General features: G+C 64.2%; 50 protein-coding genes and 1 tRNA gene. 8 read left to right on the forward strand and 43 right to left on the reverse strand.

The genetic code is table 11. The features are described 5' to 3' along the window. Nucleotides 1-105: 105 nt before the first annotated feature. Nucleotides 106-1,782 (forward strand): phosphoglucomutase (alpha-D-glucose-1,6-bisphosphate-dependent), encoded by a 1,677-nt coding sequence (pgm, locus tag F7D09_RS02920; protein ID WP_152233938.1) that lies wholly within the window; start codon nucleotides 106-108, stop codon nucleotides 1,780-1,782. 736 nt (nucleotides 1,783-2,518) lie between these two features. Here the strand turns inward: pgm and F7D09_RS02925 are convergent. After that, on the reverse strand, nucleotides 2,519-8,818 hold the full coding sequence (locus F7D09_RS02925; RefSeq protein ID WP_152233939.1) for a beta-N-acetylglucosaminidase domain-containing protein: 6,300 nt from the start codon (nucleotides 8,816-8,818) through the stop codon (nucleotides 2,519-2,521). Between the two features lie 503 nt (nucleotides 8,819-9,321). Here F7D09_RS02925 and F7D09_RS02930 point away from each other — a divergent pair. Beyond that, nucleotides 9,322-10,560, forward strand: coding sequence for a ribonuclease H family protein (locus F7D09_RS02930; protein ID WP_152233940.1), 1,239 nt, complete (start codon nucleotides 9,322-9,324; stop codon nucleotides 10,558-10,560). Between the two features lie 147 nt (nucleotides 10,561-10,707). Further along, nucleotides 10,708-11,406, forward strand: a complete 699-nt coding sequence (rpiA, locus tag F7D09_RS02935; protein WP_152233941.1) for a ribose-5-phosphate isomerase RpiA — start codon at nucleotides 10,708-10,710, stop codon at nucleotides 11,404-11,406. A gap of 493 nt (nucleotides 11,407-11,899) precedes the next feature. Here the strand turns inward: rpiA and F7D09_RS02940 are convergent, their stop codons facing one another. After that, nucleotides 11,900-11,989 (reverse strand): 30S ribosomal protein bS22, encoded by a 90-nt coding sequence (locus F7D09_RS02940; protein ID WP_004268639.1) that lies wholly within the window; start codon nucleotides 11,987-11,989, stop codon nucleotides 11,900-11,902. 103 nt (nucleotides 11,990-12,092) lie between these two features. Continuing rightward, complete coding sequence (locus F7D09_RS02945; RefSeq protein ID WP_193312305.1) at nucleotides 12,093-12,650, reverse strand: hypothetical protein; 558 nt, start codon at nucleotides 12,648-12,650, stop codon at nucleotides 12,093-12,095. Nucleotides 12,651-12,843: 193 nt separating this feature from the next. Between F7D09_RS02945 and radA the strand changes: the two genes are divergently transcribed. Continuing rightward, nucleotides 12,844-14,247, forward strand: coding sequence for a DNA repair protein RadA (gene radA / locus F7D09_RS02950; protein WP_152233943.1), 1,404 nt, complete (start codon nucleotides 12,844-12,846; stop codon nucleotides 14,245-14,247). 3 nt (nucleotides 14,248-14,250) lie between these two features. On the opposite strand, the gene F7D09_RS02955 is transcribed toward radA, so the two are convergent. The 3 genes from F7D09_RS02955 to rbfA all read right to left on the reverse strand — a co-directional run bounded on the left by F7D09_RS02955 (nucleotide 14,251) and on the right by rbfA (nucleotide 17,530). Then, the gene (locus tag F7D09_RS02955) at nucleotides 14,251-15,498 is read right to left on the reverse strand and encodes a riboflavin kinase (RefSeq protein ID WP_152233944.1); all 1,248 of its coding nucleotides are present in this window, start codon (nucleotides 15,496-15,498) and stop codon (nucleotides 14,251-14,253) included. A gap of 95 nt (nucleotides 15,499-15,593) precedes the next feature. Then, nucleotides 15,594-16,844, reverse strand: coding sequence for a tRNA pseudouridine synthase B (locus tag F7D09_RS02960; RefSeq protein WP_152233945.1), 1,251 nt, complete (start codon nucleotides 16,842-16,844; stop codon nucleotides 15,594-15,596). Between the two features lie 44 nt (nucleotides 16,845-16,888). Continuing rightward, on the reverse strand, nucleotides 16,889-17,530 hold the full coding sequence (gene rbfA, locus F7D09_RS02965; RefSeq protein ID WP_152233946.1) for a 30S ribosome-binding factor RbfA: 642 nt from the start codon (nucleotides 17,528-17,530) through the stop codon (nucleotides 16,889-16,891). A 387-nt stretch (nucleotides 17,531-17,917) separates the two neighbouring features. On the opposite strand from rbfA, the gene F7D09_RS02970 reads away from it, so the two are divergent. After that, nucleotides 17,918-18,499 (forward strand): hypothetical protein, encoded by a 582-nt coding sequence (locus F7D09_RS02970; RefSeq protein ID WP_152233947.1) that lies wholly within the window; start codon nucleotides 17,918-17,920, stop codon nucleotides 18,497-18,499. A 98-nt stretch (nucleotides 18,500-18,597) separates the two neighbouring features. Here F7D09_RS02970 and infB read toward each other — a convergent pair whose 3' ends face one another. Further along, complete coding sequence (gene infB, locus F7D09_RS02975) at nucleotides 18,598-21,558, reverse strand: translation initiation factor IF-2 (RefSeq protein WP_152233948.1); 2,961 nt, start codon at nucleotides 21,556-21,558, stop codon at nucleotides 18,598-18,600. Between the two features lie 211 nt (nucleotides 21,559-21,769). Continuing rightward, nucleotides 21,770-22,798 carry a transcription termination factor NusA gene (nusA, locus tag F7D09_RS02980; protein ID WP_152234014.1) on the reverse strand — a complete coding sequence of 343 codons (1,029 nt, stop codon included), beginning with the start codon at nucleotides 22,796-22,798 and terminating at the stop codon, nucleotides 21,770-21,772. 74 nt (nucleotides 22,799-22,872) lie between these two features. Between nusA and F7D09_RS02985 the strand changes: the two genes are divergently transcribed. Further along, complete coding sequence (locus F7D09_RS02985) at nucleotides 22,873-23,946, forward strand: hypothetical protein (RefSeq protein WP_152233949.1); 1,074 nt, start codon at nucleotides 22,873-22,875, stop codon at nucleotides 23,944-23,946. Nucleotides 23,947-24,910: 964 nt separating this feature from the next. On the opposite strand, the gene F7D09_RS02990 is transcribed toward F7D09_RS02985, so the two are convergent. From F7D09_RS02990 to F7D09_RS03005, 4 genes are all read right to left on the reverse strand, one after another. After that, nucleotides 24,911-24,995 (reverse strand) — tRNA-Ser (locus F7D09_RS02990). Nucleotides 24,996-25,100: 105 nt separating this feature from the next. Beyond that, complete coding sequence (locus F7D09_RS02995) at nucleotides 25,101-25,901, reverse strand: transglutaminase family protein (RefSeq protein WP_152233950.1); 801 nt, start codon at nucleotides 25,899-25,901, stop codon at nucleotides 25,101-25,103. 135 nt (nucleotides 25,902-26,036) lie between these two features. Beyond that, nucleotides 26,037-28,229: a circularly permuted type 2 ATP-grasp protein gene (locus F7D09_RS03000; protein ID WP_152233951.1), complete on the reverse strand. Its 2,193-nt coding sequence runs from the start codon at nucleotides 28,227-28,229 to the stop codon at nucleotides 26,037-26,039. A 477-nt stretch (nucleotides 28,230-28,706) separates the two neighbouring features. Beyond that, nucleotides 28,707-29,627 carry a tRNA pseudouridine synthase A gene (locus F7D09_RS03005; protein ID WP_226835908.1) on the reverse strand — a complete coding sequence of 307 codons (921 nt, stop codon included), beginning with the start codon at nucleotides 29,625-29,627 and terminating at the stop codon, nucleotides 28,707-28,709. A 167-nt stretch (nucleotides 29,628-29,794) separates the two neighbouring features. On the opposite strand from F7D09_RS03005, the gene F7D09_RS03010 reads away from it, so the two are divergent. Then, nucleotides 29,795-35,416 carry an Ig-like domain-containing protein gene (locus tag F7D09_RS03010; protein ID WP_152233953.1) on the forward strand — a complete coding sequence of 1,874 codons (5,622 nt, stop codon included), beginning with the start codon at nucleotides 29,795-29,797 and terminating at the stop codon, nucleotides 35,414-35,416. Nucleotides 35,417-36,006: 590 nt separating this feature from the next. On the opposite strand, the gene rplQ is transcribed toward F7D09_RS03010, so the two are convergent. The 31 genes from rplQ to F7D09_RS03170 all read right to left on the reverse strand — a co-directional run bounded on the left by rplQ (nucleotide 36,007) and on the right by F7D09_RS03170 (nucleotide 56,239). Further along, complete coding sequence (gene rplQ, locus F7D09_RS03015) at nucleotides 36,007-36,504, reverse strand: 50S ribosomal protein L17 (protein ID WP_152233954.1); 498 nt, start codon at nucleotides 36,502-36,504, stop codon at nucleotides 36,007-36,009. 84 nt (nucleotides 36,505-36,588) lie between these two features. Then, complete coding sequence (locus F7D09_RS03020; protein ID WP_152233955.1) at nucleotides 36,589-37,584, reverse strand: DNA-directed RNA polymerase subunit alpha; 996 nt, start codon at nucleotides 37,582-37,584, stop codon at nucleotides 36,589-36,591. A gap of 82 nt (nucleotides 37,585-37,666) precedes the next feature. Beyond that, nucleotides 37,667-38,068, reverse strand: a complete 402-nt coding sequence (rpsK, locus tag F7D09_RS03025) for a 30S ribosomal protein S11 (RefSeq protein WP_152233956.1) — start codon at nucleotides 38,066-38,068, stop codon at nucleotides 37,667-37,669. A gap of 85 nt (nucleotides 38,069-38,153) precedes the next feature. Next, the gene (rpsM, locus tag F7D09_RS03030) at nucleotides 38,154-38,531 is read right to left on the reverse strand and encodes a 30S ribosomal protein S13 (protein WP_003808138.1); all 378 of its coding nucleotides are present in this window, start codon (nucleotides 38,529-38,531) and stop codon (nucleotides 38,154-38,156) included. A gap of 149 nt (nucleotides 38,532-38,680) precedes the next feature. Further along, nucleotides 38,681-38,794, reverse strand: coding sequence for a 50S ribosomal protein L36 (gene rpmJ / locus F7D09_RS03035; protein ID WP_003814578.1), 114 nt, complete (start codon nucleotides 38,792-38,794; stop codon nucleotides 38,681-38,683). Between the two features lie 23 nt (nucleotides 38,795-38,817). Continuing rightward, entirely contained in the window at nucleotides 38,818-39,036 is a 219-nt protein-coding gene (infA, locus tag F7D09_RS03040) for a translation initiation factor IF-1 (protein WP_003808114.1), read from the reverse strand. Nucleotides 39,037-39,207: 171 nt separating this feature from the next. Further along, nucleotides 39,208-39,768, reverse strand: a complete 561-nt coding sequence (locus F7D09_RS03045; protein ID WP_152233957.1) for an adenylate kinase — start codon at nucleotides 39,766-39,768, stop codon at nucleotides 39,208-39,210. Nucleotides 39,769-39,921: 153 nt separating this feature from the next. Beyond that, nucleotides 39,922-41,256: a preprotein translocase subunit SecY gene (gene secY / locus F7D09_RS03050; RefSeq protein WP_152233958.1), complete on the reverse strand. Its 1,335-nt coding sequence runs from the start codon at nucleotides 41,254-41,256 to the stop codon at nucleotides 39,922-39,924. 251 nt (nucleotides 41,257-41,507) lie between these two features. Beyond that, on the reverse strand, nucleotides 41,508-41,963 hold the full coding sequence (gene rplO / locus F7D09_RS03055; protein ID WP_152233959.1) for a 50S ribosomal protein L15: 456 nt from the start codon (nucleotides 41,961-41,963) through the stop codon (nucleotides 41,508-41,510). 2 nt (nucleotides 41,964-41,965) lie between these two features. Beyond that, nucleotides 41,966-42,148 carry a 50S ribosomal protein L30 gene (rpmD, locus tag F7D09_RS03060; protein ID WP_152233960.1) on the reverse strand — a complete coding sequence of 61 codons (183 nt, stop codon included), beginning with the start codon at nucleotides 42,146-42,148 and terminating at the stop codon, nucleotides 41,966-41,968. After that, nucleotides 42,148-42,882 (reverse strand): 30S ribosomal protein S5, encoded by a 735-nt coding sequence (gene rpsE / locus F7D09_RS03065; protein ID WP_152233961.1) that lies wholly within the window; start codon nucleotides 42,880-42,882, stop codon nucleotides 42,148-42,150. The genes rpmD and rpsE overlap by 1 nt, the downstream gene beginning before the upstream one ends. Further along, nucleotides 42,879-43,250, reverse strand: coding sequence for a 50S ribosomal protein L18 (rplR, locus tag F7D09_RS03070; protein WP_152233962.1), 372 nt, complete (start codon nucleotides 43,248-43,250; stop codon nucleotides 42,879-42,881). The genes rpsE and rplR overlap by 4 nt, the downstream gene beginning before the upstream one ends. A gap of 1 nt (nucleotide 43,251) precedes the next feature. Then, on the reverse strand, nucleotides 43,252-43,791 hold the full coding sequence (rplF, locus tag F7D09_RS03075) for a 50S ribosomal protein L6 (RefSeq protein ID WP_152233963.1): 540 nt from the start codon (nucleotides 43,789-43,791) through the stop codon (nucleotides 43,252-43,254). A 17-nt stretch (nucleotides 43,792-43,808) separates the two neighbouring features. After that, nucleotides 43,809-44,207, reverse strand: coding sequence for a 30S ribosomal protein S8 (gene rpsH, locus F7D09_RS03080; protein WP_152233964.1), 399 nt, complete (start codon nucleotides 44,205-44,207; stop codon nucleotides 43,809-43,811). A gap of 91 nt (nucleotides 44,208-44,298) precedes the next feature. Next, nucleotides 44,299-44,484 carry a type Z 30S ribosomal protein S14 gene (locus F7D09_RS03090; protein ID WP_152233966.1) on the reverse strand — a complete coding sequence of 62 codons (186 nt, stop codon included), beginning with the start codon at nucleotides 44,482-44,484 and terminating at the stop codon, nucleotides 44,299-44,301. A gap of 1 nt (nucleotide 44,485) precedes the next feature. Beyond that, the gene (gene rplE, locus F7D09_RS03095) at nucleotides 44,486-45,058 is read right to left on the reverse strand and encodes a 50S ribosomal protein L5 (protein WP_152233967.1); all 573 of its coding nucleotides are present in this window, start codon (nucleotides 45,056-45,058) and stop codon (nucleotides 44,486-44,488) included. Then, nucleotides 45,055-45,390: a 50S ribosomal protein L24 gene (rplX, locus tag F7D09_RS03100; RefSeq protein WP_152233968.1), complete on the reverse strand. Its 336-nt coding sequence runs from the start codon at nucleotides 45,388-45,390 to the stop codon at nucleotides 45,055-45,057. The genes rplE and rplX overlap by 4 nt, the downstream gene beginning before the upstream one ends. Nucleotide 45,391: 1 nt before the next feature. Beyond that, entirely contained in the window at nucleotides 45,392-45,760 is a 369-nt protein-coding gene (gene rplN / locus F7D09_RS03105; RefSeq protein WP_152233969.1) for a 50S ribosomal protein L14, read from the reverse strand. Nucleotides 45,761-45,851: 91 nt separating this feature from the next. Then, the gene (rpsQ, locus tag F7D09_RS03110; RefSeq protein WP_152233970.1) at nucleotides 45,852-46,118 is read right to left on the reverse strand and encodes a 30S ribosomal protein S17; all 267 of its coding nucleotides are present in this window, start codon (nucleotides 46,116-46,118) and stop codon (nucleotides 45,852-45,854) included. A 2-nt stretch (nucleotides 46,119-46,120) separates the two neighbouring features. After that, nucleotides 46,121-46,378 (reverse strand): 50S ribosomal protein L29, encoded by a 258-nt coding sequence (gene rpmC, locus F7D09_RS03115; protein ID WP_152233971.1) that lies wholly within the window; start codon nucleotides 46,376-46,378, stop codon nucleotides 46,121-46,123. Continuing rightward, nucleotides 46,378-46,797, reverse strand: a complete 420-nt coding sequence (gene rplP, locus F7D09_RS03120) for a 50S ribosomal protein L16 (RefSeq protein ID WP_152233972.1) — start codon at nucleotides 46,795-46,797, stop codon at nucleotides 46,378-46,380. Before rplP ends, rpmC begins: the two co-directional genes overlap by 1 nt. 4 nt (nucleotides 46,798-46,801) lie before the next feature. After that, entirely contained in the window at nucleotides 46,802-47,623 is an 822-nt protein-coding gene (gene rpsC, locus F7D09_RS03125; protein WP_152233973.1) for a 30S ribosomal protein S3, read from the reverse strand. 1 nt (nucleotide 47,624) lies between these two features. After that, a complete protein-coding gene (gene rplV, locus F7D09_RS03130) occupies nucleotides 47,625-47,984 on the reverse strand; it encodes a 50S ribosomal protein L22 (RefSeq protein WP_152233974.1) in 360 nt (119 codons plus the stop codon). Between the two features lie 15 nt (nucleotides 47,985-47,999). Next, a complete protein-coding gene (gene rpsS / locus F7D09_RS03135) occupies nucleotides 48,000-48,278 on the reverse strand; it encodes a 30S ribosomal protein S19 (RefSeq protein WP_003814508.1) in 279 nt (92 codons plus the stop codon). Nucleotides 48,279-48,293: 15 nt separating this feature from the next. Then, the gene (gene rplB / locus F7D09_RS03140) at nucleotides 48,294-49,124 is read right to left on the reverse strand and encodes a 50S ribosomal protein L2 (protein ID WP_152233975.1); all 831 of its coding nucleotides are present in this window, start codon (nucleotides 49,122-49,124) and stop codon (nucleotides 48,294-48,296) included. Between the two features lie 36 nt (nucleotides 49,125-49,160). Further along, the gene (gene rplW / locus F7D09_RS03145; protein ID WP_152233976.1) at nucleotides 49,161-49,457 is read right to left on the reverse strand and encodes a 50S ribosomal protein L23; all 297 of its coding nucleotides are present in this window, start codon (nucleotides 49,455-49,457) and stop codon (nucleotides 49,161-49,163) included. A gap of 5 nt (nucleotides 49,458-49,462) precedes the next feature. After that, nucleotides 49,463-50,128: a 50S ribosomal protein L4 gene (gene rplD / locus F7D09_RS03150; RefSeq protein ID WP_152233977.1), complete on the reverse strand. Its 666-nt coding sequence runs from the start codon at nucleotides 50,126-50,128 to the stop codon at nucleotides 49,463-49,465. 5 nt (nucleotides 50,129-50,133) lie between these two features. After that, the gene (gene rplC, locus F7D09_RS03155) at nucleotides 50,134-50,790 is read right to left on the reverse strand and encodes a 50S ribosomal protein L3 (RefSeq protein WP_152233978.1); all 657 of its coding nucleotides are present in this window, start codon (nucleotides 50,788-50,790) and stop codon (nucleotides 50,134-50,136) included. 17 nt (nucleotides 50,791-50,807) lie between these two features. Next, the gene (gene rpsJ, locus F7D09_RS03160) at nucleotides 50,808-51,116 is read right to left on the reverse strand and encodes a 30S ribosomal protein S10 (RefSeq protein ID WP_003808013.1); all 309 of its coding nucleotides are present in this window, start codon (nucleotides 51,114-51,116) and stop codon (nucleotides 50,808-50,810) included. 516 nt (nucleotides 51,117-51,632) lie between these two features. Then, nucleotides 51,633-52,412 carry a YwiC-like family protein gene (locus F7D09_RS03165; RefSeq protein WP_152233979.1) on the reverse strand — a complete coding sequence of 260 codons (780 nt, stop codon included), beginning with the start codon at nucleotides 52,410-52,412 and terminating at the stop codon, nucleotides 51,633-51,635. A 308-nt stretch (nucleotides 52,413-52,720) separates the two neighbouring features. After that, on the reverse strand, nucleotides 52,721-56,239 hold the full coding sequence (locus tag F7D09_RS03170; protein WP_152233980.1) for a M1 family aminopeptidase: 3,519 nt from the start codon (nucleotides 56,237-56,239) through the stop codon (nucleotides 52,721-52,723). A 442-nt stretch (nucleotides 56,240-56,681) separates the two neighbouring features. Here F7D09_RS03170 and budA point away from each other — a divergent pair, with 442 nt between their 5' ends. Continuing rightward, complete coding sequence (gene budA, locus F7D09_RS03175) at nucleotides 56,682-57,434, forward strand: acetolactate decarboxylase (protein ID WP_152233981.1); 753 nt, start codon at nucleotides 56,682-56,684, stop codon at nucleotides 57,432-57,434. Nucleotides 57,435-57,671: the final 237 nt, after the last annotated feature.

The raw sequence follows: 57,671 nt of genomic DNA on the forward strand, positions 1-57,671 counted from the left end.
CCGTTAATGAACAGCACCGCCAAATCGCCAAAATCTGAACAAAAAATCACAAATACTTACACAAATGTACCGTCACAAGGTACCGTTCGTGGCACAATAGGACGTATGGTAGCAAACAATGCGGGTCTCCCCGCCACCCCAGCTGATCTGATCAACGTCGACGAAGTCATCGGCAAGTACTACGACCTCGTCCCCGATCCGAACGTCCCCGAGCAGCGTGTCATCTTCGGCACCTCCGGCCACCGCGGATCGTCCCTGAAGACCTCGTTCAACGAGGCCCATATCGTCGCCATCACGCAGGCCATCGCCGAGTACCGCAAGCAGGCCGGTGTCACCGGTCCGCTGTACCTCGGCTCCGACACGCACGCGCTGTCGGCCCCGGCCAAGAAGACCGCCATCGAGGTGCTCGTCGCCAACGGCGTGCACGTGCGCATCGACTCGCGTGACGACTTCGTGCCCACCCCGGTCGTCTCCCAGGCGATCCTGACCCACAACCGCGCGGCCGACGGCACCCAGCGTTTCACCGGCGAAGGCCTGGCCGACGGCATCGTGGTCACCCCGTCCCACAACCCGCCCACCGACGGCGGCTTCAAGTACGATCCCGTCACCGGCGGCCCTGCCCCGGCCGACGTGACCAACGCGATCGCCGCGCGCGCCAACGAACTGCTCGCCGACTACCGCAACGTCAAGCGCGTGCCGTACGAGGAGGCCATCAAGTCCGACCTCGTTGAGGGCTTCGACTTCCGCGAGCACTACGTCGCCGACCTGGAGAACGTCATCGACTTCGACGTGATCCGCAACTCCGGCGTGCGTCTGGGCATCGACCCGCTCGGCGGCGCGTCCGTGAACTACTGGCCGCTCATCAACGAGAAGTACGGCCTGAACATCGGCGTGGTGCGCCCGACCGTCGACCCGACGTGGCGTTTCATGACCATCGACCATGACGGCAAGATCCGCATGGACCCGTCCTCGCCGTACGCGATGAAGGGCCTCGTGGACGAGCTCAACGCCGGCGCGTGGGACAAGTACGATCTCGTCGGCGGCACCGACCCCGACGCCGACCGTCACGGCATCGTCTGCCCGAACTGGGGCGTGATGAACCCGAACCATTACATCGCCGTGTGCGTCGAGTACCTGTTCGGCGGCAACCGTCCGGGCTGGCCCGAGGGTGCGGCCGTCGGCAAGACGCTCGTCTCCTCGTCCCTGATCGACCGCGTGGCCGCGTCCATCGGCGCGAAGGTCATGGAGGTGCCGGTCGGCTTCAAGTGGTTCGTCGACCCGCTGTTCAAGGGCCAGGTCGCGTTCGGCGGCGAGGAGAGCTCCGGCATGAGCTTCCTGCGTCGCGACGGCCGCGTGTGGACCACCGACAAGGACGGTCTGATCCCCGACCTGCTGGCCGCCGAGATCACCGCCAAGACCGGCAAGAACCCGGCCCAGCTGCACCAGGAGCAGGTGGAGCGCTTCGGCGAGAGCTGGTACAAGCGCATCGACACGCCGACCACGCTCGAGCAGAAGCAGAAGTTCGCCTCGCTGACCGGCGACGACGTGACCGCCACGCAGCTCGCCGGTGAGGACATCACCGCCAAGCTGACCGAGGCGCCGGGCAACCACGCCAAGATCGGCGGCCTCAAGGTCACCACCAAGGACAACTGGTTCGCGGCCCGCCCGTCCGGCACCGAGAACATCTACAAGGTGTACGCCGAGTCGTTCGAGAGCCCCGAGGCCCTCGACAAGGTGCTCGCGGAAGCCTCCGAGGTGGTCGACAAGGCCCTCGGCGAGTGAGCTGACTTGCGGCCGGACGTCATGTGAATGGCATAGGCCGCAGATGACATTGCCGCAGATCGCAGTGGCATCGTAAGCGGGCCGTCGCAACTGATTCCCATGTCGGGAACCATCGCGACGGCCCGCTTTTACATGCCCGGGTACGTTCCGCCAGCATTTTTCGACGGAACGTACCCGTAGACACCGTTAGAGTACGTTCCGTCATATTTTCTCAACGAACCGCACTCAAACCCACTCCTTCGAGTACGTTCCGTCGAACAATCCTGACCGACCGTACTCGTAGACGTCGTATGAGTACGTTCCGTCAAAGATTCTCGACCGACCGTACCCAAACCCAGTCCTTCGAGTACGGTCCGTCAGCAATACACAACCGACCGTACTCGTAGACGTCGTACGGGTACGGTCGGTCAAATATTGTCGACGGACCGTACTCGAAACGGCCGTACGAGTACGTTCCGTCAACTTTTCCTGACGGAACGTACTCGTAGACGTTCCACGGGTACGGTCCGTCATGACTTGTCCAACCGACCGTACTCGTGGATGTTGTTTCGGGTACGGTCGGTTCGGATATACGCAAGCGGGCGGGCTCCCACTGAGATGGGAACCCGCCCGCTTGTTGCGTGTGCGGCTATGTCTGTGTCGTGTCAGCGTATCGGCCCGGATGACCGGCCCGGCTTCGGTCGGCTCCGCAAGAACCGTACCGACAGCCGGGCCGCATCATCGGAATCCGCATCGCTCACGCGCGGCGGCGACTGGCCGCGGCGACGCCGGCCAGGCCGAGCGACAGCACGATCGCGGCGATGATCGCCACACCCTGCACGTCGGCGCCGGTCTTGGAGATGACGTCCTTGTTGCCCGCGCCCGGCTTGCCGGTATCGGCCAGCTTGAGGCCCTTGACGGCGGCCTCGAGCTGGTCGAGCAGCTTGGAGAGCTCATCCTGGTTGGTGACGTTCCACTTGCCGGCCTTGATCTTGGCGACCAGATCGGTGACCTTCTTGGCCGAGTCGGCGGTGTAGCCGCTCAGGTCGGCAGGGATCTTGGCAAGCAGGTCGTCCTTGCGCTTGGCGATGGCGTCGTCCACCGGCTTGAGCGTCAGCTTGGCGGCGGCTGCCTCGAAGGCGGCCTTCGCGGCGTCGAACTCAGCGAGGCTGACCTCGCCCTGACCCTTGGCGGCCAGCGCCTTGAGCGCGTTGTAGGCGTCGACGTAAGCCTTGTAGCTGGCGTCGGTGTAGTCGCCCTGGGCGACGACCTTGATGCCATCCACGTAGGCCTTGATGTCGGCGGTCTTCGCAGCCGGGGCGAGCGCCTTGACCGCGGCGTCGATCGCTGCCACGCGGGCGGCGATCTCCTCAACCGTACCGGAGGCGTAGAGGGTGTCGAGACCCTTCACGTCACCGGCGTCGGCGGCGGCGAGCAGCGCGGCGAGCTTGGCGTAGCTGGCCGTGGTGTACTTGCCTGCGTCGATCTTGCCGGCCTCGGCGACCTTGGCGCGCAGCGCGACGACGGAGACGAGAGCTGCCTTCGCGTCCTTCATGGCCTTGATGTTCGCCGTGTTGAGCTCGGCGTCCTCCTTGGCCTTGTCGCTCTTGGCCTTCGCGATCGCGTCGGTGAGCGCCTTGAAGCTGGCGGTCGTGTACTCGCCGTCGGCGTTGGAGATCTTCTCCATGTCGGCGATGGTCTGGTCGAGCTCCGTGGTGTCGGGCGCCGGGGTCGTGCGCTCAAGGCCGTTCTCGGCGGTCTTCAGCGCGGCGAGCGCGGCGGCGACGGTCTCGGTCGTGCCGTTGACGAGCGCGGCCTTGGCGGTCTTCAGCGCGTCGGCGTACGCCTTCCACGTCTCGGCCGTGTAGTCGGCCTCCTTGTAGTTGGACTCGTGCGCGATCTGCGCCTTGAGCTCCACCACGTTGACGAGCGCGGCCTTGGCGTCGTTGTACGCCTTGACCTTGCCGGCGAACGCGGACGGCTTGGTGTCGGTCGCGTCGATGAGCGCCTGCACCGCATCCTTGGCGCTCTTGAGCGCGTTATAGGAGTCGGTGGTGTAGTCGTCGGCGGAGATTGTGGCGAAGTCCTCGACCGCGATGGTCGCCAGCTCACGCTGGTAGTCGGAGTACTTCAGCGCGGCGATCGCGTCGTCCACGGCCTTCTTGAGGTCGGCGGCGTCGGCGGCGGAGAGGTTGTCGGTGCTCTTGAGCGCCTCCTTGACCTCATCGAGCGCGTCGGAGTAGGCGGCGAACGTGACGCCCGTGTAGTAGTGGTCGTCGTTGTTCAGTGCCTCGTCCACGAGCTTCTGGAGCGCGGCGATCGCGGCGGCGTCGGCCTTCGTCACGGCGGACTCGACGGAGCTGGCGAGCGCCTGCTTGGCGGAGTCGATGGACGCGACGGCGGCCTGCGGGCTGTCGTACACCTTCTGCGCGGCGGCCTTGGCGGCCTCGTACGCGCTCTTGGAGTCGGCGGTCCACGTGGCGGTGTCGACGGTCTTGTCGAGCTCGGCCTTGAGGGCGGTCTTCGCGGCGGTCACGTCGGCGGCCGCGTCGGCGGTGGCGACGGTGATGAACTCGGAGATCTCGGGGATCTTGTCGGTCCACGTGACCTTGACGTTCACCAGCTGCTTGCCGTCGGGCACGTTGAAGGCGTTGATCGCCTGGGAGAGCGTGCCGAACGTCACGTCCTCGACCTTGCCGGAGGTCGCGTCATAGACCTGGCCGGTCACGGTCGCGTCGCTGGCGTCGCCGGACTGCACGAAGCGGAACGACTTGACCTTCGCCGGGTCGCCGATCTTGTAGGTCAGCGAGCCGTTGGCGGCGCTCGGCTTGTACGTGGTGGTCAGGTCGCCGTCAAGCATGGCGCTCGGCGTGTGGCCACGCTCCTCGGTGACGGTGGCGGAGAACGCCGCGTTGGTCTCGGTGGAGACGTACGCGCCCTTGTTCACCATGAACTCGTTGAACGCGAGAGCGCGCACCGGGTAGTTCGCGGTGGCCTTGATGCGCAGGTAGCGCATGCCCTTGCCGTTGGCGATGTCGTCCTTGCCGTAGTACAGCACGTTCGGGTACTGCGAGTCGGTCTTCTTGGCCGGATCGCTGATGCTGCCGAACGAGGAGGTCACGTCGGTGTCGGCGACGCCGTCACCGATGGTGAACGCATCCACCCAGTTCTCGCCGTCGGCCGACATCTGGATCACGGAATCGCGGATGTAGTCGTACTGGCTGTCGGAGGTGTAGATGCGCAGGGACGTGATGTCGATCGGCTGGCCGAGGTCGAAGTCGGCGACGTTGTCCTTGGACGGCTGGCCGGCGAACTTGATGACCGTGTTCATGTCGCCGTCGAACGCGTTGAGGGTGTTACGGGTGTCCGTACCCCAGCTGGTGTTGACGGGGATGTCGGAGTTGATCATCTTGCCGTACACACCGATGGTGTCGAGCGTCACGTTGAACGCGGTGATGGTCGCGGTCGCGGCGGCGTCGGCGGTGTTGACCACGCGGATGTAGCGTGCGGTCGTGCCCTCGGCGAGGTCACCGGACTTGATGTCGGACCAGACGAGGCCGTTGTCGGAGGACTGGAGCTTGAGGCCCGCGGCGTCGCCCACGGTGAGGGTGGCGGCCTTGAGCTTGGTGATGGCGCCGAGGTCGAGGCCCACGTACTTGCCCTTGGCGAGCGAGACGGTGCCTGCGGACAGTTCGGCCTTGCTGTCGTCCTTCGTGGCGGTGAACGTCGAGTTGTCGAGGTTCGTGTACACGTACTTCGTCGCGTCGACGGAGACCGGCGGGTTCACGGTGATCTCGCGCACGCGCCACCACTTCTGGGTCAGTTCCTTGTTGACGACGCGCACGTAGCGGGCGTCGGTGGCGGTGCCCTTGACGGTCACGTCCTTGCCGGCGTTGTTGAACTCGCCGAACTTGGTGAACGTGGTGCCATCGGTGCTGACCTGGACCTCGCCCTTGACGATGATGTCGTCGGAGCTGGACTGGCCCTGTGCCATGGTGACGGAGCCGATCTTCTTGGCCTCACCGAGGTCGAGCGTGATGGACGCGTCGACGATGGTGTGGTCCTTGTCGCCGTCGGAGTCGTCACGGCTGTGGGTCAGCATGACCACCGGGGTGTCGGCGGTGCTGCCGTCGTACAGGCTGGACAGCTGGCCGTCCGCAACGACCTGGTTCTCGATGGTCGCATTGGTGACCGTGTACGGACCGGTCTGGGTCTCGGTGGCCGGGTAGACGGACACTTCGCTCAGACGCCACCACACAGCCTTGCGGGCGCCGTTGAGCAGGCGCACGTAGCGGCCCTTGGCGTTGCCGGTCACGGTGAACTGGGTCTTGCCCTGCAGGTCGCCGAGGTTGGTCCAGTTGGTCTTGTCCTCGCTGACCTGGATCTTGCCGGAGTCGAGGATATCGGTGCTGGAGGCACTGTCGCCCTGCACAACCTTGACGGAGCCGATGGACTTGGACTCGCCGAGGTCGATGATCACCGACGCGTTGGCCGGGGTGTAGTCGCCGTCGGTGGCCTGGAACCACGCGGAGGTGGAGGTGTCGCCGTCGATCGCGTAGTTGGCCGGGTGCGAGGTGGTGTAGTTGTTCGGAACCTTGAGGTTCTCCATCTCGATGCCGGTCGCCGTGTACGGCTCGCCGGTGGTGTCGGTGTCGGCCGCCTTGTTGATGTCGATGCCGGCGAGGTCGACCCACAGGTCAGCCGTGTTGGCCTCGGTGGCGATCAGGCGCACGGCGGTGACGCCTTCAAGGTTGAGCCCGGTGGCCTCGATCGGCTTGCTGTTCGTGACGTTCGGGCGGTCGTAGACCTCGCCGTTCACGTCCTTCCACTCGTTGCCGTCGGTGGTGTACTGGAGCTTCGACTTGTTGAAGTGGTTCTTCTGGGCCGGGCCGAACGCGAAGCGGATCGTGTTCACGGTGATCGGCTGGCTGAACTTCACGCCGATGTAGTCGTCCTTGGCCAGCTTGTTCGGGGTCTGGAACGACGCGATGGTCGAATCGTCACCGTCGAAGATGTCGGACAGGGAGCCGGTGGCCGGCGTGTTGAACTTGTTGGAGATGTACGTCTTGGTCACGACGCTCGGATCGGCGTCCTGCTGGACCTTGGCGGACAGGTAGGAGTCCATGGCCTTGATGAACGGCACGATGTGCTGGACGCCCACTTCGGCGTGCTTGGTTTCGCCCATGTAGTAGAAGCCGTGGCTCTTGGACGCGGTGTACGCGGCCTGCGCGACGGAGTACTGCTTGAGCATGGCGGACGAGTCGCCCTTGAGGGAGGCCTCGATGCCCGCGATGTAGGCGAGCGCCGCCTTGGTGGTGTCGTCCCAGGAGTCGAGCCACGGGCCGAGCTGCTCGTTCGCGTTGGCGCCCGAGTAGTCCTCGGTCTCGCCGATGAGCTGCTTGTTGCCCTTGGCGCGGTAGGTCTTGGCGGCCTTCTGCAGCTTGACGAACGCGGCCTTGATGTCGGTGAGGTCGTCGGCGGTGAGGGTGCCGGCTGTCATCTTCTCCTTGGCGGCGGTCAGCGCGGGGGCCAGGTCCACAGATTCCTGCAACGCGGTGACGCGGGAGTCCATGTTCTGGTTGATCATGTGCTTGCTGAGCTCACGCAGCGCGTTGGACGCGGCGGTCGGCACGGCGGTGTTGTGGTCGACGAAGCTGAACGAGTCGCTCCACGCCTGGTCGGCTTCGGCCTTGGTCTGCCAGATGTTCCACGAGTAGGTGGCGTTGCCGAAGATGGCGACCTTGCTCGGCTCCGACTGCTGCATCGGGTTGAGCATGATGCCCTGGATCTTCTCCGGGTCGACGCCCGGGTGCAGGAACGTGTCGTAGCCACCCATGATGAGGTGGTCCTTCGAGTTGTCGGTGCACGGCCAGTTGATCCACAGGAACGGTCCGCGCTTGGCGTTGTTGTAGAAGGTGTTGACGTAGTTCTGCGAGACCTCGCCCCAGATGCGGCCGCCGGTCATGACGATCTGCACTTCCTTGGGGAAGTTCTGGTAGTAGCTTTCGCCGTTGTACATGTATTCGACGGTGACGAACGGCAGCGTGACCTTGAGGTCGGGGTAGGTCTTCTGCTGTTCCTTCAGCCACGCGACCATGTCATTGAGCAGCTTGGTGTAGTTGGCGCCGCCCACGTTCGCCGCGTCGTCGGCGAGGATGGCGATCTGGCGCACGCCCACCTTGATGGTCTGCAGGAACTTGGCCTGCAGGGTGGCGAGGTCTTCCTGGTAATGCTCGTCGGTGTCGAAGCGGAACGCGTTGTACATGAACGGGTGCAGCGCGAACACGAAGCGGGTCTTCGACTCGTTGCCGGCCTCGGCGAGCGGCTGGATCTTCTCCTTCAGCTCGTCCTCGGTGTACAGCTCACGCCACTTCGCGTTGTGCTTCGGGTCGTCCTTCGGCGCGTAGAAGTAGGCGTTCATCTTGTAGTAGCCGCCGAACTTCATCAGGTTGATGCGGTCCTGCGTGCTCCACGGGTTGCCGTAGTAGCCTTCGATGAATCCGCGGCTCGCCACGTCGGAGTAGTCGGTGACGGTGAAGTTGCGGATGGAGAGGCTGTCGAGCTGGCCGAGCACCTGGTACAGGGTGGTCAGGCCGTAGAAGCTGGCGTCGGTGTCCTTGCCGAGCACGGCGATCGTGCCGTTGTCGGACTTGAGGAAGTAGGAGTCGTTCTTCTCGAACGTGGTTTCGGCCGGGCTGTACTTGGACTCGATGGCGGTGTCGGCCTTGCCGTCGGAGCCGCTGATGCCGACGTAGACGTTGGTCTTGCCTGCGACGGCCTTGTCGGATTCGGTGACCTTGAGGTTCTTCAGGGCCGCAACCTCGTCGAGACGGTCCTGGGTGGCCTCGTCGATGCCGTCATCGTAAATGACGTTGATGTCGCGCAGGATGTACTGCCCGTCATCATAGGTGATGGAGTGCGGTTTCGGGTACAGCGTGTAGTCGGACGATGCCGTCGCCGTATCGTCAGCCGCAACGGCGGTGGACACGCCGACGGCGGCGACCGGGGTGATCGCCATCGCCAACGCGAGCAGACCGCCTAATGCCTTGCTGCGCATACTGGATTATCCTTTCTTCGTCGGCGCATGGGAATACGCCGAAATCTGAATCCCTCATCCTTGACTGGCCGCCACGATGCCGCTTTACACCGTGACGACGGGAACTTTCATGAGTTCATCTGGTGGTGTTCACTATATCAGTATATATAGTTAACAAAATAACGCGACCTTTTTCGCGCGTCTGTGTTTCGGAGGTGTTTCCGACCTGATTTCCCGTGTCCAAGCACCCGGATTCCCGGATTGATGGCGCGGTTTGCCCGTTTTTCGCCGCGGAAACGGGCAAACCGCACCATCAACCGACAGCATTCGCTCCCCCGACCACGCCGCCGCCTACGCTTGGAGCACATGACCATCACCGTATCGACAGACGGAAGCGCCCTGGGCAATCCGAACGCTGAGCCGTCAAACGGACAGCCCGGTGGGCTGGCCGTAGGCGAAGTGAGCGGGCGCGCAGTCTGCGCCCGCGAAGGGGCCGTGAGGATTGACCAGAAAGCGAGTCGCACATGACCATCACCGTATCGACAGACGGAAGCGCCCTGGGCAATCCGAACGGCCCCATGGGCTGGGCCTGGGCCGACCATACACCGAACGCCGCGCACACCGACGGCCACGAGCATGACGGCGACTGCGACGCGGGCGGCGCCACGAACGGCACCAACCAGATCGGCGAGCTGTGCGCCGTGCTGGAGGCGTTGCGCGCGCATCCCGGCGCCGAGCCGCTCGTCATCGAAACCGATTCGCAGTACGCGATCAACTGCTCCACCAAGTGGGTGCACGGCTGGAAGAAGAACGGCTGGAAGAACTCGCAGAAGAAGCCGGTGAAGAACGCGGCGCTCATCAAGGCGATCGACGCGGAGCTGACGCGGCGACCCGGCTCGGTGCGGTTCGTGTGGGTCAAGGGCCATGCGGGCAACACCGGCAACGAGAAGGTCGACGAGCTGGCGCGTACGTACGCCGGCGACTGCCGCAGCGGCGTACGGGAGGGGTATCTGCCGTTGGAGGGCTGGCAGTCGCTGCTGGCGAGCGAGTATGCGAAGGGCACGCACGTGCCCGAGGACGCGCAGATGCTGATGGACGGCCGGATTTCGGCGGACGAATATCATCTCGGCCGCGGCGAGGAGTCCGGCGGGGCATCCACCGGATCGTCGGCTGCCGCGTCCTCCGGCAAACGGCAGGTCGGCGGTGCCGGTAAGCCGTCGCTCGCCGATCTGCTCGCCGAGCCGGAAGGTGTACCGGAACTGTACGGCGGCAAGGATCACGATGCTGCCACGCCATCGGACAAGGCGACGAACGCCGCGACCGCGCAGACGACGGCGGGTGCCTCGCCGGATGTCACGCACGCTGTGATATCTAACGCGACGACCGCTGTTCCGGCAGGCACCACGGCAGACGATGCCACCGCTGCCACGACAGACGGCACCACCGATGTCACGGCGAGCGCCAGCCGTGACAGTCGGTCCGCCGCAACGCCAGCGACACAGCAGCGACCGCAGCAGGCAGCCGGAGTCGCACCGACATCAGGCGACAGCGCCACGCCCACGCCTGCCGCAACGCAGCCGACCGGCGGACTGCGCCCGACCGCGCTCGCGGTCTCGGGCACGTTGCGTTTCTCTCCCCCGCCGTCATCAAGCCCCACGTATGACGGCAGGCCGCGCGTCATCCACGGACTGGTCGCCGTGGACGGCTATGTGAACGGCGACGGCACGATCACGATCGGCGACGCGACGTTCTACATGCGTTGAGACGCCGCTGCGTGCGGTATCGCACGGCGGCGTGTTCCCGTACAGCGGACGGACGTCGGCGGCCGTCAGACATGTCGATAATATAGAGGTGGGTTCGAGACGCCGCTCCGGCGCCGACGAATGCAGCACTATCGAAGGAGTTACGTTATGGATAAGGCACAGCAGGACGCGCTGAAGAAGGCGGCTGGCATCGAAGCCGCCAAGCTGATCGAGAACGGCATGATCGCGGGCCTCGGCACCGGCTCCACGGTCCGCTTCCTGGTGGACGAGCTCGGCCGCCGCGTCAAGGAGGAGGGCCTCGAGTTCACGGGCGTCACCACCTCCCGCCGCACGCAGGAGCAGGCCGAAGGCTACGGCATCAAGATCGTCGACATCGATGACGTCGACCACATCGACATCACCATCGATGGCGCCGACGAGGTCGACAAGAACTTCAACGGCATCAAGGGCGGCGGCGCGGCCCTGCTGTGGGAGAAGATCGTGGCGACGAACTCCAACAAGATCGTGTGGATCGTGGACGAGTCCAAGGTCGTGGACACCATCGGCAAGTTCCCGCTGCCGGTCGAGGTGATCCCGTTCGGCGCCGGCCACGTGATCAAGCGCTTCGAGGCGCGCGGCTACAAGCCGACGCTGCGTCTGGACGCCGAGGGCAAGCCGGTGCGCACCGATGAGAACAACTACGTGGTCGACCTGCACCTCGACCGCATCGACCACCCGCAGGACCTGGCCGAAGACCTCATCACCACGGTCGGCGTCGTGGAGCACGGCCTGTTCCTCAACATGGTGGACAAGGTCATCGTCGGCGACCCGGACGGCCCGCGTGTGATGACCAACAGCAACAAGTGACGTCGCACTAGCGAAACGACACTAGCGAAACAGCACAGGCGCGCCGGATATCGGACACGGTATCCGGCGCGTTCGCATATCCGGACCGCCACTCCAGTCGTCTCGCCACGCTCCCCCGAGTACGCTCCGTCGATATTTCCCAACCGACCGTACCCGAATCGCCCTCTCCGAGTACGGTTTGTCGAAAACTCTGAACGGACCGTACTCGTAACTACACCTCCGGGTACGTTCCGTCACCATTTCCCAACCGACCGTACTCAAACCGACCTCTACGAGTACGTTCCGTCAAGAATTGTCAACGAAACGTACCCAAACCAACCTCCCCGAGTACGTTCCGTCGAAAATCCTGAACCGACCGTACTCAAACCGACCTCCCCGAGTACGGTCGGTTGGGTGAGTGCGGCGGAATCCGGAGGACGCGGGGATAAGAAAAGCCCTCCTGCGAATCTTGCGATTCGCGGGAGGGCTTGGGCTCACCGAGTGAGCGAAAAGACTACTTGCGCTGGTGGCGAGTCTTACGCAGCAGTTTGCGGTGCTTCTTCTTGCTCATCCGCTTGCGGCGCTTCTTGATGACCGAACCCATCGTCAGCCTCCCTTAGTCGTGTAAAGTTTGCAACTTGCCCAATGGTACACGCATTGACGGACTTACACGCCGAGACGGTTCATCAGGCGGCCGGCAACCCGCGTCACAGCGGGAACGAGGGGTAGAACCTCAGCACCGATTCCTTGCCTCCGGTCACCTCGAACACCGCCGTGTCGTTCTGCCACAATGCCGTAGCCTGCTTGCCGTCGGCGTCCGCATGCACGGTGTAGGTGCCGGTGGTCTTGCCGGAGACCTTGACGTTGCCGGATTTCAGCTCCTTGCCGGTCAGGTTCTCCGCGAGCGCATCATACTGCTTCTTCGCCGTGTCGGAATCGGACCACTGGCCGACGATCACGGTGACGTCCTTGGACTTCGTGCCGGTCGAGTACGTGATCGTGTATTCCTCCAGCGGCGACGCGGACTGCCACGTCTCGCTGGTGCCCGCCTTGGTGCGCGCATAGTTGAGCACGCTGTCCGGCATGGCCTTGAGCAGTTCGGTCGCGTCGTCCGGCAGTTTCGTCGCCTTGATGCTCGGCTTGGTGGGCTCCTTCGCGGTCTGCTGCTGCACCTGCTCGACCTCATCGGTCTTGTTGAGTGCCCAGCCGGGCCATACGAACGCGGACAGCAACGCCAGCACGACGACCGCCGCCACGACGGTCATCACCGTGACCAGCTTGCCGTGCGACGGCGAGCGGCCATGAGGGTCGTGCGCAGAGGAGGGGGACGACGGAATCTGAGCGGTACTGCGAATCTGAGCCATGGTGCGATTGTCTCACGGCCGCATGACGCGCACCCAACCGTCGCAATCAGCTGAATCCACCGGCCGCACCGACCGTGTGTGGTAGTGTCGCGGTATGGCGAAATCGACGACGCGGTACGTATGCAGCGAATGTGGTTGGGACGGTCTCAAATGGGTGGGCCGCTGTCCGCAATGCGGCCAGTGGGGCACGGTCGAGGAGTTTCATGAGGCCCGGCCGGCCGCCACATCGTCGCGTACGGCGGCACCCGGCCGCACGTCGCGTACGCAGGCGGCGACGGCGACCGCCATCAGCGCCGCGACGCCGATCACGCAGGTCGACACGTCCACGGCGGCGCGGCTGGCGACCGGCTTCGGCGAGTTCGACCGTGTGCTCGGCGGCGGCATCGTGCCCGGCTCGGTGGTCCTGATCGCCGGCGAGCCGGGCATCGGCAAGTCGACGCTGCTGCTCGAGACGGCCGGCAACATCGCCGCCGCACGGCCGGACGGCAAGGTCCTGTACCTTTCCGGCGAGGAGTCGCAGGCGCAGGTGCGGCTGCGTGCCGCACGCATCAACGCGATGGAGCCGAACCTGCTACTCGCCTCCACCACCGACCTGGCCACCGTGCTGGGGCTGATCGAGCGGGAACGGCCGACGCTGGCGATCGTGGATTCGGCGCAGACCATCGTCTCGCAGGACGTGGATGGCATCTCCGGCGGCTCCACGCAGGTGCGCGAGGTGGCAAGCGCACTGATTGACACGGCGAAGACACTGGATGTGCCGGTGCTGCTGGTCGGGCACGTCACCAAGGACGGCTCGATCGCCGGTCCGCGCACGCTCGAACACCTGGTGGATGTGGTCTGCCAGTTCGAGGGCGACGCGGAGACGGCGCTCAGGATGCTGCGCGCGGTGAAGAACCGCTTTGGGCCGACCGACGAGGTGGGCTGCTTCGACATGAGCGGCGAGGGCATCGAGGAGGTGAGCGACCCGTCCGGACTGTTCCTGTCATCGGCGGACGAGCAGGTGGAGGGTACGTGCGTCACGTTCACGCTGGACGGGCATCGCAGCCTGCCGATCGAAATCCAGGCGCTGGTAACGAATTCGGTGCTGCCGACGCCGCGCCGCGCCGTGGTGGGCGTGGAGGCGAACCGCATCGCCATGCTCACCGCCGTGCTGTACCGGCACGGCAAGGTGAACCTGCTGGCGAACGACCTGTATGTGTCGACGATCGCCGGCGGACTGGCGAAGGAGCCGGCGTGCGATCTGGCGATCGTCGCCGCGTTGGCGAGCGCCGCGAAGGCGAAGCCGATCGTGCGGTCGATCTGCGCGATCGGCGAGATCTCGCTCACCGGGCAGATCCGCCCGGTGCCGCGGCTGGAGCATCGTCTGCGCGAGGCGGCGCGGCTGGGGTTCACCGTGGCCGTGGTGCCGCCGACGCGCAAGAAGGTTGCCATCGAGGGCTTGCGCATCGTCGAAGTGACGCACCTGCGCGACGCGTTGGATGCGCTGAAGGTGATCTGATGGTCAGCGGGCGGTGATGCGCAGGGTCTCCTGCACGTTGCGCCTGAGTTCCGCGGCGAGCTCGTCGGCTCCGGCGAACCGCACCTGCGGGCGCAGGAATCCGGCGAATTCGACGCGCACGTCGTGATCGTACAGGTCGAGCCAGTCGTCGGTGACGGCGTAGGCTTCGACCACGCGCTCGTTGAGGCCGGTCTTTTCGCTGAATGTCGGCTTGGTGCCGATCGAGATGGCGGCCGGCCAGCGGTACGGCGAGTCAGCTGCCAGACGTGCGACGCTCATGCCCGGATCGTACGTGTGCGGAATCGCCGGGCTCACGGTCTCGGCCGTCTCATCGTCATTCGCAGCCGCAACCGCCGCCCCGGACGGCCCCAGGTCGATCAGCCAGCCGGCGTACACGCCGTCCACCGGGATGTACCCTTCGATGTCGCTGCCCAGGTTCGCGGTCGGGAAGCCGATCGTGCGGCCGCGTTCCTCCCCGTGCACGACCGTGCCCTCGATGCCGTGCGGCTCGCCGAGGATCTCGGCTGCCGCCTGCACGCGGCCCTGCGAAAGCATGTAGCGCACGTTCGTGGAACTCCACACGCGCACGTCCTTCGCCTGCAGCTTCTTGCTCCACGCGCGCTTCTCCGCCTTGCTCATGCCTTCGGTCGGGTCCTTCGGCTCGCCCGGCTCGGCGGGCATCTGCGGTTTGGCATCGACCGGCACACGCACGTGGCCGGGGCCGCGGTCGTCGACCACGTCGAGCTCGAACACGCCGAACGCCTGCGCGTACAGGTTGATGGCCTTGAGGTCACCCGCACGGTTGGCGCCGAGCGCGGCGTCCTCGCCGAGCACCATCGTGCGCATGCCGAGCTTTCCGACCATCTGGCCGAGGAAGAACCGGTACGATTTCGCGGCGAACGCCAGCGTGTAGCGCACGACCAGCACATGGTCCACGCCCATCTCCTGCATGACGCGCAGCCGCTGGTCCACGCCGGTGAGCGCGAGCGCGTCCACGAACCCGGCCGGCGGCTCCATGCCGTCATGCGTTTTCGCGTATCCGTGCACCACGCCCGGGCGCGGGTCGAACATCACCACCGCGGAGATCGCGTCGTGCTTCTTCGCCAGTTCCACGACGCGGCGGATGACGGTCCGGTGCCCCCGGTGCATGCCGTCGAACACGCCCACCGTGACGATGGAGCGTTTGCCGGTGCTCAGGGTGGGCCATTCGACCAGGCCGGTGGCGTCCGGAGTGAGATTCGTGACTTTCATGCTGTTCCTTTGATGGTTGTCTTGTCGTCCGTTGCGTGCCGCGCGTGCCGTATCCGCTGCCGTCGCCGGGCTGCGTCCGACATCAGCTTACCCGTTCAGCCGTTGGCGCGGAAGACGGTGACCGGCTTGGCGGCGCCGCGTTTCGCCCGTTCGACGAGCGCGACGACCTCGCCGGTGTCCGGCAGGTAGGCGGCGGCGGTTCCGCGGATGTCGTAGGGGATGCGCCGGCCGTACCGTAGATTGTCGGCGTCCTGCTCGGTGATGGCGAGCGTGGGCATGGCGGCTTCGGCTGCGGCGAGCATGGGGATGATGCGTGTGCTGAGCGCGGCATCAGCGGCGGAACTGTCGTCTGCAGCGCCGTCTGTGGTCGGCTTGAGGTCGAACACCGCGCGGTTGCGTGTCTGTTCGACGCCGTTGCGGTCGGTGAACGTGTGCGGCTCGGCATGCGCGACGACGACGTTCGGATCGGTGACGTGGAAGCGGCCGATGCGTGTGCGACGCAGTCTGGTCAGGTAGCCGCCGGTGCCGAGCGTCGCGCCGAGGTCGCGGCCGAGCGCGCGGATGTAGGTGCCGGCCGAGCAGCTGACCCGCACGTCGAGGTCGATGACCGGGCGCAGCGAAGCCGTAGTCGTCGCAGCCGATGTCGCAGCCGCGGCTGGGTCGGTCAGCGGTTCGCCGGGGTGTGTGTCGCCGACGAAGCCGACGCGCAAGTCAAGCACGGTGAATTCGCTGACGGTGATGCGCCGGGCTTTGAGTTCGACGTCACGACCGTCGCGGGCGAGGTCGTAGGCGCGCTGGCCGTTGATCTTGATGGCCGAGTACGTGTTCGGGATCTGGTCGATGTCGCCGGTGAAACGCGCGGCGATGACCTGGGCGATGAGCTGGCGCAAGGTGGCTGCGGCCACTGGACCACCCTCAGTCGGCTGTGCCGACAGCTCCCGCCAGCGGGAGCGGAACTCGGCGATGGCGGCCGCTGCTGCGTCGGCGACATCAGCGATCGCGTCGGCCGAATCGGCGACGTCCGGCACGTCGATGAACTCGCCGTCGGCGTCGTCGGTGGTGGTGGCCTGGCCGAGTCTGATGGTGGCCTCGTAGGTCTTGTCGTGTTCGACGATGTGGTTGAGCAGCCGTGTGGCGTCCCCGAAGCCGAGCACGAGTACGCCGGTGGCCATCGGGTCGAGCGTGCCCGCATGGCCGACCTTCTTGGTGTGCAGCAGCCTGCGTGAGGCGGCCACCACGTCATGGCTGGTGACGCCGCGCGGCTTGTCGACGATCAGCATCCCGGATTCGGGGATGGTTCGCTGCCCTCCGGCTTGTGCGGTCACAGGCTGGTTCTCCCTTCTCATGCGGGGCGCCACGCATCGGCGGCCCGGAGCCGCGGCAAGTGCGGTCAGTCCTGCTGGTCGCCGTCGGTCGTCGTGCCGGTCACCGCGTCGGCTTCCGCCTCGGCGTCGTCCTCGAGCGTCTCCACGCCGATGCCGTTGTCTTCGACGTCGTCGGCAGCAACGTCGTCGGCAGCAACGTCATCGCCCCAGTCGTCGGCTTCGTCGTCCCAGTCGTCGTCGCCGTCCTCGTCATCATCCCAGTCGTTGTCGCGCTCTTCGGGATGCTTGTACGGGTCGGCTTCGCCTGCGTACTGCGCGGTCTCGCGGGCCTTGGCCAGCTCGGCGTCGCGCTTGCGGGCGATGGCGAGGATGTCCTCGATCTCGTGCGCCTCGGTCGGCACCTCGTCGTAGATGAACTCGAGCTGCGGGGTGAGCCGCAGGCCGGCCTTGGTGCCGACGAGCGAACGCAGACGGCCCTTCGCCTGATTGAGCGCCTGCTGCGCGCGCTTGCGCTCGCCCTCCTCCTTGCCTTCGCGGCCAAGCTGGGTCCAGAAGACGCGGGCGATCTGCAGATCGTTGGTGACGCGCACTTCGGTGATGGTCACGTTCACCAGTCGCTTGTCGTGCAGCTGGGCCTCCATCGAGGATGCGATGACACGCTGGATGAGCGCCGCGACTCGTGCCGCGCGCGGGTTCGTTCCTGCCATAGATGTTCCTTTGCCGTTCGGTGAATGCATGCAATCAAGTCTTCAGTCAAAAGAAGCATTCTACCGTAAGCCTGAGAGAACGGCAGGAGCGGGCTACCGGAACACCTCCTGTACCGGAATCTTCAGGGAACCGACCATATCCATCATGCGTCAGTTCATGTCGAGGTGCTTCGTTTGAAAATGAGCTCGTAATCCGGGGTGGTGCCTCACCGAAGGTGAGCGTGAAATCCTAGTCCTTTCCGGCTTGCGCCGTTTCGTCGCCATGCCGGTCCTGTCTTCCATAAGACAAGCCAAACAGGACCGATACCGTTCGCGCTCATTCCCAATGAGGCATTACTATGCATTACGCGCTCAAAAAACGCGAGGCACGCCGATGACACTTCATCAATGAACATGGATGTACTATGGTTTTTCCAATCAACGAGAAAGGAACCACCATTGTTGAAGCAGAGAATCACAGCGTTCTGTGCAGGTATCATGCTCGCTCTGCCGGCATGCATAGCGCCCGCCACGGCCGTATCGTTCGCCGATGCTGGCACTGGTGACTATATCCGCATTGGCGACACAGATGTATCCGCTTCTCTGGGTATCAGCCAGCAACGAGAGCTTGAGGAGCTGCTCAATTCCGATACACCGTTATATGTCGAACAAAGCGTGGATGACGGCTCCATTCTGACCGTGGGCCCCCTGTCGGAGATGCCGGACAAAGCAATAGTTCAACATTCAACTTGTGCCAAGACCGATGTCTGCCTGCTACCGTATACGGCCCCATACGCCTCATTCGGGTTTTCTGGAAAAGGAAGCAAACAGGGGAATTGGCCGAATATCTCTGAGTACACCAGCGGCAAATGGACGACGAGCCTGCAATGGCTGTACAAAGGCTCACTGGTGAAAGGAGCCAAAATCAAGCCGAACACCCACGCGTACTTTAATGGAATCGTCACCATCAAGCGTGTGACAATCTACTGATTGGGGCACTCACCTCGGCGTGAAATATGAATGATGGGGGCGGTGAACGTAACACGACGTTCACCGCCCCCATCATTCATATGAGGTTTCGGCTAACCCTACTTGCGCTCGACCTCGCGCATCTCGAAGGTCTCGATGATGTCGCCGATCTCGATGTCGTTGAAGGTGCCGAGGTTGATACCGGCCTCGTAGCCTTCCTTGACCGACTGCACGTCGTCCTTGAAACGACGCAGCGAGGAGATCTCCAGGTCGTTGACCGTGGCGACACCGTTGCGCAGGATACGGCACTTCGTACCGCGCTTGACCTCGCCGTCCTGCACCATGACGCCGGCGATGTTGCCGAACTTGGAGGAGCGGAAGATCTCGCGGATCTCGGAGTGGGAGGTGACGACCTCCTCGTATTCCGGCTTGAGCATGCCCTTGAGGGCCGCCTCGATGTCCTCGATGGCCTTGTAGATGATCGAGTAGTACTTGATCTCCACGCCCTCGCGGTCGGCGAGCTCCTGGACCTGACGGTTCGGGCGCACGTTGAAGCCGATGATGACGGCCTTGTCGACCGTGGCGAGGTTGACGTCGTTCTGCGTGATCGCGCCGACGCCGCGGTGGATGACCTGAATGCCGACCTCGTCGGACACCTCGATCTTCATCAGGGAGTCCTCAAGCGCCTCGACGGAGCCGGAGGAGTCGCCCTTGATGACGATGTTGAGCATGTCGACCTCGGCCTTGGCGAACTGCTCCTTGAGGGACTCGAGGGACACGATCTTGCGGCGCTTGGCCAGCTGAGCGGCGCGCTCGGTGGCCTGGCGCTTCTCGGCGATCTGGCGGGCGGTGCGGTCGTCCGGGGCGACGAGGAACAGGTCGCCTGCGGTCGGCACGGAGGTCAGGCCCAGCACCTGGACAGGCGTGGACGGGCCGGCTTCCTTCATGTGCTTGCCGTTCTCGTCGAGCATGGCGCGCACGCGGCCGTACGAGGTGCCGGCCACGATCGCATCGCCGATGTGCAGGGTGCCCTGCTGGACGAGCACGGTGGCCACGGCGCCGCGGCCCTTGTCGAGTCGCGCTTCGATGGTGGCGCCGCGGGCGTCCATATCCGGGTTGGCGCGCAGGTCGAGATCCGCGTCCGCGGTGAGCAGCACGGCTTCGAGGAGCTTGTCCACGTTGATGTTCTGCTTCGCGGAGATGTCGACGAACATGGTGTCGCCGCCGTACTCCTCGGGCACGAGGCCGTACTCGGTGAGCTGGCCGCGCACCTTCTCGGGGTTGGCGCCCGGCTTGTCGATCTTGTTGACCGCCACGACGATCGGCACCCGGGCCGCCTTCGCGTGGTTGATGGCTTCGACGGTCTGCGGCATCACGCCGTCGTCGGCGGCGACCACGATGATCGCCACGTCGGTGATCTCGGCGCCGCGGGCACGCATGGCGGTGAACGCCTCGTGGCCAGGGGTGTCGAGGAACGTGATCTTGCGCTTCTCTCCGTCCAGGTCGACGGTCACCTGGTAGGCGCCGATGCGCTGGGTGATGCCGCCGGCCTCGCGTGCGATGACGTTGGTCTTGCGGATCGTGTCGAGCAGTCGGGTCTTACCGTGGTCGACGTGGCCCATGACGGTGACGACCGGCGGACGCGGCTGGAGGTCCTCGTCCTCCTGCAGCTCCTCTTCGTCCAGGTTGATGTCGAACTGCTGGAGCAGTTCCTTGTCTTCCTCTTCGGCGGAGACGACCTGGATGTTCCAGCCGATCTCCTCGCCGAGGATCTGGAAGGTGGACTCGTCGAGCGACTGCGTGGCCGTGGCCATCTCGCCGAGATGGAACAGCACGGTGACGAGCGCCGCCGGGTTGACGTTGATCTTCTCCGCCAGGTCGGCCAGGGACGATCCCTGACGCAGGCGAACGGTCTGGCCGTTGCCGGTCGGGATGCGCACGCCGCCGATGACGGGTGCCTTCATCTCCTGGAATTCCTGACGTTTCGCCAGACGGTTCTTACGCGCCTTCGAGGACTTGCCGCCCTGACGGCCGAACGCGCCAGCTGCGCCGCCGCGACCGCGACCGCCGCCGCGCGACGGACCGCTGGTGCCGCCCTGGTAGCCGCCGCCCTGGTTGGTGCCGGTGCCGGCTCCGAAACGGTTGCCGGCCGGACGGGCGCCGCCGCCCTGACCCGGACGGTTGTGGCCCCACTGACCCGGCTTCGCGCCCTGCGCGCCGGTGCCGGTCGGACGTCCGTTGCGGAAACGGCTCTGGCCGGGACGCGGACCGCGACCGCGACCGCCGTTGCCGCCCTCACCGTTGACGGTGGGACGTGCCATCGGGTGCGGACGCGGAATGTCACGCGGGGTGGGGGCGTGCATGCCCTGCTTGCGGCTGAACGGATTGTTGCCCGGACGCGGTCCCGGAGTGGCCGGACGCGGAATCGCGTTGCCGGCGTTGCCCTGCTGCTGGGCGGGACGCGGCTGACGGCTGCGCTCGCCACGCTCACCACGCGGCTCGGCGGACGCCGGACGGCCGCCGCGGCCCTGCTGATGCGAACGGGGACCGGGCATGGCGGAACGCTGGCCGTTCGGCGTATGACGCTGCTGGCCGGGGCGTGCCTCGCCCTCGCGGTTCGGACGGCCTTCGCGCAGGTCGCCGCGCTCGCCACGGGATTCGTGACGGTTGTCGCGGATGGCGGAGTTGCGCGGGGACGGCGCGTGAGGCGTCGGCATCGCGCTGCGGCCGGCTTCGCCGGAACGGGGGGCTGCCGGCTTGTGCGGGGCGACCGGCTTCGCGGCCGGGGTCGCCGAAGCCGCCGGACGCGGCTTCGCAGCCGCGGGACGGGCATCGCCCGGCGTCGCCGACGGCTTGTGCGGGGCGGCCGGCTTCGCGGCAGGACGCGCCTCATTGGAAGTGTTCTGGGCGGCGCCGCTGCGCTGGCCGCCGAATGCACCCTTCAACTTGCGCACCACAGGCGCTTCCACAGTCGAGGATGCCGATTTTACGAATTCACCCATGTCCTTGAGCTTGTCAAGGACGGTTTTGCTGTCGACGCCAAAATCCTTGGCAAGTTCGTACACGCGTTTTTTCGCCACATTACTCCTATCTGGGCCGCGCGTAGGCTTGCGCGGCTATTTTCCGATGACGGATGCTTCCCGTTTCATCGTGCAACCATGGTCGTGTTACCTCTTATGATCTTGTTCCGTGGCATGACGGCATAACGCATCCACGCCCGGTGTGCCTTGTTCAGCATACTCGGGACGTTGGATGTGTCAGTACTGCCGTGCGCCTCGTCGTGTCGCGGCGTTACTTGGCCGCTTCGGCGGTCTTGCGAGCGTGGGCCTCGGTGGATTCGATGCCGATCTTCCAACCGGTGAGCTTGGCGGCAAGACGCGCGTTCTGGCCTTCCTTGCCGATGGCGAGCGACAGCTGGTCATCGTGGATGAAGGCGATGGCGGTCTTGTTCTTCTCGCTGATCACCTGCACGCCCGTGGCCACGGCCGGGGACAGTGCGGAGGCGACGAACTTCGCCGGATCGGCCGACCAGTCGACGATATCGATCTTCTCGGGGCCGAGGTTCTCCATGACGGCGCGGACACGGGCGCCGCCGGGGCCGATCAGCGCGCCCTTGGGGTTGACGCCATCGGTGTTCGCCTTGACGGCGATCTTGGTGCGGGCGCCGGCCTCGCGGGCGATTGCCATGATCGACACGGCGCCGGAGACCAGCTCCGGGACCTCGCGCTCGAACAGGCGGCGCACCAGCTCCGGGTGGGAGCGGGACACGACGATTTCGGGGCCCTTGAGGCCGCGGGCCACGTTGACCACATACACGCGCAGACGGTCGCCGTGACGGTACCGTTCGCCCGGCACCTGCTCACGACGGGGAAGGATGGCCTCCACGTCGCCGATGGCGACATGCACGTTGGCGGGGTCGCTGGCGTCCTGCTGGACGATGCCGGTGACGAGCTTGCCTTTCTGCCCGGAGAACGCGCCGAACACCTTGTCGTCCTCGGCCTTGCGGAACAGCTGGCCGATTACCTGACGCGCGGTGGCGGCGGCGAGACGTCCGAAGTTGCGCGGGGTGTCGTCGTACTCCTCGCTCAGCTTCGGCGCGGGGTGGGGATCGTCCTCGGTGGGCTCCACGGGAATCTCGTGCTGCGCCCACACCGTGAAGGTGCCCGCACGGGTGTCGAGTTCGACACGCGCATGCTTGGCCGCATGGGGTGTCTTCAGATATGCGAGACGAAGCGCCTCCTCCAGCGCGGCGTCCAGTTGCTCGATGTCGATGCCCTGCTCGATGGCGAGCTGATGCATTCCTGCCAGGTCCAGTTCCATACTCAAGACCTCCTATGAAGTTATAGCCGTGGTGGCGCGCATATGGTCACAGTCGAATATTAGTGTAGGTGACTATGCAGACACGGCTTCATGGTTTCGACGGCACGGCACGGCACGGGAACGGCGGCGTCACCTTGACGCGCCGCGCCGCGGCGATGCTGTGCGCCGCCGTGTCGACGGTCGCGCTCACCGGCTGCACCGCGCCGCGCATCGACGGTCGGGCGGAGTCCGAGCAGCATCCCAGCGCATGCGAAAGCGCCTACTTCGCCGGCGAGGCGCACAGCCGCACGATGCGCCGCTCCGACCGTCACATCATCGTCCGGTATCTGGCCGCGAAGGCCGCGCAGGACGACTGGACGCAGGTCGCCGCCGCCTGCCAGAAGCGGTTCGCGCAGGGCACCATCCGCGCGGCCCAGGCCGAACACACCGCCGTCACGCTGGGCGCGCTGCTCGGGCGCGGCGACGGTTACCGCTCAGTATCGTCGTCCGAACTGCGCGGGGCGGACGGCTCCGAACTGGGCGGCGGCGTGCTCGGCGCGCTGTCCGTCGCCGAGGACCGCGCCGGCTTCGTGATGGAGATCCTCGCCGCACAGAACGCGCGAGGGGCGTCGCTGCACGCCTCGGACGATCACAAGACCGCCGGGCAGCTGCTGTTCACGCTGTCCGGATTGGAAAACGACCCGCGCAGGAAGGTCTACGACATCACCGGATTCATCGGGCATACCGCGTCGATGACCGACTCGCAGACCGGTCTGAGCGTGCCGACCATCGCTCTGACCGAAATCGACTGCGCCCGCGAGCAGCTCAAAGCCATCGACGACGCGCAGAACGGCGGCGCTGCAAGCGATGCCGAGTCGGCCTCCACGTCCGGCGACCAGCAGTCCGCACAGGTCGACGGTCAATCCGGCACGGCGTCATCAGAGACGGCGCAGTCCGGTGACGATGCAACAGGTTCGTCGTCATCAGCCACGACGTCATCTGCCACGACGTCGTCAGGCGCGACGTCGTCAGGCGCGACACAGTCCGACGGCACCCAACCGGGTGACGTCAACGAATCGCTGTACATACTGTCTCAGCTCATCGCATCCCGCATCACCACGGCCTTCTCCTACGGCTATCCCGACACCGACGCGGCCCTGTTCGAATAATGCGAGGTTCGTGATCTCCGGCGCTGAGGCCGTGAGCATCATGAACTGGAGCAGGCAAGAGAAAAGCCCGGCGGGTCGGGCCGGGCTTCAACAGAGAAAGGAAAAGAGAAGAAGGGGGGTCAGTTATATCGGCTTCCGGATTGCGTTCCCAGTGGATTGCGGTCCTTCCGTCGTTGACATCCATATAACCGCATGATGTTTGGCGCAACGATGCGTTCGGCTGAAAATCCCGTGGAAATACGCGAACAGTTCGCTAAGATGCACAGTCGCCCCGTGATTGCCCACCTGCAGGTACCGATAAAAACCGGTTATATAGGCGTCAGTCATTGATTTGCCCATTTCCTGTCTAATCTTCCCAAGCGACGGAGCCCAGAAGCGTCCGTTTGCTACCAGAATCCACCGGAATGCAGTGAAAAACGGACACGAATCGGCCCACCAGAGGCCTTTTCCTACTATGACGCGGCAGGTATTGGCAGAAAACCGACGCGCGGAGGCCGTTTCGCGTCCGTTTCCCACTATCATCAGGTCGACTGTGGTAGAAAACGACCACAACGCGGGCCGCGATGGAATTATCCAGGGGATTCAGTCAAGGACGGGCAGGTCAATCACGACAATCGATTGGCGCACCAGCGACATGCACAAATGCAATCCGCGTTGGCCATTGACCTGTTCGGCCTTAATGGGGTACACGCCCGCCTGATAATCCGCACCCCATTGCCTACCCTTTAAAGCGCCCGAAAACGCAGCATCACGGCCTTACGGCCTGCCTGCCCCGTTGGCCCCAAAATGCACATTGTGCATCTTGGGGCCAGCAACCCGCGAATTGTGCACCTCAAGATACACAATCTGACGGCTTTGCACACAAGTCCTTCACAATTTTTCCCCTAACTGCACATTGTGCATCTTGGGGCAAGCTCAGACATAACGAAAAAGGGTTTCAGGCCGAAACCTGAAACCCTATCGGCGGATAAGGCGAGATTCGAACTCGCGGAGGGGTTAACCTCACACGCTTTCGAGGCGTGCTCCTTAGACCGCTCGGACACTTATCCATGCGCTGCGAAAAACGCAACTTGATTATTATAAGCCGAACCGAGAATCACGCAAGTCAACCGCCGCTCCCCTGCGTGTCGCCGGCCGCGCCCAGCCGCAGCCGCCTACAGCCGCTGCTCGTGCACGGAGGCGTTCACCCACTGCGTCTGCTGGACCTCGAGCCCCGAGAAGATACCAATGTCGAGCATGCAGTCGCGGTAGTCGCGGCCGTGGGCGATGGTGATGTAGTTGTCGTCGACCATGCGGTCGTGCGTCGGGTCGAGGCCGATCCAACGGCCGTCGTGGTAGATCTCCACCCAGGCGTGCGTGGCGCCCTCGCCGCCGAGCAGGCCGGCGATGTACCGGGCGGTCAGGCCGACGTGCCGGCATACGGAGAGCATCACGTGCGCGTAGTCCTGGCACACGCCCTTGCGCTGGGCGAGCGCCTGCTCGGCGGTGGTGCGGATCGTGGTGGAGCCCGGCGTGTAGGTGAAGGCGTGGAACACCTCGTGCATGACCTCCTGCGCCTTGTCGATCGGCGTGGCGTCGATGGGCAGCGCGGACAGCCGGATGCGGCACATGTCGATCATCCGCTCGATGTTCGGCCCGGGCACGGTCAGCGCGGAGTTGAACCGGTACAGCGGCTTGTAGATCTCCGGCTTGATGTGCGCGTTGTCCACGAACGCGATGCCCTTGACCGTGTAGTTGAACATGGTGTGCGGCTCGGGGATGTATCCGGTGAGCACCACGGAGTCGAAGGAGTCGATGGTCGTCTCGTATTCGTTCGCCGGTTCGATGTCGACCTCGACGTCGACGACCTGCTGGCGGGGGCCGGTGGCCGGTACGCAGCGCAGCTGGAAACGGTGATCGGTGACCGGCGCGCTGAACGTCAGCTTCATCTCGTAGTCAAACACGAGTTTCTTCATGGGATTATGACTCCTCGCCTGGGCGGCCCAACGTACGACTCACTTTACTCTAGCAGAACGTGAGCGGGGGCGTACGGGTCATGGGCGGGGCGGCGGCCGTGCGCGACTTGCGCGACCGCCGCCCCGGGCCGCCGCTTACGGCCGCTTGGCGTCCATGTTCATCGAGCTGAGCAGTCCCGTGTCCTTCGGGTCGCCGGTGATGGTGCGGGCGTTGAAGTCGTCGAGGAACGCCTGCAGACGCTGCGTCAGCTCCGGGTATCCGCGGTCCGGCAGCTGGCCGAGCAGCCAGCTGATGCCCGAGACGAAGCACTGCGGCAGCGGCTTGCCGTCGAGCGCGCGCGAATAGGTCTCCAGCTTGACCAGCGGCGCGTCCAGCTCGTCCTTGGGCAGGTGGAACCGCGTGTACAGGTCGAGCCGTTCGATGTACTTGCCGATGAAGATGAACGCCTTGAGCGTCACGTCGACGGTCGAGTTCTCGATGCCGCCCCAGAAGGCGAGCATGTCGTCGGCGATGTCGCGCTGCGAGTAGATGTCCTCCGCGGAGGCCGACCGTTCCGCCGCCTCGGTGATGTTCGTCACCGCGAGTTCCACGTACTGCAGCAGACGGGAGGAGAGCTCCGGGCGCAGCACGACGGCGTTGCGGAACGCGGCGACGATGGCGGAGCGCACGGAGTCCGGATTGTCGCCGTCGTAGAGGAACGACTGGATGAACCCGTCGAAGTCGGCGAAGTCCTCCGGCAGGTCGAGCGCGCGGGCGAACGGGCGGAACGCGTCCACGTCGGTGTCCATCACGCGGTCGTAGAACGGGAAGAACTGGACGAGCGTGGTGAACGCGCGTTCGGTGTAGCGGCCCAGCCAGTACAGGTTGTCGGCCTTGGAGGCGGTGACCAGCGAGAGCGTGTGCCGCCTGGAGTGCGGGATGAGGCTCACGGATGCGATGGAGTCCTCGCGCTGCCGGGTCTTCTCGCGCGCCTGCGACTCGTCGGCGGGCGCGAGCACCCACGTGTCCTTGAAGCCGCCGCCCTGCGACGAGTTGACGATCATCTGGCCGGGCACCGACGAGTAGCGCGTCAGGCCGGAATACCACACGTGCGTGTTCTGCCCGGTCACGACGAACGCGCGCAGGTCGCACTTGCGCGGGCTGGATTCGCCGGTTTCGGGGTCGATGACGTCGATGTCGCGGAACTGGATGACCTCCTGCGCGATGAACCGGCGCGGCTCGGCCTTGATACGGTCGGCCAGTTCCTCGCGCGCGGCGTGGTCGAGCGACGAGCCGAACACGACGCCGTAACCGCCCGCTTCGGCCACGTCCTTGATGACCAGCTCGCCCATGCGGTCGAGCACGGTCTTGCGGTCGGCCTCGAACATCGGCATGTAGGTGGGCGCGTTGTGCAGGATCGGCTCTTCGCCGAGATAGTACTTGATCATCTGCGGCACGAAATAGTAGATCGCCTTGTCGTCGGCGGCTCCGTTGCCGGGCGCGTTGATGATCGCCACGTTGCCGGAGCGGTAGGCGGACAGCAGTCCGGGCACGCCGATCACCGAATCGGGATTGAAGGCGAACGGGTCCAGGTACTCGTCCGACAGACGGCGGTAGACGGCGCCCACGCGGTGGCGGTTGCCGGCGTAGTCAAGGAAGAACAGCTTGTTGTCGACGACCTCGAGGTCCTCGGGGAACGCGAGCGCCGCGCCGGTCTTCTCGGCCAGGTAGGCGTGCTCGAAGAACGCGGAGTTGTAGCGGCCGGGCGTGAGCACCACGGCGATGCCTTCGGTGGAGACGAAGTCCATGGCCTTGCGCAGCAGGCGCGGGTAGTCGCGGTTGTCGCGCACGTGCACTTCGCGGAACAGCCTGGGGTTGGTGCGCCGTTCGATGTCGCGGGCGAACAGCGGGTAGCTGGCGCCGGAGGGGATGCGCAGGTTGTCCTCGAGCACCCACCAGCGGCCGTCCTCCCCCTGCACGAGGTCCTCGCCGGCGATGTGCGCGAAGATGCCGCCGGGAGGGGTCACGCCGTTGACCTGCGGGAAGTAGCCGGCCGACGTGTACACGTATTCCTCGGGCACGACGCCGTCGTGGATGATGCGCTTGTCGGAGTAGATGTCCTTGAGGTAGGCGTTGAGCGCGTTGACGCGCTGCTTGAGGCCGGCTTCCAGCCGGTCGAACTCGTCGGATTCGATGATGCGAGGGATCGGGTCGTAGGGGAACAGCCGGTCGTGGTATTCGCCGTTCTTGTAGACGCCGAACCGCACGCCGTTACGGCTCAGCTCGCGGTTGATCGCCTCTCGTCGGTTGACGAGCTCGCCTGCCAGATTGATTGCCGATTCGACCATAGTCGTGCTCCTTCACGCCGCGTCTCGTGCCGTCCGGCGCGTGCTGACGCGCAGGGCCGTCACCTTGATATCAGGTTACCGTATGCGGATGTGGTTACCGGCGCTCGGCGCTCGTGTTACGAAAAGTTTTCGTGACGTGACGCGGCATTGCGATGACCGCGGCGGACGCTCCCCCAGTCAGCTTCGCTGACAGCCCCCTCCGCCGAGGGGGCCAAGACCTAGAGAGCCAGAAGCCTCTCGGCCCCCTCGGCGGGGGTGGCGCCAACATGGGCAGCGTCACAGACTCGCTTGGCCTCGGCCCCCTCGGCGGAGGGCCGAGCCGTGAAGCAAACAGCGGAGCTGTTTGTAGGCGAGGTGCGAGCGACAGCGAGCCAGTATTGAGGCTGCCGTAGGCAGTCCTTAATTGCAGGACGCTGGCTGAGCGAAGCGAAGACTGGGGGAGCGTCACCCGCCATCAGGCACCGCTCCCCACCGCCGTCACAACGTGCGCTTGGCGCGGATGGCCTGCGCCCGGGCGGCGAGCATATCGTCCGGCGGATAGGCGACATGCTCCAAGGTCAGCCCCTGCGGCGCAATCGGCCCGGTCGATCCTTCGCGCAGCGGCGTCGCCATCTTGCCGGCGAACCAGTCGACCGTGCGCTTGCCCATGCCGACCTGGATGCAGCCGCCGACCAGCGAGCGAACCATGTTGTGCGCGAAGGCGTCGGCGACGATGGTGAAACACAGCAGCCCGGATTCGGCCGCCGGCGTGCGGTAGGACTCCCCCATCGCCATGGCGTCGCCGATCAGCGGGCTTGCCAGCACGCGCCGCCAGTACGCGGTCTTCACGTCGCGGATCGTGGTGCCACCCGGGTTCGGGGTGGCGAAGGAGCCGAAATCGTGCAGACCGAGGGTCAATGCCGCGGCCTCGTTCATCGCGTCGACGTCGAGGTCGGCGTCGACGTGGAGCACGAACCCGCGCATCCGGGGGTCGACGAGGCTCGCGCGGTCGGCCACGCGGTAGACGTAGGTGCGTTCCAGTGCGGAGAAGCGCGCGTCGAAACCGTCCGGGGCGATCGTCACGTCATGGATGGCGATGTCGCGGGGCAGCATCCGCTGCAGACGGCGCTTGAGCGCCTCGGGGCCGGGGACGTTCATATGGCCCACGCATCGGCCGAGCGCCTCCTCGCCGATGTCCAGATGACAGACCTGATGCAGCGCGTGCACGCCGGTGTCGGTGCGCCCGGCGACGGTCAGCCGCAGCGGCTCGTCGGGGTCGGCGTCGCCTACGCGCGCGACCATGTGCAGCGCGCGCTCAATCTCGCCTTGCACCGTGCGCATGTCGGGCTGCCGCGCCCAGCCGAAGAACGCGCCGCCGTCATATCCCAAGTCAATCCGCAGTCGTATCACCCGACACAGTATAACGGTATGGCGGCTCGCCCTCGTCTGTGACCGGTCCCATCCGTGACGTCGCTCACGGCCGCGGTCGAAAACGCGCGAACATACCATCTTATCGCACCGACAGAGTAGAGTGGGACGGTAATTGGGCACAAGGATGCGCCAATTCCTCAATCAATGGAGAAGATATGAGATTACAGAAACTACGAAAGGCCATCAGCAGCATCGCCGCCGCGGCGACGCTGCTCGGCGTGGGCGCTTTCGGCGTCGCCACAGCAGGAGCCGCCGAGAACGACAACCTCGCGCTCGGCAAGACGGCCACCGCCAGCTCGTACGAGGTCGCTTCCACCTCGCCTGACAAGGCCGTGGACGGCAACGCGAGCACCCGCTGGGGCACCGCGCAGAACAAGGCCGCCGACGAGTGGCTCAACGTGGACCTCGGCGGCACGAAGACCGTGCGCCAGGTCAACATCGACTTCGAGCGTGACGACGCAGCGCAGAACATCCTAGGCTACAAGGTCGAGCTCAAGGAGAACGGCAACTACACGACCGTGCACACCACGGACGAGAAGGCCAAGCAGCATGAGGTCGTCGCCCTCGACCAGGACCACCAGGCCAGCGACGTCAAGGTGACGATCCTCAAGGCCGACGGCGGCACCATGAACTGGGTGAACGTGGGCATCAACGAGCTGCGCGTGTACTCCAAGCTCAAGGTCGACGCCATCGCCACGCCGAACGTCAACCACATGCTCGGCGCCACGATGACCGCCTCCAGCTTCGAGGAGGGCACCACGTTCACCGCGGACAAGGCCGCCGACGACGACACCAACACCCGTTGGGCGAGCGACTACTCCGCATCCACCGGCCAGTGGATCCAGGGCGCGTTCACCAAGCCGACCGTCATCAAGGACATCCAGCTCACCTTCCACACGCGCAACGTCGACCCGATCCCGTCGAACGTGGAGAGCTTCAAGCTGTCCTACACCGATGAGGACGGCAACGAGCAGGTGCTCAACGCGAAATACGACGTGCCCGTCACCGACGGCAAGCGCGCCACGCAGATCCACATCCAGCTTGACGCCGCGGTGACCGCCACCGCGCTCAAGCTGTCGAACTTCGTGGCCAACGCGAGCAGCTGGAACAACCTGAGCATCGTCGAGTGGGCCGCCTACTCGAACGACCAGGACCTCTCCGTCACGCTCGACTCCGTGGTCGCCTCCGTCGAGGCCAACACGAAGACGATCGCCGCCGACGTGGCGACGCTGCCCGGCCTGAGCCTGCCGACCGGCTTCTCGTACACGTTCAACGGCGCCGACTACGAGCAGATCATCGCCAAGGACGGCACGATCAACCACCCGCTGACGGACAAGACGGTGAACGTCTCGTACACCATCACGAACGACGCGAACAAGAAGAGCAAGTCCACCGCCGACATCGCGTACACGGTCAAGGGAACCAAGACCCAGGCCGAAGGCAAGAACGAGAAGCCGACCGTCATCCCCGAGATCGCCGACTGGTACACCGAGTCGACCGACAAGCTGCCGGTCAAGTCGGTGACCGCCGTCACCTACGACGATGACAGCCTCAAGGCCGTGGTCGACGAGTTCGTCGCCGACTACAAGGACTTCACCGGCACCGAACTGACCGCCACCAAGGGCGAAGCGAAGGCGAACGCCTTCAACTTCTCCAAGGTCGCGGCCGACACCGCCGTCGTCGGCCAGCTCGGCGACGAAGGCTACACGATGGACATCAAGGCCGACCGCATCGACGTCAAGTCCGTGGCCGTGACCGGCGACATGTACGCCATGCAGACCATCCTGCAGATGACCAAGCAGGACGCCGAGAACTTCTCCGTGGGCCAGATCCGCGACTACCCGCGCTTCACCACCCGCGGCTTCGTGCTCGACATGGCCCGCAAGCCGATCTCGCTGAGCATGGTCAAGCAGATCACGCGCACCATGCGCTACTACAAGATGAACGATTTCCAGGCTCATCTGTCCGACAACTACATCTTCCTTGAGAACTACGGCAAGAAGGACACCGAGGACGAGGCGTGGAAGGCCTACGACGCGTTCCGCCTGGAGTCCGGCCTGACCAACGACAAGGGCGAATCGCCGACCGCCGAGGACTATTCGATCTCGAAGAAGGACTTCCACGCGTTCATCCAGTCCGAGCGCGCGCTCGGCATGAACGTCGTGCCCGAGATCGACGTGCCCGCGCACGCCATCTCGTTCACGAAGGTCTGGCCTGAGCTCGCCGTCAAGGGCAAGGTCTCGCCGATCAACGCGAACCGTCCGCTCATCGACCACATCGACGTCTCCAAGCCCGAGGCCATCGCCAAAATCAAGGAGATCTTCGACGACTACACGAAGGGCGACGACCCGACGTTCGACGCGGACACCACCGTGCACATCGGCGCCGACGAGTTCCTCGACAACTACACCGCCTACCGTGAGTTCGTCAACGACATCGTCCCCTACGTCAAGGCCACCAACAAGGTGCGTATGTGGGGCGGCCTGACGTGGATCAACGACGGCAAGACCGAGATCACCGAGGACGCGATCAAGAACGTCGAGATGAACCTCTGGTCGAGCGGCTGGGCCGACGGCAAGCAGATGTACGACATGGGCTACAAGCTCATCAACACCATCGACTCCTACGGCTACATGGTGCCCAACGGCGGCTACGGCCGCGGCTCCTACGGCGATCTGCTGAACGTCACCGACGTGTTCAACAACTTCGCCGCCAACCGCGTCGGCACGAAGTCCGGCTGGCAGTACGTGCCGTCCAGCAGCGACCAGATGCTGGGCGCCGCGTTCGCCATCTGGAACGACAACATCGACAAGCACGCCTCCGGCCTGACCGAGTCCGACGAGTACTGGCGCTTCTTCGACGCGCTGCCCGTGTACGCGGAGAAGACCTGGGCCGCCACCGGCAAGGAGAAGGGCACGGCCGCCAAGCTGCAGGAGATCGCCCAGCAGCAGGGCACCGGTCCGCGCACCAACCCGTACTACGACGCCAGCGCCGACAAGAACGGCAAGGTCGAATCCTACAACTTCGCCGACACCGCCGACAAGTCCGAGAACGGCCGCGACCTGACCATCGCCGACGGCAGCACCGCCAAGGTCGCCGACGGCGCTCTGAAGATCGGCGGCAAGAACAGCTACGCCACCACGCCGGTCGACCAGCTCGGCAACGGCAACGAGCTGTCCTTCGACATCACGCTGAACAGCCCCGCCAAGCCCGGCGACATCCTCTTCGAGGCGGACGCCCCATACTACACGCACGACATCCGCGTCATGAACGACGGCAAGCTCGGCTTCACGCGCGAACTGTACGACTACAGCTTCGACTACTCGCTGCCGGTCGGCAAGAAGGTGAACATCACCATCGCCGTCAGCCAGCAGAAGGCCAAGCTGTACGTGGACGGCCAGTTCGTCTCCGACGCGACCGGCCAGTTCGTCGACAAGGGCATCGTCAAGAAGACCAACATCACGAACGCGACGTTCGCCCTGCCGCTGCAGCGCATCGGCTCGAAGACGCAGGCGATCGACGCGACGATCGATAACGTCGTCGCGCGCCGCACCGCCGCCGCCACGGACGAGTTCAACAAGTCCTGCTGGACCGGCACCGCGAACACCGAGACCCAGTACAACGAGACCGAAGGCCTGTTCAAGTACGCGTTCGACGGCAAGTCGAACACGATCTGGCACTCCAACTGGCAGGGAGCCTCCGACAAGCTGACCGGCTCGAACTCGTTCTACGGCGAGATCGACATGTGCCAGGCGTACACGATCAACCAGTTCTCGTTCACGCCGCGCGTCGACAAGCTCAGCGGCGCCGTGACGAAGGCCGACCTGTTCGTCAAGGAGAACGAGGGCGACGAGTGGAAGCCGGTGGCCGCCGACCAGACGTTCGCCGCCGACCAGTCCACGAAGACCTTCCACTTCGAGGCGCAGAAGGTCCGCTACGTGAAGTTCGTGGCCAAGCAGTCCAACGACGGCTGGGTCGCGGTCTCCGAGTTCAACGTGGCGAATCGTCCGGCGACCACGGTCCGCGTGTACGCCGAGGCCTCCCCCGCCGAGGGCGGCACGGTGAGCGCGACCGCCGAGGGCGCCGAGGCCGGCGCCGCCGGTGCGACCGCGACCGCCGACGTGACGTCCGGCACCGCCGTGACCCTCAAGGCCACGGCGAAGGACGGCTACACGTTTGCCGGCTGGTACAACACGCTGAGCGAGACCGCCGTCTCCACCGACGCCACCTACACGCTTGACGCGAACGCCAACACGGCGCTCATCGCCAAGTTCACCAAGGGCGACGAGCCCGGCCCGGAGACCAAGCCGGTCACCAAGGTCGAGGTCACCGGTGAAGACACCGTCACCGTGGGCAACACGACCACCCTGACCGCGACCATCACCCCGGCCGACGCGACCGACAAGACGCTCACCTGGTCCACCTCCGACGAGACCGTCGCCACGGTCAGTGACGCCGGCGTCGTGACGGGCGTTGCCGCCGGCAAGGCGACCATCACCGCCACCGCGGCCAACGGCGTCAAGGGCAGCCTCACCGTGACCGTCAAGGCCAAGGAGCCGGAGACCGTTCCGGTCACCAAGGTCGAGGTCACCGGCAAGGACACCCTGACCGAGGGCGACACCACGACCCTGACCGCCAAGGTCACCCCGGCTGACGCGACCGACAAGTCGCTCACCTGGAGCAGCTCCGACAAGGCCGTCGCCACGGTCAACGCCGATGGCAAGGTCACCGCCGTCAAGGCCGGCAAGACGACCATCACCGCGACCGCGGCCAACGGCGTCAAGGGCAGCCTCACCGTGACCGTCAAGGCCAAGGATGTCACTCCTGAGACCAAGCCTGTCACCAAGGTCGAGGTCACCGGCGATGACACGGTCACCGTGGGCGACACCATCAAGCTGGCCGCGAAGATTACCCCGGCCGACGCGACCGATCAGTCGCTCACCTGGACCAGCACCGACGAGAAGATCGCCACCGTGGACGCCAAGGGCGTCGTGACCGGTGTCGCAGCCGGCAAGGCGACCATCGCCGCCACCGCTGCCAACGGCGTCAAGGGCACGCTCGAGGTCACCGTCAAGGCCAAGGAAGTCACCCCGGAGACCAAGCCCGTCACCGGCGTCAAGGTCACCGGCAAGAACGAGCTGACCGAGGGCGACACGACGACGCTCCAGGCCGAGATCACTCCGGCCGACGCGACCGACAAGTCGCTCACCTGGACGAGCTCCGACAAGGCCGTCGCTACGGTCAACGCGGACGGCAAGGTCACCGCTCTTAAGGCCGGCACGACCACCATCACCGCGACCGCCAGCAACGGCGTCAAGGGCAGCCTGACCATCACCGTCAAGGCCAAGGAAGTCACGCCTGAGCCTGAGCCCGGCAACGTGCCGGTCACCAAGGTCGAGGTCACCGTCAAGGATGGCGTGACCAAGGTCGAAGCCGGCAAGAAGCTGGCCCTGACCGCGACCGTGCTGCCTGGCAACGCGACGAACAAGACCGTGACGTGGACGACGAGCGACGCTTCGATCGCCACCGTCGACACCAACGGTATCGTGACCGCGCTGAAGGCCGGTACGGTGACCATCACCGCGACCGCCGCCGACGGCTCGGAGAAGTCCGGCAGCATCCAGATCACCGTGACCTCCACCGACGAAGGCAAGCCTGAGCCCGGCAAGGGCAACGGCGTCGCCAAGACCGGTGCCGCGGTGACCGTCGTGGCGATGCTCGGCGCACTGCTGCTCGCCTGCGGCGTGGCGCTGAACCTGCGCAAGGCCCGCCGCTGAACGGCCGATCACTGATAGCTGAAGACGATAACTGAAGAGGCGGGCGGTTTGAATACCGTCCGCCACCAACAGTGGGGGCGTCCTTTCCGACGGGAGGGACGCCCCCACTGGTATGTACGGCGCATGATTGCGCCATGCGGGCTCAGGAGGCGTCGATGCAGACCGTCGGCAGGTGCCTGCAGCATACGTTCACGGCGGCACGGGTGACCGGCATCGTCGTCCTTACGGCGAATCGTATCGCTGCGTCCCTCATGACCTCCGACAGCCCTGGCGGCGTCCATTTTCCACTAAGTCCTGGCCGGTCATGGTGGCATACGGACGCTATCAGGGCTGTTTGCGTCCGTTTTCAACCAACACTTGATTAATCCTAGTGGAATACGGACGCAAACAGCCCTATCAGCGTCCGTTTTCGACCAAGACAACGGTGTCTCGCGTCGGAAACGGCCCTCCTGATGCCGGTGCTCCGTCTCGCCGTCGCTCATCCCCGCCGCTCATCCCGGAGCGGCAGATACGAAAGAGGCCGGGAATCCCATTACGGAATTCCCGGCCTCTTAGTCGAGATCAGACGGTCTCAGTGATGTCGAAACGACTCACTCAGCGGTCTCGGTGGTCTCCTCGGCAGCGGTCTCGGCCGGAGCCTCTGTGGCCTCGGTCACCTCGGCGGCAGGAGCCTCATCGGCGGCAACCTTGGTGGCGGCCTCGGCTTCCTTCACAACGGCCTTCTTGGCGACCGGCTCGGTGACGAGCTCGATGATGGCGCCCGGAGTGGCATCGCCGCGACGCGGAGCGATCTTGACGATACGGGTGTAGCCACCCTCACGCTGCTCCATCTGCTCGGCGATCTGGGTGAACAGAGCGTGCACCACGGACTTGTCGCGGATGACGCGCATCACGCGACGACGGGAGTGCAGGTCACCGCGCTTCGCGAAGGTGATCAGGCGCTCAGCCAGCGGACGAAGACGCTTCGCCTTCGGCAGCGTGGTGGTGATGCGGCCGTGCTTGAACAGGCTGGTGGCCATGTTCGCGAGCATCAGACGCTCATGGGCCGGGCTGGACGCCAGGCGCGGGCCCTTCTTGGGTGTAGGCATAGTTACTCCTTATGGCCGTCGGATTCAGGTGGGCATGTGCCCGAACATCCGAATCCGACGGAATACTTCAACGGAAAGCTAACGTCACTCGTCTTCCGGCGAGAAGAACGTGGTGCCTTCCAGGTTGTTGGTATCGAATCCCAGCGGCGAGGACTTCAGCGACAGACCCATGGACTGGAGCTTGTCCTTGACCTCATCGATGGACTTCATACCGAAATTGCGAATATCCAGCAGATCCTGCTCGGTGTGGGACACCAGCTCGCCGATGGTGTGGATGCCCTCGCGCTTGAGGCAGTTGTAGCTGCGCTGCGTGAGGTTCAGATCCTCGATCGGCACGGCCATCTCAGGGTTGGTCTCCTCCGCGACGGGAGCGGGACCGACCTCGACGCCCTCAGCCTGCACATTGAGCTCACGGCACAGGCCGAACAGCTCAACGAGCGTGGAACCGGCCGAAGCCACCGCATCACGCGGAGAAATGGCGGGCTTGGTCTCCACATCCAGGATAAGCTTGTCGAAATCCGTGCGCTGTTCGACGCGCGTGGCCTCGACCTTGTAGCTTACCTTGAGCACCGGGGAGTAGATGGAATCAACCGGGATACGGCCAATCTCATCAGTATCCTGCTTGTTCATCTGCGCGGGCACGTAGCCGCGGCCACGTTCCACGGTGAACTCGATCTCGAGCTCGCCGTCCTCGTCGAGAGTGGCGATGTGCTGGTCGGGGTTCGCGATGGTGACCCCGGCAGGCGGGGTGATGTCACCGGCGGTGGCCTCGCCCTTGCCGCTCTTGCGCAGATACATGACCACGGGCTCGTCGTACTCGCTGGTCAGCACGATGCCCTTGATGTTCAGCAGAATCTCAGTGACGTCTTCCACAACCCCCGGCAGAGTGGTGAACTCGTGCAGGGCGCTGGAGATACGCACGGAAGTGACCGCTGCGCCCGGGATGGAGCTCAGCAGTGTGCGGCGCAGCGAGTTACCAAGCGTGTATCCGAAACCGGGCTCAAGCGGCTCGATGACGAAACGGGAACGCTGCGGGTTGAGTGATTCCTCGGTAAGTGTCGGACGCTGTGCGATAAGCACTGTGGTTATCCTTTCAGCTTCTGGTCGGTGGTGCACTCACCGTCCATAAGCACGTTTGGATGGATGAGATTGCTGGTAGTGCTCAGACGCGACGACGCTTCGGGGGGCGAACGCCGTTATGCGCTTGCGGGGTGACGTCGGTGATGGAACCGACTTCGAGTCCGGCGGACTGCAGGGAGCGGATGGCGGTCTCACGACCGGAACCCGGGCCCTTCACGAACACGTCGACCTTCTTCAGGCCGTGCTCCATGGCCTTGCGGGCCGCGGACTCGGCTGCCATACCGGCGGCGTACGGCGTGGACTTACGGGAGCCCTTGAAGCCGACGTCACCACCGGACGCCCAGGACACAACGGCGCCGGACGGGTCGGTGATCGAGATGATGGTGTTGTTGAAAGTGGACTTGATGTGAGCCTGTCCAACCGGGATCGACTTGCGATCGCGGCGACGCACAGGCTTACGAGCGGCTTGCTTTTGCGCTGCCATTGACCCTCGTTTCCTAGTAACGAATTGTTGTTGGTGTCCGGACGATGGGGCTTTGAGGCTCCCGTGGCCCGGATCGTGTCACCTATTACTTGGTGGCCTTCTTCTTTCCGGCGACCGTGCGCTTCGGGCCCTTGCGGGTACGCGCGTTGGTCTTGGTGCGCTGGCCGCGCACAGGAAGTCCCTTGCGGTGACGCTGGCCTTGGTAGCAGTTGATCTGGATCTTGCGGCGGATGTCCGCGTCGATCTCACGACGCAGGTCACCTTCGATCTTGTAATTGCCTTCGAGGTAATCACGCAGCGTGATGAGCTGCTCATCCGTCAGATCCTTGACGCGAATGTCCGGATTGATTCCGGTCGCGGCAAGCGTTTCCTTCGCACGAGTACGACCCACACCGAAGATGTAGGTGAGGGCGATCTCGATGCGCTTCTCATTGGGGATGTCGACTCCGGCAAGACGTGCCATTGCGATTCCTTCTGTTTCTACGCAGGTCGTGCACCGAGTCTTCCGGTCTCCCGGCCCGGGCCTGCGCACCCGGGGTTCAAGCGCAGCTCCTGGTGGAACCTCGCCTGTGACTCAGCGCCTGTATTCTGTTGTTGCCGCTGGATCTGCTCTCAGCCCTGACGCTGCTTGTGGCGCGGGTTCGTGCAGATCACCATGACGCGGCCGTGACGACGGATCACGCGGCAGTTTTCGCAGATCCTCTTCACACTAGGGCTGACCTTCATGGTTTTCCTTTGCTTGTACCTTTTTACTTATACCGGTACGTAATACGACCGCGGTTCAGGTCGTACGGGCTCATTTCAAGCACGACGCGATCCTGCGGGAGGATGCGGATGTAGTTCTTCCGCATCTTTCCGGAAATCGTCGCCAGCACGATGTGCTTGTTCTCGAGTTCGACGCGGAACATCGCGTTCGGCAACGCTTCCACAACCTGACCTTCGACTTCAATCACACCGTCTTTTGCCATAAGCCTGTAATCCAATCCTCGGGTGTATTACACTAACGTGCCCTAAGACACGCCAACTTACTAATATACACGAAAACCGGTATTTGCAACACTGGGCGTGTCGCGCATACCGGTTTTGTGTGAAGGCATCTCTTCAGGCACTCCGAACTACGGTCTGCAGCCGGTCGGCTCTCAGCCAAGCGCCTTCACGATGTTCGCCTGAATGGCGTCGATGTCGCCGACTCCATCGATGGCGACCAGCTGGCCACGGTCCTTGTAGATGTCGAGCAGCGGAGCGGTCTCCTTGGCGTACGTGGCCAGACGCTTGGCGATCGCCTCAGGGGTGTCGTCAGAACGGCCCTGCTCCTTGGCGCGCTTGGCGATGCGTTCCATGAGGACGTCATGGTCGGCGTCGAGCGCGACGACCTTGTCCAGCGGCGTGCCGAGTTCGGCGAGCATCGCGTCGAGCGCCTCGACCTGGGAGGCGTTGCGCGGGTAGCCGTCGAGGATCCAGCCGTTCTTGGCGTCGTCCATGGCCAGACGGTCCTTGACGATCTTGTTGGTCAGCTCGTCGGGGACCAGCTCGCCCTTGTCGGTGTACTTGAGCGCCTCAAGGCCGAGCTCGGTCTTGTTCTTGATGTTGTAGCGGAAGATGTCGCCGGTGGAGATCGCCGGGATGCCGTAGTGCTCGGCGAGGAGAGCGGCCTGGGTGCCCTTGCCGACGCCCTGCGGACCCATGATGAGAAGACGCATGTGATGCTCCTTATCGTCGTGATAGATGATTATTGGATGAAAACCTTGAGGTTACTGTACCGGAACCGGACCGGTACGGAAGGCTCCCCACCATCCGAACGGACGATGGGGAGCCTGTAGGTCACGCGACGGTGACGACCGCTATGCGCGGAATCACTTGCCTTCCTTGTGATCGATGTCCTCGAGCAGGAAGCCGGTGTACTGGAACTGCTCGGTCTGGGCCTTCGCCTGACGCAGGGTGTCGAGGCCGACGCCCGCGATGATCAGGATGGTCGTGCCGCCGAACGGCAGCTTCGCGTTCAGGTTGAGGGCCATGATGAGGACCGTCGGGATGAGCGCCACGAACAGCAGGTAGACGGCGCCGACCGTGTTGAGGCGGTTCATCACATAGCTCAGGTAGCGGCTGGTGGCGTTGCCCGCACGGATGCCCGGGATGAAGCCGCCGTACTCCTTCATGTTGTCCGCGGTCTCGTCCGGGTTGAACGTGATCGAGGTGTAGAAGAAGCAGAAGAACACGATCATCAGCGCGTAGAGCACGATGTACCACACGCTCGTGGTGTTCGCCAGGTTGTTGTTGATCCACGTGGCCCAGTTAGCGCTCGAGTCGAACTGCGCGATCAGGGTCGGGATGGCCAGAATCGAGGAGGCGAAGATCGGCGGGATGACGCCGGACATGTTGATCTTCAGCGGCAGGTAGGTGGAGGAGCCGCCGTACATCTTACGGCCGATCATGCGACGGGTGTACTGCACGGGGATACGACGCTGGCACAGCTCGACGAAATCGACGAAGATGAGGATGACCACGAGCACGCCCGTGACGATGCCGAACTTCATCCAGTCGCCGTCGGTGCCGTTGGTGCCCCAGCCGATCTCCCACAGCTGCGGCAGGAAGCCGGAGCAGATGGACATGAAGATAAGGATGGACATACCCTGGCCGATGCCCTTGTCGGTGATGAGCTCGGCCATCCACATGATGAGGCCGGTGCCGCCGGTCATGATGAGCACCATGACCGTGAGGTTCCACACGGAGCCGTCCGGAATCGGCGAGGAGCACAGGTTGTTGAACAGCGCGCCGGAGCGGGCGGTCACCAGAATCGTGGTGGACTGCAGCACGGCCAAGCCGATGGTGAGGTAACGGGTGTACTGCGTCAGCTTGGCTTCACCGGACTGGCCCTCCTTGTGCAGCGCCTCGAAGCGCGGGATGACCACGCGCAGCAGCTGCACCACGATGGATGCGGTGATGTACGGCATGACGCCCAGCGCGAAGATCGACAGCTGGATCATGGCGCCACCGGAGAACAGGTTCACCAGACCGATGAAGTTTTCCTGGCTTCCGCTCAGGGTGGTGATGCACTCGTGCACCATCTTGTAGTTCACACCCGGCGTTGGGATGAACGATCCGATGCGATAGATAATGATCATGGCCAAGGTGAAGAGGATCTTATTCCTCAGTTCCTTGGTCCGAAAGGCCTGGATTAACGTCCTCACAAGGATTCCTTTCCGTTGTGCGCACCTGCGCACCGAAGCAAACAGACTCTAACCGTCGAGTCTAGCGTACGGGGTCTACCCAAGACACGCATATCTCACGTTCTTCGCCGGCGACCTCCACTGAACCCGGCTTGCAGCGCCCCTATGTCACATGCTGCCACGAACTGCCATATGACGAATATGGCCCTCACCCGCCGTAGCGGGGAGGGCCATATTCCATCAGTCATTGCCTGACATGTCCCCTGGGATCATCAGTCCTCGGAGACGGAACCGCCGGCGGCCTCGATCTTGGCCTTGGCGGAAGCGGACGCCTTGACGCCCTTCACGGTGAGCGCCACGGTGATGTCGCCATCGCCGAGCACCTTCACCGGGTTGCCGCCACGGACGGCACCCTTGGCAACCAGATCCTCGACGGTGACTTCGCCACCGTTCGGGAACAGCTCGCCGAGAGCCGACACGTTGACGACCTGATACACCTTCTTGAAGGGGCTCTTGAAGCCGCGCAGCTTCGGCAGGCGCATGTACAGCGGCAGCTGGCCGCCTTCAAAGCCCGGACGAACCTGGTAGCGCTTCTTCGTACCCTTGTCGCCACGACCCGAGGTCTTGCCCTTGGAACCCTCACCGCGGCCGACGCGGGTACGGTCCTTCTTGGCGCCCGGGGCGGGCTTCAGGTTGTGCATCTGCAGGATCTCATCATCATTCGCCATGATCAGTCAACCTCCTCAACGGTAACGAGGTGACGGACCGCGAGGATCATGCCGCGGGTAGACGGCGTATCTTCGCGAATCACGCTCTGGCCGATCTTGCGCAGGCCAAGGCTCTGGACCGTAGCGCGCTGGACGGGCGTACGGTTCACGAGGCCGTGGTGCAACGTGATCTTCAGGTTAGCCATCACTCACCATCCTTCTGTTCGGCGGCAGCCTTGGCCTTGGCCTCTTCACGGGCCTTCTTGGCTTCGGCGATGCCGGCGGCGCGAGCGCGGAGCATCGCGTCGGGGGCGACCTCGTTGAGAGCGAGGCCACGGCGGGCGGCGATCTCCTCCGGCTCCTCAAGCTGCTTCAGGGCGGCCACGGTGGCGCGAACCATGTTCACGGCGGTGGCGGAGCCCATCGACTTGGTGAGGATGTCGGTGATGCCGGCGCACTCCATGACGGCGCGGACCGGGCCGCCGGCGATAACGCCGGTTCCCGGGGCGGCCGGACGGAGCAGCACGGTGCCGGCGGCATCGTGGCCGATCACCGGGTGGGTGACGGTGCCACGGACGCGCGGAACGGTGAACATGTGCTTCTTGGCGTCCAGCTGGCCCTTGGCGATGGCCGCCGGGACCTCACGGGACTTGCCATAGCCGACGCCGACGGTGCCGTTGCCGTCACCGACCACGACGAGAGCGGCGAAGCTGAACGTACGGCCGCCCTTGTGGGTCTTGGACACACGGTTGATGGTCACCACGCGGTCGAGCAGCTCGTCGCCCTTGTTCTCCTCGCGGCGGTTGCGACGGTCGCCACGACGACCCTCGCCACGCTGGCCGCGACGGGACTTGCGCTCGTCGTTGTTGTTCTCGGGCGCCGCAGTGTTCTGAGTTTCTTCAGCCACTTGGGTTTCCTTCTGGGTTTCGTTGTCGCTCACAGTGCCAGACCTCCCTCGCGGGCGCCTTCAGCGACGGCTGCGACGCGACCGGTGTACTTGTTGCCACCGCGGTCGAACACGACCTGCTCGATGCCCGCGGCCTTGGCCTTCTCGGCGACCAGCTGGCCGACCTTCTTGGCGGCCTCGACCTTGGTGCCTTCGAAGCCCTCGAAGTCGGCGGTCAGGGTGGAGGCGCTCACCAGGGTGTGGCCCTTGGTGTCGTCCACGATCTGGGCGACCATGTGGCGGTTGGAACGGGTGACGACGAGACGCGGACGCTCCGGGGTGCCGGAGATGCGCTTGCGCAGGCGGGCGTGACGGCGCTTGAGCGAAACCTTCTTGCCCTTACCGAGAATCTTGACGCTCATATCACTTACCAGCCTTTCCGGCCTTGCGCAGGATGTGCTCGTCCGCGTACTTGATGCCCTTGCCCTTGTAGGGTTCCGGAGCGCGAAGCTTGCGGATGTTCGCGGCAACCTGGCCAACGACCTGCTTGTCGGTGCCCTTGACGACCACTTCGTTCGCGTTCGGCAGTTCGAACGTGATGCCTTCCGGCGGGTTCACGGTGATCGTGTGGGAGTAGCCGAGGGAGAACTCGATGCCCTTGCCCTTCATCACGGCGCGGTAACCGGTGCCGACGATGAGCAGGTGCTTCTCGTAACCGTCATGCACGCCCTTGACCATGGACGCGATGATCGAGCGGCTCAGGCCGTGCTTGGCACGGGTGGGACGCAGATCGTCGGCGGCGGTGACGATGATTTCGTTGCCTTCGACCTTAGCGGTGATGCCCTCGGGAATCACGTAGGAATCGGAACCCTTGGCGCCCTTGGCGGAAAAGTTCTGACCCTCGATGTTGACTTCCACGCCAGCCGGAATGGTGACGGGGAGCTTACCAATATGCGATGCCATGATCTAGCTCTCCCTTCTCACCACACGTAGGCGACGATCTCGCCGCCGATGCCCCGGTCGAGGCATTCCTTCTGAGTCAGCAATCCCGAGCTGGTCGAGATGATGGCGATGCCGAGGCCACCCAGCGGCATGGGCAGGGAGTCGGACTTCGCGTAGCGACGCAGGCCCGGCTTCGAGATGCGCTTGATGCCCTGGATGGAACGCTCGCCGTTGGGGCCGTACTTGAGGGTGACCTCAAGGGTCTGGCCGACCTTGGCTTCCTTGGCGGTGAAGTCCTTGATGTAGCCTTCACGCTTCAGGATCTCGGCGATGTTCGCCTTGAACTTGGAGTACGGCATGTCGACGGTCACGTGCTTCGCCGCACTCGCGTTACGCAGACGCGTAAGCATGTCTGCGATCGGATCTGTCATTGTCATGTGGGCTTGTTGCCCTTTCTCGCCGTGGTTTCCGCCGCCCTCGCCCCTCGTCATGCGAGGGGTTCGGGCCGCGGACCTTCAGCGTCGATGTTTACCAACTGGACTTAGTGACTCCGGGCAGCTCGCCGCGGTGGGCCTTCTCACGAAGGCAGATGCGGCACAGGCCGAACTTGCGGTAGACGGAGTGGGGACGACCGCAGACCTGGCAGCGCGTATAGGCACGCACCTTGAACTTCGGCTTGCCGGCCGCCTTCATTTTCAGAGCGGTTTTTGCCATATCAGTTCTCCTTGAAGGGGAAGCCGAGGTGCTTAAGGAGCACGCGGGCTTCCTTGTCGTCCTTGGTGCTGGTCACCACGGTGATGTCCATACCGCGACGGTGATCGATCGAATCCGGATCGATCTCATGGAACATGGACTGCTCAGTGAGACCGAAGTTGTAGTTGCCCTGACCATCGAACTGGTTGCCGTTGATGCCGCGGAAATCGCGGATACGCGGCAGGGCCAGCGTCAGCAGACGATCCAGGAACTCCCACATGCGGTCGCCACGCAGGGTGACGAACGCGCCGATGGCCTGGCCCTCACGCAGGTGGAACTGCGCGACGGACTTCTTCGCCTTGGTGATCTTCGGCTTCTGGCCGGTGATCAGCGTGAGGTCCTTGACTGCGCCTTCGATGAGCTTGGAGTCGCGGGCAGCGGCGCCGACACCCATGGAGACGACGACCTTCTGGACACGAGCGACCTGCATCGGGTTGGAGTACTTGAACTCCTTCTCGAGCTCGGGAACGATGACGTCCTTGTACTGCTGCTTCAAGCGCGGAGTTGCCGGCGCCTCGATAGTGCTATCGGTCATGCCAGCTCCTTTCCGGACTTCTTGGCGACACGCACGCGCACGGTCTTCACCTTGCCGTCACGGGCCTCCTGCTTAACGATCACACCGACGCGGGTCGGCTGCTTGGTCTCCGGGTCGATGACCATCACGTTGGAGCGATGGATCGGAGCTTCGACGGAGACGATGCCGGACTGCTGTCCCTGCTGGTTGGCACGGACGTGCTTCTTGACCATCTGCACGCCCTCGACGATCAGACGGTCGTTGGGGAGCACGCGGGTGACGGTGCCCTCCTTGCCGCGATCCTTGCCACGGATGACCTTGACCAGGTCGCCGCTCTTGATCTTGGCTACCATGTCAGATCACCTCCGGGGCGAGGGACACGATGCGCATGAAGCGCTTGTCGCGCAGCTCACGAGCAATCGGTCCGAAAATACGAGTGCCCTTCGGTTCACGGCCGGAGCCGAGAATGACGGCGGCGTTCTCGTCGAACTTGATGTAGGAGCCGTCCACACGACGGTGCTCCTTGACGGTGCGGACGACAACGGCCTTGACCACGTCGCCCTTCTTGACCGACCCGCCAGGGATCGCATCCTTGACGGAGGCGACGATGATGTCGCCGAGGCCGGCATAGCGTCGCTTCGATCCGCCGAGCACTCGGATGGCCAAAAGCTCCTTGGCACCCGTGTTGTCGGCGACATGAAGCCGCGTTTCCTGCTGAATCATTGATTCTCCTTAGCCGAGCTGGTTCTCCCCGAACACCCCGCCCACCTGTACCAGCATGGGCGGGGTGGCTCGCGGAGCCTTGCCGAACTTGTTACTTAGCGCGCTCGATAATGGACTCGAGACGCCAACGCTTGGTCTTGCTCAAAGGCCGAGTTTCCATAATACTCACGAGGTCGCCAATTTTCGCCTCGTTGTGTTCATCATGGGCCTTGACCTTCTTGGTGGAACGAACAACCTTGCCGTACAGCGGGTGGGTCGAACGCTTCTCGAGCTCCACGGTGATCGTCTTCTCCATTGCGGTGGAAACGACGTAGCCGCGGCGAACCTTGCGGAAATTACGCTCAGTAGTTTCAGCCATGATCACTTCTCCTCAGACTTGGTTTCGGTAGCCTCAGGCTCCTGGCTGATGCCGAGCTCACGCTCACGCAGGACGGTGTACATCCTGGCGATGTCGCGCTTGACCGCCTTGAGGCGGGCAGTGTTGGTGAGCTGACCGGTCGCATGCTGGAAGCGCAGGTTGAACAGCTCTTCCTTGGACTTCTTGAGGAAGCCCTCGATCTCTGCGTTGGTCTTCTCGTTCAGATTCTTGATTGCGTAATCAGCGGTACCGACTGCCATCAGATATCACCACCTTCACGTGCGATAATGCGGCACTTCATCGGAAGCTTGTCGATGGCGCGGCGCAGGGCCTCGCGGGCGACTTCCTCAGAGACACCGCCGATCTCGAACATCACACGGCCAGGGTGGATGTCCGCGATCCAGAACTCGGGAGCACCCTTACCGGAACCCATTCGGGCGCCGAGAGCGTGCTTCGTGAGCGGACGATCCGGGAAGATGTTGATCCACACGCGGCCGCCACGCTTGATGTAACGGGTCATGGCGATACGAGCAGCCTCGATCTGACGGTTGGTGATGTAGGCCGGCGCAAGAGCCTGGATGCCGTAATCACCGAACGCGATCTCGTTGCCGCCCTTGGACATGCCATGACGGTCAGGACGGTGCTGCTTACGATATTTGGTCCTCTTTGGGATAAGCATCAGCTCACTCCTTCGTTTCCGTTGCGGCAGGAGCCTCGGCGGCGCCAGCGTTCTGGGCGGCCGGTGCAGCCTCGTTCGCGGACTTCTGCTGGGAGCCTGCGCCACGGTTGCCACGGCGCGGGCGGCGATCGCCACGACGGCCCTGACGGTTGTTGTTCTGCTGAGCCTGCAGCTCCTCGAACTCACGCTCGGTCATGTCGCCCTTGTAGATCCACACCTTGACGCCGATGCGGCCGTAGGTGGTCTTGGCCTCGAAGAAGCCATAGTCGATCAGGGCGCGCAGGGTCTGCAGCGGGACGCGACCCTCGCGGTAGAACTCGGAGCGGCTCATTTCAGCGCCGCCGAGACGACCGGAGAGCTTGATGCGGATACCCTTGGCACCGGCGCGCATGGCGTCTTGCTGGGCCTTGCGCATCGCGCGACGGAAGGTGACACGGTTGGTCAGCTGCTCAGCGATGCCCTGCGCGACGAGCTGGGCGTCCAGCGCGGCGTTCTTGACCTCGAAGATGTTCAGCTGAACCTGCTTGCCGGTGAGCTTCTCGAGCTTGGCACGGACCTTCTCGGCCTCGGCGCCACGGCGACCGATCACGATGCCCGGGCGAGCGGCGTGGATGTCCACGCGCACGCGGTCACGGGTGCGCTCGATCACGATCTTGCTCACGCCGGCGCGCTCGAGATCCTGGTTCATGACCTTGCGGATCTTGTCGTCCTCGAGAACGAAGTCGCTGTAACGCTCGCCGACCTTGTTGGAATCGGAAAACCACTTGGAACGGTGGTTCTCAGTGATGCCCAGACGGTATCCAAACGGATTGATCTTCTGACCCATCTCAGCGATCCCCTTCCTTGTTGGCAACGATGACCGTGATGTGGCTCGTGCGCTTGTTGATGCGGGCGGCACGACCCTGGGCGCGGGCGCGGAAACGCTTGAGCGTCACACCCTCGTCCACGTAGGTGGTCTTGACGACCAGGTCGTTCTCGCGGAACGGCTCGCCGGCGCGGTCGGCCTTAACGCGAGCGTTGGCGATGGCGCTCTCCAGGGTCTTGCGCACGGGCAGTGCGGCAGCCTGAGGAGCGAACTTCAGAATGGTAACGGCTTCGGTCGCCTTCTTGCCTCGGATGAGGTCGACCATGCGGCGAGCCTTGCGCGGCGTCACGCGGACGTGACGAGCGATTGCTTTAGCTTCCATAAGTCATTCTCTCCTTTAGCGGCGGGCCTTCTTGTCGTCCTTCACGTGACCCTTGAAGGTCTTCGTGGGGGCGAACTCACCGAGCTTGTGACCGACCATGGCCTCGGTGACGAACACCGGGACATGCTTGCGGCCGTCGTGAACGGCGAAGGTGTGTCCGATGAAATCAGGGGTGATCATCGAACGACGCGACCACGTCTTGATGACGTTCTTCGTGCCCTTCTCGTTCTGCTCGTCGACTTTCTTCTGCAAGTGGGCGTCGACGAAGGGGCCCTTCTTGATGCTACGAGTCATCTTCTCGATACTCCCTTACTTGCGGTTCTTGCCATTCGGACGGCGACGAACAATCATCTTGTTCGAAGCCTTCTTCGGACGGCGGGTACGGACCTCGCCCTTGCCCCACGGAGAAACCGGCGGCTTGCCACCACGGGTACGACCACCATGCGGGTGATCGACCGGGTTCATGGACTCACCACGAGTCCACGGGCGCTTGCCCATCCAACGAGCACGACCGGCCTTGCCGAGCTGGATGTTGGCGTGGTCGGAGTTGCCGACCTCACCAACGGTGGCGCGGCAGCGGGCGTCAACGTTGCGGATTTCGCCGGACGGCATACGCAGCTGGGCGTAGGCGCCATCCTTGGCGACGAGCTGGACCGCAGCGCCGGCGGAACGAGCGATCTTCGCGCCGCCCAGCGGCTTGAGCTCGATCGCATGCACGACGGTACCGGTCGGGATGTTCTTCAGCGGCAGGTTGTTGCCGGGCTTGATGTCGGCGTTCTCACCGGTCTCGATGACATCGCCCTGGGCGACGCCCTCAGGGGCGATGATGTAGCGCTTCTCGCCATCGGCATAGTGCAGCAGGGCGATGCGGGCGGAACGGTTCGGGTCGTACTCGATGTGAGCGACCTTGGCCGGCACGCCGTCCTTGTCCCAGCGACGGAAGTCGATGAGACGGTAGGCACGCTTGTGACCGCCGCCGCGATGGCGGGAGGTCATACGGCCGTAGGAGTTACGACCGCCGGTCTTGGTGAGCTTGCGGACCAGCGACTTCTCAGGCGTGGAGCGCGTGAGCTCGGAGAAGTCCGAGACGGACGCGTTGCGGCGGCCTGCGGTCGTCGGCTTGTAAACGCGGATAGCCATAATGTAGTTCTTCCTTTAACTTTTCTCGGCTAGCCTTCAGTTGCCGAAGATGTCGATCGACTGGCCCTCGGCCACGGTCACGATGGCGCGCTTCTGGTTGACACGCTGACCGAAACCGGTGCGGGTGCGCTGACGCTTGCCGGCGCGGTTGAGGGTGTTGACGTTCGTCACCTTGACATTGAAGATCTCTTCGATGGCCTGCTTGATCTGCACCTTGTTCGCGGACGGGGCCACCACGAAGGTGTACTGGCCGCGATCGGACAGGGCGTAGCTCTTCTCGGAGACGACAGGCTTCAGGATGATGTCATGTGCTGGCTTGTGAATAGCGACCATGTAGATCAGGCCTCCTTGGCGGCCGGCTGGGTCTTCGCGGAGACGAAGGCGTCGAAGCCTTCCTTCGTGAAGACGACGTACTGAGCCGTGACCACATCGTACGTGTTGAGCTGATCGGCGAAGATCGGGTGAACGGTCGGGATGTTGCGCACCGACAGCCACTCGTTGATGTTATCGCGGGAGAAGACGACGGTGGTGAACTGATCCTTGCTCACCGGGGCGAGCGCGGCGATCGCAGCCTTGGTGGACGGCTTCTCGGAGACGCCGAAGTCCACGATGGCGACGCGACCGGCGTTGGCGCGGTCGGAAAGCACGTAGCGCAGGGCCGCGGCCTTCATCTTCTTGGGGGTGCGCTGCGAGTAGTCGCGCGGCTGCGGACCGAACACGGTGCCGCCGTGGTACCACTGGGGAGCGCGGATGGAGCCCTGACGGGCACGACCGGTGCCCTTCTGCTTCCACGGCTTCTTGCCGCCGCCGGAGACCATGCCGCGGGTCTTGGTGGCGTGCGTGCCCTGACGGGCGGCAGCCAGCTGGGCCACGACGACCTGGTGGATCAGCGGAACATGAGCCTGGACTTCCTCGGCGGTGTGGCCGAAGAGCTCGGCAGGCGCCTCGACGGTGCCGGTGGCCTGGCCCTGGCCGTCAGTGACGTTGAACGTAACGTTTGCCATGATAATCAGGCTCCCTTCACTGCGGTGCGGACGAGGACAATGCCGCCCTTGGGGCCGGGGATGGCGCCCTTGACAGCGAGAATGTGGTTCTCGACGTCAACGGACATGACCTTGAGGCTCTGGACGGTGGCGGTGACGTGGCCCATGCGGCCAGCCATGCGCTTGCCCTTGAGAATACGGCTCGGGGTGGCGCATGCGCCGACAGAACCGGGACGACGCTCGTTCTTGTGAGAGCCGTGGGTACGACGGTAGGACTTGAAGCCCCAGCGCTTGATGGTGCCGGCGAAGCCCTTGCCCTTGGTGGTGCCGGTGACGTCGACGGAAGACCCCTCGGCGAAGGCATCAGCAACGGTCAGCTCCTGGCCGGGCTGGTAGTCGGCGGCGTCCTCGGTGCGCACCTCGACGAGGTGGCGGCGCGGGGTGACACCAGCCTTGGCGAAGTGACCGGCCAGCGGCTTGGTCACCTTGGTGGGATCGATCTGGCCGTAGCCGATCTGAATGGCCTTGTAACCGTCGGTCTCCTCGGACTTGACGGCGGTCACCACGTTGGTGGACACATCAACGAGGGTGACGGGGACGAAGAAACCGTTCTCGTCCCAGACCTGAGTCATGCCGAGCTTCTTGCCCAGCAGAGCCTTGTGGCTGCCTCTCTGCGAAGTCATAGTGGTTCCCTCCTCCCTTACAGCTTGATCTCGATGTTGACATCTGCGGGCAGATCAATGTGCATCAGGGAGTCCACGGCCTTCGGGGTCGGGTCCACGATGTCGATGAGACGCTTGTGCGTACGCATCTCGAAATGCTCGCGAGAATCCTTGTACTTGTGAGGAGAACGAATAACAACAAAAACGTTCTTCTCGGTCGGCAGAGGAACCGGGCCCACCACAGTGGCACCCGCGTTCGTCACCGTCTCGACGATTTTCTTCGCCGATTGGTCGATGACCTCATGGTCATAGGACTTAAGCCTGATGCGGATTTTCTGTCCCGCCATTGCCGTCCGCCCTTTCTAGCGATTCGTTGACTATTACCATCCTGCTTGAAGGGCACCGGCGAGCATGACCCACAGGAATATCCTGCGGCCATAACCACATCAGTGCGTGAGCCTCAAGTCCCCCGCCGAAGCAGGCTCCTTGCCTCACGCTCGCTTTTTTTGATTCCAATTTCGCGAGCCCTAAACAGGCAACTTGATAATTAAAGCATTGGGGGTGGATTAGGGGAATTCGGGCGTGTCGCCCGGGTGCTGTCATCTTCCCGAGCCGCTGCCACGGCTCGGCATCGCCTAAGCGAAGCCCACCGGACTTCGCTTCATACGGCTCCGCGGGCGTGTCGCAAAGCGACCAGTTCACTGCCGTCGCCATTAGCTGTCTTCCGACAGCTAACGCTCCCCCAGTCAGCCTGCGGCTGACAGCCCCCTCCACCGAGGGGGCCGAGAAAAGGCGGGACACCCAACCCGGAGACCCGCTAGAACACTCTTGCCGCCAAGGGGCATAAGTTCCGATTTCCACAATCAGGCGAGGGACATGAGGATGCAGACGAAGGCTAGCAGGCTGGCGACGCTTTCCGTCGCTCCGGCGACGATCGGTTTCGGCCGTCGCACCCGGAACGCCAGCGGCAGCACGATGGTGCGCAGCAGCAGCGCGATCCCCAACGCCATCAGCCACATGTTCCCGGAACGCACCCACCATGCGAGCGCCGCACCATGCCAAAGCCATGATGCGACGACATACGCCCAGCGGCCATGCTCGCGGATCATCGTCTTCACGAACAGCACCGAGCCGAACTCGACGGCGGCGTACGAGACGACGATCGCGAAGCCGTACAGCGTGACCAGCGGCGTCACATACGGGTCGACGCCGTAACCGAACGTGACCATGGGCATCAGGCAGGCCGCCATCACGGCCACGGCATCGGCCCACAGCGAACGCTCCTGCCGCAGCCATGAGGCCATACCGTCCGCGACGGCGAACATCAGGAACGCGGGAGCCCAGACCAGCACCTTGGGATGCAGCCAGACGAACGGCACGCCCACCGCGGCCAACGCCACGCCATAGCCGACGACCGGCCATGCGAAACGACGCCGAAGATGCGACTTCAGCCAACGGCCGCCGGTGAATTCCACGCAATAGCACAGGGCCCAGCACGCCAACGCCCACCAGGCGACGCCGTTGGTCCGTCCGGTCAGCCGCCATGCCGCGCACACGCCCATCAGCGCAGGTGCCAATGCCATCATCCAGCCGCCCGGCTGGTCGGGAATCCAATCACGTACCGTTACCTCTCGTACTGCCATGAGCTCTACGATACGGCAGCGTCGTGCCGCGCACCAGCATCACGGCTACGTTTCCGGACGGTCATCCCGCCGCAATCGAAAACGGCTGCGTCCGTGTCGGCGTCATCGCCGGCTCACGAAACGCACATCGCATACATATATATTGGTCGCACCTTTATATATGGTCGCGCCCCGGTACAGACGGCAAGGCGGGCGGACCATGGAGGACAAGGAAAAAGTCCATGGACCGCCCGCCGCCTACTGCAGGCCGGCAGGACGCCGCATGCCGGATTGCATGGGCGCCCGACACAGCGTCGACCGCAAGGGGATCAGTGTCGACGCCGTGACCTGCCTGCATGTTTGATGAGCGCCGCGCCGGCGATCAGCGCACCCACGGCGACGGCCACTATGGAAGCCGTGGCCGAGCCGGTTTTCGACAGCTCGCGGACGCCATTCGTTCTGCCGTCTGCGGTGTGTGCTCGAGGATGGTCCACCGTGGCACCGTCGTTCGTACCGGTGTCGGCAGTGGGGGTATTGCCGTCCTTGCCGTCGCCAGGCTGCTGCTTGCCATCGCCGGAGCCGTCGCCAGGCTGCTGGTCGCCGGAACCGTCACCGGGCTGCTGGTCACCGTCACCCGGCTGACCGCCCTCGCCATCGCCCGGCTGACCGCCCTCGCCATTGCCCGGCTGCTCGGTCTCGCCACCCTCTCCGTTGGCCGAACCGTCAGGCCAGGCGGCGGGCTTGCTGGTGCCGTACAGCCAGGTCTTCGCCCAATCGTTCAGATTGACGCCGGCCTTGCCGGATGCGAACGTCACGAACTCGGCGGTGGTCACCGCCTGCCCCTGATGCTCCTGCACCCACGTGCGCTCGATCTCGCGGAACTTCTCGTCGCCGACCGTCGCACGCAGCGCCGCCAAGGCCAGCGCACCGCGGTTGTAGGCAGCCGAGGCGCCGCCGAACAGGTCGGCCTCATCCTCGTCGCCGGTCACCGGATACTGCCACCACGCATTGTCCGCAGCGGTGTCGTCATACAGTTTCTTCCACTTGCCCTGCACGTCAAGGCCGCTCGTGTTCTCGTAGTACTGGTCGGTGACATACGTGGCGAACGCCTCGTTGAGCCACAGATCCTCCCACGCAGCCGGCCGGGCGGTGTCGCCGAACCACTGGTGCACGTACTCGTGGATGAGCGTCTGCTCGCCGGAGAAGTCGGAGCCGGCCAGCACCGGACGGTCCTTGCCTTCCAGTCCGATGCCATTGGCCGAGGCCCCGGTACCGTCGGAGAGATCGTCGAACACGAATCCTGCGGACTCACCGGGGTACGCGCCGGCGATCTTCTCCAACTCGCCGATGTAATACGGCAGCTTGTTGAAATACGTGTCGGCCTTGTCGCGGTTGCGGTTCTCGTTCGCGTCATACGTGGTCTTGTTGACGAAACTCAGTCCGGGAATGACCTTGGTGCCGCCCTTGCCGTCGGATACGGTGATCTGCTGCGCGTCCGGATCGGCCGCCTTCGCGTCGGCGTCGCCGCGACTGCCGCCGAGCGTCGTCACGTTCCTGCTGATGTAGGCGAACTCCTGATAGGCCGCCGTGTCCTTCGACACCTTCCATACGGTGGTGCTGGTGCCGTCCGCCTCGTTGTTCGTCACCGACTTGCGCACGCCGGCGCTGACCGCCGTGTAGTCGCTGGGTGCCGTGAGCGAAACCTCATAGGTGGCGCCGTCGGAAGGCGTGTTGTTGTTCGGGAACCAGTAGGTCGACCCCAGCGGCTCGCCGAGGACCGCGATGCCCTGGCCGTCGGTCGTCTTGAAGAATCCCTGACTGGCCTGGCCGTCAGCGAGGAAGGCATCGAGGATGCCGGTGCTGTACGGGACGGTGACCGTGAAGTCGGTGCCCTTGGCGATGGTCGAGCCGAGACGCAGGGAGATCTTGTTGTAGTCGGTGCTGTAGTCGTGCACGCCGGAGACGGACGTCACATTCACCGTGGTGCCGCCCGCGGTCACGGTGATGCCGGACTTGTCGAGCTTCTGCTCGCGGAAATCCAGCGGAATGGCCTTGAGGTCCGTGGTCGCGGTGGCGGTGATGGTCGTCGTTCCGGTCACGTTCGACTTCTGGTCGGCGGCCGCGGGATCATAGTCAACGGCGATGTCGTAATGTTTGGCGTCATAGACGTCGGTGCCCTGGTATTGGAGGAGCTTGTCGCCGGGAACGTTGTCGAGCGTGTCGTTCGTGTCGCCGCAGCCGCTGTCGTCACGGCTGACATAGGCCTGCGGCGGATTCGCGCTGCCGGAGCTCTGCACGCTCGTGCCACTGAAGAACTCGCCGATCTGGGCGCGGCCGAGCGCACGCTGCGCTTCGGTGAAATTGCCGCTGGCAAGCTCATAGTCGAGCAGGTCGCCTTCCTTCGCCTGCTCTCCGATGCCGTACTCCTTGTCGTAGACGTAGGGGTTCCAAGGCAGCTCGTAGTTCTTCAGCACGTGGATCCAGTTCTTGATGACCTCGCCAGGCTCGCCGGCCTTGTCGGTCTTCACCTGGGCGAGGAACGGGGACCGCACGCGCTTGGGGCCGGCGACCGGCTGCTTGGAGGGATCGCCGTCCGGGAAGGCGGTCGTCGTGCCGTTCGCCGTGCCGGATTCGAGGTTCTTGCCCAGCAGGGTCAGGATCTCGTTGCCGATCCAGCCGGCGGAAGGCTTCTGCCCGGCAGTGTCGGACGAGAAGTAGGAGTCCGTCAGGCCGAGCACACGGCCATCGGTGCGGAAGTCGAACACGTACACCGGGCCGGAGTCGAAGCGCGTGGCGTTTTCGGAGACGTAGCCGATGGCGTGCTTCGAGTCGATGCACCACGAGCCGGAGACCAGCACATTATGCGTGCCGGGAGTCTTGAGGATGTCGATCAGCTCGGCGGCGGTCACCGACTGCAGTTTGAACTTGCCGGGGTTCTTACGGTAATAGTCCGCCCCGTAGGCGGCATCGACCTTGGGCGCGGCCGCCGCGAAAGCGTCGGCGAAGAAGTCGTACTGCCCGTATCGGGTCTCCTTGCCGCCCGACACACCGGCGTCGTCGAACACCTTGGCCACGCGGTCGCCGTATGCGGCGGCGTCCTTGGAGACGGCATCCGCGTCCTTAGCCTTGAGCAGGTCCTGCGCGGCGATGGTCTTGGCCGAGTCCTCGCCGCCGTCGCGGTCGAACACCAACAGCAGCGTGTCGTCGCTGGCATAGCCGTCGTCCGCGTATTTCAGCTGCGCGGTCTTGTTGGTCGCGTCGAAGTCCTTGAGACCCGCCTTGGCGTCCTTCTTGCCGCCGTTGCCCCACAGCGCCCAAGTGCCGAGGGTCTTCTGCGTATCGGCGTTCTTGAGGTCCCAAACGATGTCGGCGCCGTCCTTGCCTTCGTCGCCGCCCAGATGCGGGGCGAAGAAGTAGATCTTCTCGATGCCCTTGGCCTTGGCGACCTTGTTGATCTCAGGCAGTGCGGCCTTGGTCGAGGCGTTGCGCGGCGAGCCGAGCACGATGACCGACTTGCCGTCCTTGCGCAGCACGCTTTTGACCAGCCGCTCGTAGGTGACGACGTCGAACACGCTGCCAGAGCCGACGCCGGGGAACTTGTCGGCGATGTAGTCGGCCGAGTCCCCCGCGACCCGTTTCGTCGTCTTGGCCTGCGTGGTCTTCGCGGTCTGCGTGGTCCGTGTTCCCGCCGCCTGCGCGACGGAGACCGGCGACCCGACGATCGCCGCCGACGACAGTCCCAGCGTCGCGGCCAGCGCGATCGCCGTGATCGCCTTGATTGATCGGATTGATCGGGGGCTAGGCGCGGCATGGACCGCGCGCGTTGATGATTCCGGAATGTTCCTCATGTGGGCTCCCTTCCACGACCGCCCATGCGTTGATTCGCATGGACCGTCGCCACGGGCGCCCGGCCAACAGTACTGTCTGATGGTGGTACACTGCTGGACGGGTGTCCTTGTTTGTGCTCGGATACTCCGGGCGACCCGTGTAATTTGACCGTTTACGGGTCGCCCGTCACTATTGTTCTCTGTTTGACCTGAAATCGGGTGATGTGACCGTCCATCGTCGGATGTTGACGCTGACCCTTCTCTTCCCCCTGTTTCAAGCTGCTTCACAGCCTACTACGGTTTCGCCGGCCAACAGACCGTCGCGATATCGCAAAATCCGATAACGGTTTGAAGAACAGCGCCGATACAGTGAGCCGACACTGTGACATACGCCATATATCTCGCCGCATCACCCCGTGAGAGCGGCATTGCATGGGCGTTCCCGCGGCGATATCGTGGTCGCGTGACACAATCACGCGGTTCCCAGATCAAACCCATCACCGCACACAACGCGAACCAGCTGTATCAGCATGGCACACTGGCGCTGCTGGTGCCGGGACTGTTGGAAGGCACGACCACGCTCGGCGAGCTGCTGCGTCATGGCGACACGGGCATCGGCACCGGCGAAGGACTGGACGGCGAGCTCATCATCCTCGACGGCATCGCCTACAAGGTCGGCTCCAGCGGAGCGGCCGAACGGGTGGGTGACGATTTCACCATGCCGTTCGCGAACGTGCATCATGCGGCGTTCCAATACCAGTGCGAGCGCGCCGACATCGGCCTTGAGGACCTCAACAAACGCATCGTCGAGGCGAACGGCAGGGCGAACACGTTCTTTTCGGTGATCGTGCGCGGCACGTTCAGCTTCATCAAGACGCGCGCGGTCATCAAACAGCAGGCGCCGTACCCGAAGCTGGTGGAGGTGGCGGACCGGCAGGCGATGTTCCTGCGGCACGACGTCAAGGGCACGATGCTGGGGTATTTCTCGCCGGTGATGTTCCATGGGGCCGCCGTCGCCGGGTTCCACGAACATTTCCTCTCCGACGACCGCACGTTCGGCGGTCACGTGCTTGACGCGGTGCTCGACCATGGACGGATCTACAGCCAGGTGTTCGACACGCTGGTCCAGCATCTGCCGGTGGACGACCCGGACTACCGCAATCACGATTTCAGTCACGATTCGATCGCCGACGACATCACGCGCGCCGAGGGATGAGCGCGGATGTCTGCCGCTGCTGCCTGTTCGAGTACGGTCGGTCGATCATTCCTGACCGAACGTACCCGAACGGGCCATTTCGAGTACGGTCGGTCATGAAATCCCGACGAAACGTACCCGTACGTCCGCTACGGGTACGTTTCGTTAGGATAATTCGACCGACCGTACTCGTAGAGCGGCTAGGAGTACGGTCCGTCGATATTTCCTGACGGAACGTACCCGGATGGGGATCGAGGG

This window comes from Bifidobacterium leontopitheci (genome assembly GCF_009193355.1).
Lineage (GTDB): Bacteria > Actinomycetota > Actinomycetes > Actinomycetales > Bifidobacteriaceae > Bifidobacterium > Bifidobacterium leontopitheci.

Excerpts from the sequence above, each read along its gene's own strand:
- pgm (WP_152233938.1), top strand. The coding sequence starts at position 106 with ATGGTAGCAAACAATGCGGGTCTCCCCGCCACCCCAGCTGATCTGATC.
- F7D09_RS02925 (WP_152233939.1), bottom strand. The coding sequence starts at position 8,818 with ATGCGCAGCAAGGCATTAGGCGGTCTGCTCGCGTTGGCGATGGCGATC.
- F7D09_RS02930 (WP_152233940.1), top strand. The coding sequence starts at position 9,322 with ATGACCATCACCGTATCGACAGACGGAAGCGCCCTGGGCAATCCGAAC.
- rpiA (WP_152233941.1), top strand. The coding sequence starts at position 10,708 with ATGGATAAGGCACAGCAGGACGCGCTGAAGAAGGCGGCTGGCATCGAA.
- F7D09_RS02940 (WP_004268639.1), bottom strand. The coding sequence starts at position 11,989 with ATGGGTTCGGTCATCAAGAAGCGCCGCAAGCGGATGAGCAAGAAGAAG.
- F7D09_RS02945 (WP_193312305.1), bottom strand. The coding sequence starts at position 12,650 with ATGACCGTCGTGGCGGCGGTCGTCGTGCTGGCGTTGCTGTCCGCGTTC.
- radA (WP_152233943.1), top strand. The coding sequence starts at position 12,844 with ATGGCGAAATCGACGACGCGGTACGTATGCAGCGAATGTGGTTGGGAC.
- F7D09_RS02955 (WP_152233944.1), bottom strand. The coding sequence starts at position 15,498 with ATGAAAGTCACGAATCTCACTCCGGACGCCACCGGCCTGGTCGAATGG.
- F7D09_RS02960 (WP_152233945.1), bottom strand. The coding sequence starts at position 16,844 with ATGAGAAGGGAGAACCAGCCTGTGACCGCACAAGCCGGAGGGCAGCGA.
- rbfA (WP_152233946.1), bottom strand. The coding sequence starts at position 17,530 with ATGGCAGGAACGAACCCGCGCGCGGCACGAGTCGCGGCGCTCATCCAG.
- F7D09_RS02970 (WP_152233947.1), top strand. The coding sequence starts at position 17,918 with ATGAACATGGATGTACTATGGTTTTTCCAATCAACGAGAAAGGAACCA.
- nusA (WP_152234014.1), bottom strand. The coding sequence starts at position 22,798 with ATGGAACTGGACCTGGCAGGAATGCATCAGCTCGCCATCGAGCAGGGC.
- F7D09_RS02985 (WP_152233949.1), top strand. The coding sequence starts at position 22,873 with ATGCAGACACGGCTTCATGGTTTCGACGGCACGGCACGGCACGGGAAC.
- F7D09_RS02995 (WP_152233950.1), bottom strand. The coding sequence starts at position 25,901 with ATGAAGAAACTCGTGTTTGACTACGAGATGAAGCTGACGTTCAGCGCG.
- F7D09_RS03000 (WP_152233951.1), bottom strand. The coding sequence starts at position 28,229 with ATGGTCGAATCGGCAATCAATCTGGCAGGCGAGCTCGTCAACCGACGA.
- F7D09_RS03010 (WP_152233953.1), top strand. The coding sequence starts at position 29,795 with ATGAGATTACAGAAACTACGAAAGGCCATCAGCAGCATCGCCGCCGCG.
- rplQ (WP_152233954.1), bottom strand. The coding sequence starts at position 36,504 with ATGCCTACACCCAAGAAGGGCCCGCGCCTGGCGTCCAGCCCGGCCCAT.
- rpsK (WP_152233956.1), bottom strand. The coding sequence starts at position 38,068 with ATGGCAGCGCAAAAGCAAGCCGCTCGTAAGCCTGTGCGTCGCCGCGAT.
- rpsM (WP_003808138.1), bottom strand. The coding sequence starts at position 38,531 with ATGGCACGTCTTGCCGGAGTCGACATCCCCAATGAGAAGCGCATCGAG.
- rpmJ (WP_003814578.1), bottom strand. The coding sequence starts at position 38,794 with ATGAAGGTCAGCCCTAGTGTGAAGAGGATCTGCGAAAACTGCCGCGTG.
- infA (WP_003808114.1), bottom strand. The coding sequence starts at position 39,036 with ATGGCAAAAGACGGTGTGATTGAAGTCGAAGGTCAGGTTGTGGAAGCG.
- F7D09_RS03045 (WP_152233957.1), bottom strand. The coding sequence starts at position 39,768 with ATGCGTCTTCTCATCATGGGTCCGCAGGGCGTCGGCAAGGGCACCCAG.
- rplO (WP_152233959.1), bottom strand. The coding sequence starts at position 41,963 with ATGGCGAATGATGATGAGATCCTGCAGATGCACAACCTGAAGCCCGCC.
- rpmD (WP_152233960.1), bottom strand. The coding sequence starts at position 42,148 with ATGGCTAACCTGAAGATCACGTTGCACCACGGCCTCGTGAACCGTACG.
- rplR (WP_152233962.1), bottom strand. The coding sequence starts at position 43,250 with ATGAGCGTCAAGATTCTCGGTAAGGGCAAGAAGGTTTCGCTCAAGCGC.
- rplF (WP_152233963.1), bottom strand. The coding sequence starts at position 43,791 with ATGGCATCGCATATTGGTAAGCTCCCCGTCACCATTCCGGCTGGCGTG.
- rpsH (WP_152233964.1), bottom strand. The coding sequence starts at position 44,207 with ATGACAATGACAGATCCGATCGCAGACATGCTTACGCGTCTGCGTAAC.
- F7D09_RS03090 (WP_152233966.1), bottom strand. The coding sequence starts at position 44,484 with ATGGCAAAAACCGCTCTGAAAATGAAGGCGGCCGGCAAGCCGAAGTTC.
- rplE (WP_152233967.1), bottom strand. The coding sequence starts at position 45,058 with ATGACCGATAGCACTATCGAGGCGCCGGCAACTCCGCGCTTGAAGCAG.
- rplX (WP_152233968.1), bottom strand. The coding sequence starts at position 45,390 with ATGGTAGCCAAGATCAAGAGCGGCGACCTGGTCAAGGTCATCCGTGGC.
- rplN (WP_152233969.1), bottom strand. The coding sequence starts at position 45,760 with ATGATTCAGCAGGAAACGCGGCTTCATGTCGCCGACAACACGGGTGCC.
- rpsQ (WP_152233970.1), bottom strand. The coding sequence starts at position 46,118 with ATGGCTGAAACTACTGAGCGTAATTTCCGCAAGGTTCGCCGCGGCTAC.
- rpmC (WP_152233971.1), bottom strand. The coding sequence starts at position 46,378 with ATGGCAGTCGGTACCGCTGATTACGCAATCAAGAATCTGAACGAGAAG.
- rplP (WP_152233972.1), bottom strand. The coding sequence starts at position 46,797 with ATGCTTATCCCAAAGAGGACCAAATATCGTAAGCAGCACCGTCCTGAC.
- rpsC (WP_152233973.1), bottom strand. The coding sequence starts at position 47,623 with ATGGGTCAGAAGATCAATCCGTTTGGATACCGTCTGGGCATCACTGAG.
- rplV (WP_152233974.1), bottom strand. The coding sequence starts at position 47,984 with ATGGAAGCTAAAGCAATCGCTCGTCACGTCCGCGTGACGCCGCGCAAG.
- rpsS (WP_003814508.1), bottom strand. The coding sequence starts at position 48,278 with ATGACTCGTAGCATCAAGAAGGGCCCCTTCGTCGACGCCCACTTGCAG.
- rplB (WP_152233975.1), bottom strand. The coding sequence starts at position 49,124 with ATGGCTATCCGCGTTTACAAGCCGACGACCGCAGGCCGCCGCAACGCG.
- rplW (WP_152233976.1), bottom strand. The coding sequence starts at position 49,457 with ATGGTCGCTATTCACAAGCCAGCACATGACATCATCCTGAAGCCTGTC.
- rplD (WP_152233977.1), bottom strand. The coding sequence starts at position 50,128 with ATGGCAAACGTTACGTTCAACGTCACTGACGGCCAGGGCCAGGCCACC.
- rplC (WP_152233978.1), bottom strand. The coding sequence starts at position 50,790 with ATGACTTCGCAGAGAGGCAGCCACAAGGCTCTGCTGGGCAAGAAGCTC.
- rpsJ (WP_003808013.1), bottom strand. The coding sequence starts at position 51,116 with ATGGCGGGACAGAAAATCCGCATCAGGCTTAAGTCCTATGACCATGAG.
- F7D09_RS03165 (WP_152233979.1), bottom strand. The coding sequence starts at position 52,412 with ATGGCAGTACGAGAGGTAACGGTACGTGATTGGATTCCCGACCAGCCG.
- F7D09_RS03170 (WP_152233980.1), bottom strand. The coding sequence starts at position 56,239 with ATGAGGAACATTCCGGAATCATCAACGCGCGCGGTCCATGCCGCGCCT.